Annotated in this window: 43 protein-coding genes and 1 pseudogene (1 of these 44 cut by a window edge); 5 read left to right on the plus strand and 39 right to left on the minus strand. The window is 49.3% G+C overall.

The features are described from left to right. Positions 1-247 (minus strand): annotated as a pseudogene (locus tag DXA36_RS33350) (Rpn family recombination-promoting nuclease/putative transposase); the annotation flags it as partial. A gap of 400 nt (positions 248-647) precedes the next feature. After that, a complete protein-coding gene (locus DXA36_RS19805) occupies positions 648-2,651 on the minus strand; it encodes a right-handed parallel beta-helix repeat-containing protein (RefSeq protein WP_118681210.1) in 2,004 nt (667 codons plus the stop codon). 205 nt (positions 2,652-2,856) lie between these two features. On the opposite strand from DXA36_RS19805, the gene DXA36_RS19810 reads away from it, so the two are divergent. Continuing rightward, positions 2,857-3,951 (plus strand): AraC family transcriptional regulator, encoded by a 1,095-nt coding sequence (locus DXA36_RS19810; RefSeq protein ID WP_118681211.1) that lies wholly within the window; start codon positions 2,857-2,859, stop codon positions 3,949-3,951. Positions 3,952-3,957: 6 nt separating this feature from the next. Here the strand turns inward: DXA36_RS19810 and DXA36_RS19815 are convergent, their stop codons facing one another. From DXA36_RS19815 to DXA36_RS19845, 7 genes are all read right to left on the minus strand, one after another. After that, positions 3,958-4,821 carry a carbohydrate ABC transporter permease gene (locus tag DXA36_RS19815; protein ID WP_182479171.1) on the minus strand — a complete coding sequence of 288 codons (864 nt, stop codon included), beginning with the start codon at positions 4,819-4,821 and terminating at the stop codon, positions 3,958-3,960. Between the two features lies 1 nt (position 4,822). Continuing rightward, positions 4,823-5,737 (minus strand): carbohydrate ABC transporter permease, encoded by a 915-nt coding sequence (locus tag DXA36_RS19820; RefSeq protein ID WP_243114693.1) that lies wholly within the window; start codon positions 5,735-5,737, stop codon positions 4,823-4,825. Between the two features lie 72 nt (positions 5,738-5,809). Next, complete coding sequence (locus tag DXA36_RS19825) at positions 5,810-7,255, minus strand: extracellular solute-binding protein (RefSeq protein ID WP_118681213.1); 1,446 nt, start codon at positions 7,253-7,255, stop codon at positions 5,810-5,812. A gap of 396 nt (positions 7,256-7,651) precedes the next feature. Beyond that, entirely contained in the window at positions 7,652-8,710 is a 1,059-nt protein-coding gene (locus tag DXA36_RS19830) for a YeiH family protein (RefSeq protein ID WP_118681279.1), read from the minus strand. Positions 8,711-8,857: 147 nt separating this feature from the next. Next, the gene (locus tag DXA36_RS19835; protein ID WP_118681280.1) at positions 8,858-9,937 is read right to left on the minus strand and encodes a BtrH N-terminal domain-containing protein; all 1,080 of its coding nucleotides are present in this window, start codon (positions 9,935-9,937) and stop codon (positions 8,858-8,860) included. 85 nt (positions 9,938-10,022) lie between these two features. After that, on the minus strand, positions 10,023-11,000 hold the full coding sequence (locus tag DXA36_RS19840) for an aldo/keto reductase (protein WP_118681214.1): 978 nt from the start codon (positions 10,998-11,000) through the stop codon (positions 10,023-10,025). An 88-nt stretch (positions 11,001-11,088) separates the two neighbouring features. Next, positions 11,089-11,589, minus strand: a complete 501-nt coding sequence (locus tag DXA36_RS19845) for a flavodoxin (protein ID WP_118681215.1) — start codon at positions 11,587-11,589, stop codon at positions 11,089-11,091. A gap of 165 nt (positions 11,590-11,754) precedes the next feature. Here DXA36_RS19845 and DXA36_RS19850 point away from each other — a divergent pair, with 165 nt between their 5' ends. Then, positions 11,755-12,642: a LysR family transcriptional regulator gene (locus DXA36_RS19850; RefSeq protein ID WP_118681216.1), complete on the plus strand. Its 888-nt coding sequence runs from the start codon at positions 11,755-11,757 to the stop codon at positions 12,640-12,642. A gap of 57 nt (positions 12,643-12,699) precedes the next feature. On the opposite strand, the gene DXA36_RS19855 is transcribed toward DXA36_RS19850, so the two are convergent. The 11 genes from DXA36_RS19855 to DXA36_RS19905 all read right to left on the minus strand — a co-directional run bounded on the left by DXA36_RS19855 (position 12,700) and on the right by DXA36_RS19905 (position 26,169). After that, positions 12,700-13,827, minus strand: a complete 1,128-nt coding sequence (locus DXA36_RS19855) for a glycosyltransferase WbsX family protein (RefSeq protein ID WP_118681217.1) — start codon at positions 13,825-13,827, stop codon at positions 12,700-12,702. A 98-nt stretch (positions 13,828-13,925) separates the two neighbouring features. Beyond that, positions 13,926-14,606: a fructose-6-phosphate aldolase gene (locus DXA36_RS19860; protein WP_118681218.1), complete on the minus strand. Its 681-nt coding sequence runs from the start codon at positions 14,604-14,606 to the stop codon at positions 13,926-13,928. 70 nt (positions 14,607-14,676) lie between these two features. Further along, a complete protein-coding gene (locus DXA36_RS19865) occupies positions 14,677-15,561 on the minus strand; it encodes a carbohydrate ABC transporter permease (protein WP_118681219.1) in 885 nt (294 codons plus the stop codon). A gap of 13 nt (positions 15,562-15,574) precedes the next feature. Next, positions 15,575-16,555: an ABC transporter permease gene (locus DXA36_RS19870; RefSeq protein ID WP_118681220.1), complete on the minus strand. Its 981-nt coding sequence runs from the start codon at positions 16,553-16,555 to the stop codon at positions 15,575-15,577. 106 nt (positions 16,556-16,661) lie between these two features. Continuing rightward, a complete protein-coding gene (locus tag DXA36_RS19875; protein WP_182479172.1) occupies positions 16,662-18,287 on the minus strand; it encodes an extracellular solute-binding protein in 1,626 nt (541 codons plus the stop codon). Positions 18,288-18,307: 20 nt separating this feature from the next. Then, the gene (locus tag DXA36_RS19880; protein ID WP_118681222.1) at positions 18,308-20,320 is read right to left on the minus strand and encodes an SIS domain-containing protein; all 2,013 of its coding nucleotides are present in this window, start codon (positions 20,318-20,320) and stop codon (positions 18,308-18,310) included. Between the two features lie 30 nt (positions 20,321-20,350). Continuing rightward, positions 20,351-21,073 carry a triose-phosphate isomerase gene (locus tag DXA36_RS19885; protein WP_118681223.1) on the minus strand — a complete coding sequence of 241 codons (723 nt, stop codon included), beginning with the start codon at positions 21,071-21,073 and terminating at the stop codon, positions 20,351-20,353. 11 nt (positions 21,074-21,084) lie between these two features. Beyond that, a complete protein-coding gene (locus DXA36_RS19890) occupies positions 21,085-21,585 on the minus strand; it encodes a YjbQ family protein (RefSeq protein ID WP_118681224.1) in 501 nt (166 codons plus the stop codon). Positions 21,586-21,642: 57 nt separating this feature from the next. Next, positions 21,643-23,106 (minus strand): hypothetical protein, encoded by a 1,464-nt coding sequence (locus DXA36_RS19895; protein WP_118681225.1) that lies wholly within the window; start codon positions 23,104-23,106, stop codon positions 21,643-21,645. A gap of 73 nt (positions 23,107-23,179) precedes the next feature. Then, complete coding sequence (locus DXA36_RS19900; RefSeq protein ID WP_147366626.1) at positions 23,180-24,697, minus strand: xylulokinase; 1,518 nt, start codon at positions 24,695-24,697, stop codon at positions 23,180-23,182. Positions 24,698-24,801: 104 nt separating this feature from the next. Further along, positions 24,802-26,169, minus strand: coding sequence for a hypothetical protein (locus DXA36_RS19905; protein ID WP_182479173.1), 1,368 nt, complete (start codon positions 26,167-26,169; stop codon positions 24,802-24,804). A gap of 612 nt (positions 26,170-26,781) precedes the next feature. Here DXA36_RS19905 and DXA36_RS19915 point away from each other — a divergent pair. Then, entirely contained in the window at positions 26,782-27,768 is a 987-nt protein-coding gene (locus DXA36_RS19915; protein ID WP_182479174.1) for a LacI family DNA-binding transcriptional regulator, read from the plus strand. Positions 27,769-27,862: 94 nt separating this feature from the next. Here the strand turns inward: DXA36_RS19915 and DXA36_RS19920 are convergent, their stop codons facing one another. The 6 genes from DXA36_RS19920 to DXA36_RS19945 form a co-directional block, all read right to left on the minus strand. After that, complete coding sequence (locus tag DXA36_RS19920; protein ID WP_118681230.1) at positions 27,863-28,855, minus strand: GDSL-type esterase/lipase family protein; 993 nt, start codon at positions 28,853-28,855, stop codon at positions 27,863-27,865. Beyond that, entirely contained in the window at positions 28,836-30,278 is a 1,443-nt protein-coding gene (locus tag DXA36_RS19925; RefSeq protein WP_118681231.1) for a sulfatase, read from the minus strand. The genes DXA36_RS19920 and DXA36_RS19925 overlap by 20 nt, the downstream gene beginning before the upstream one ends. 51 nt (positions 30,279-30,329) lie before the next feature. Then, a complete protein-coding gene (locus DXA36_RS19930) occupies positions 30,330-31,796 on the minus strand; it encodes a sulfatase-like hydrolase/transferase (RefSeq protein WP_118681281.1) in 1,467 nt (488 codons plus the stop codon). 90 nt (positions 31,797-31,886) lie between these two features. Further along, positions 31,887-33,485, minus strand: coding sequence for an extracellular solute-binding protein (locus tag DXA36_RS19935; RefSeq protein ID WP_118681232.1), 1,599 nt, complete (start codon positions 33,483-33,485; stop codon positions 31,887-31,889). A 79-nt stretch (positions 33,486-33,564) separates the two neighbouring features. After that, positions 33,565-34,473, minus strand: a complete 909-nt coding sequence (locus tag DXA36_RS19940) for a carbohydrate ABC transporter permease (RefSeq protein WP_118681233.1) — start codon at positions 34,471-34,473, stop codon at positions 33,565-33,567. Further along, the gene (locus DXA36_RS19945) at positions 34,473-35,426 is read right to left on the minus strand and encodes an ABC transporter permease (protein WP_243114694.1); all 954 of its coding nucleotides are present in this window, start codon (positions 35,424-35,426) and stop codon (positions 34,473-34,475) included. Before DXA36_RS19945 ends, DXA36_RS19940 begins: the two co-directional genes overlap by 1 nt. 402 nt (positions 35,427-35,828) lie before the next feature. On the opposite strand from DXA36_RS19945, the gene DXA36_RS19950 reads away from it, so the two are divergent. After that, positions 35,829-38,078, plus strand: a complete 2,250-nt coding sequence (locus DXA36_RS19950) for a helix-turn-helix transcriptional regulator (RefSeq protein WP_118681234.1) — start codon at positions 35,829-35,831, stop codon at positions 38,076-38,078. Positions 38,079-38,240: 162 nt separating this feature from the next. Here the strand turns inward: DXA36_RS19950 and DXA36_RS19955 are convergent, their stop codons facing one another. After that, the gene (locus tag DXA36_RS19955; RefSeq protein WP_118681235.1) at positions 38,241-39,125 is read right to left on the minus strand and encodes a LysR family transcriptional regulator; all 885 of its coding nucleotides are present in this window, start codon (positions 39,123-39,125) and stop codon (positions 38,241-38,243) included. A gap of 142 nt (positions 39,126-39,267) precedes the next feature. Here DXA36_RS19955 and DXA36_RS19960 point away from each other — a divergent pair, with 142 nt between their 5' ends. Further along, positions 39,268-40,536 (plus strand): MFS transporter, encoded by a 1,269-nt coding sequence (locus DXA36_RS19960; protein WP_118681236.1) that lies wholly within the window; start codon positions 39,268-39,270, stop codon positions 40,534-40,536. Between the two features lie 115 nt (positions 40,537-40,651). Here the strand turns inward: DXA36_RS19960 and DXA36_RS19965 are convergent, their stop codons facing one another. The 12 genes from DXA36_RS19965 to DXA36_RS20025 form a co-directional block, all read right to left on the minus strand. Then, complete coding sequence (locus DXA36_RS19965; RefSeq protein WP_118681237.1) at positions 40,652-43,822, minus strand: glycoside hydrolase family 2 TIM barrel-domain containing protein; 3,171 nt, start codon at positions 43,820-43,822, stop codon at positions 40,652-40,654. Then, entirely contained in the window at positions 43,819-45,198 is a 1,380-nt protein-coding gene (locus tag DXA36_RS19970) for an MFS transporter (protein ID WP_118681238.1), read from the minus strand. Before DXA36_RS19970 ends, DXA36_RS19965 begins: the two co-directional genes overlap by 4 nt. Before the next feature lie 126 nt (positions 45,199-45,324). After that, positions 45,325-46,404 (minus strand): AraC family transcriptional regulator, encoded by a 1,080-nt coding sequence (locus tag DXA36_RS19975; RefSeq protein WP_118681239.1) that lies wholly within the window; start codon positions 46,402-46,404, stop codon positions 45,325-45,327. Positions 46,405-46,427: 23 nt separating this feature from the next. Next, positions 46,428-46,595 carry an FAD-dependent oxidoreductase gene (locus tag DXA36_RS19980; protein ID WP_243114695.1) on the minus strand — a complete coding sequence of 56 codons (168 nt, stop codon included), beginning with the start codon at positions 46,593-46,595 and terminating at the stop codon, positions 46,428-46,430. Positions 46,596-46,950: 355 nt separating this feature from the next. Beyond that, a complete protein-coding gene (locus tag DXA36_RS19985) occupies positions 46,951-48,978 on the minus strand; it encodes a beta-galactosidase (RefSeq protein WP_182479175.1) in 2,028 nt (675 codons plus the stop codon). Between the two features lie 53 nt (positions 48,979-49,031). After that, entirely contained in the window at positions 49,032-49,925 is an 894-nt protein-coding gene (locus DXA36_RS19990; RefSeq protein ID WP_118681241.1) for a carbohydrate ABC transporter permease, read from the minus strand. A 57-nt stretch (positions 49,926-49,982) separates the two neighbouring features. After that, positions 49,983-50,909, minus strand: coding sequence for an ABC transporter permease (locus DXA36_RS19995; RefSeq protein WP_182479176.1), 927 nt, complete (start codon positions 50,907-50,909; stop codon positions 49,983-49,985). A gap of 3 nt (positions 50,910-50,912) precedes the next feature. Further along, on the minus strand, positions 50,913-52,475 hold the full coding sequence (locus DXA36_RS20000) for an ABC transporter substrate-binding protein (RefSeq protein WP_118681242.1): 1,563 nt from the start codon (positions 52,473-52,475) through the stop codon (positions 50,913-50,915). Positions 52,476-52,617: 142 nt separating this feature from the next. Continuing rightward, a complete protein-coding gene (locus tag DXA36_RS20005; RefSeq protein ID WP_118681243.1) occupies positions 52,618-53,895 on the minus strand; it encodes a response regulator transcription factor in 1,278 nt (425 codons plus the stop codon). Positions 53,896-53,899: 4 nt separating this feature from the next. Next, positions 53,900-55,546 (minus strand): sensor histidine kinase, encoded by a 1,647-nt coding sequence (locus tag DXA36_RS20010; protein WP_147366627.1) that lies wholly within the window; start codon positions 55,544-55,546, stop codon positions 53,900-53,902. 224 nt (positions 55,547-55,770) lie between these two features. Next, on the minus strand, positions 55,771-57,183 hold the full coding sequence (locus DXA36_RS20020; RefSeq protein WP_118681284.1) for an alpha-L-fucosidase: 1,413 nt from the start codon (positions 57,181-57,183) through the stop codon (positions 55,771-55,773). Positions 57,184-57,208: 25 nt separating this feature from the next. Next, positions 57,209-57,671, minus strand: partial view of an alpha-L-fucosidase gene (locus tag DXA36_RS20025; RefSeq protein ID WP_118681246.1) — the 3' portion only. It continues 1,202 nt past the right edge of the window; only the last 463 of its 1,665 coding nucleotides appear in the window; its start codon lies off the right edge, out of view — the gene reads right to left on this strand; its stop codon occupies positions 57,209-57,211.

Genomic DNA, 57,671 nt, shown 5'->3' on the forward strand with positions numbered 1-57,671 from the left:
CAATCTCTTCCTGGTTTTCTATACCCAGCAGAACCAGCTCCATCCCGTCCTGGTAATACATCTTCACCACATCCCGCACATGTTTGTATGTGGCAGCATATTCCGGCCGGTTCTGTACCGGATCCTCCGCCTGCAGTTCGCGGTAATCAATTACCTGCCTGCCGCCGTACAGCCAGGCATTAAATAAATCGGCGAATACAGGCGGGTGTGACAGATAAGAAGATAATGAAATATCTATTTTCCCCATAAACATACTTTTGTCTGATGAAACAGACAGGTTTCCTCCTTAATTATACATAATATGTGTAGAATTTACAACATCACAATAAAAATAAAACGGGATTAAATGGAACAGAATGTTCCGAAAGTAAGAACAGAATCGCTATAGCTGATGATGATTATCATAACACAGTGAAAAAGAAAAAACAATATAACTAATTAAAGTCTGCGGAAAAACAACGCAGATAAGGTAAGTTGCCATGCAGACTAAGACGCACAGCACAGAACGCTTAAAGCAATAGTAATATACAAGAAAAGGAAAACATATCCCGGAACAAATACCGGTCTATGTTTTCCTCTTCTGATTCTAACCGTTCCTTTTAGCCAAAAGGATAAAAACAAGGCAGGTCAAACCATACCGCAGAAAATTACCAAAGCTGTTTTTCAGCTGCTTCTGCGGATGCAAAAGGCCCGGGAACCGCAGAAAGGCCGCGATGCTCACCCAGATAATCCTCATTGAAGGTAATAGCCGTCCCGTCAGGATTTTCAAACCGTTGCTCCGGCTCAAAGGCATATCCCAGGATATCACTGGTAATAATGCCATCCTTAAAATCACCAAGCAGATCGTATACGTTTGTTTTCAGGTAATAATGCCCGTCCTTTTCCACAAGCTCCACGGTTGCTTTGTTCGTCTCATCAACCAGATTTGACTTTTCGTTCTTACAGGCCTTTGCACCGTTGAAGTACGCATTTCCATTCACCCATACAGGCAGATGGGAGAAATGATACTTGGCCAGTTCACCCATATTCGCAGGCTTATCCATTTCGAACCAGCCGATCCATTCCTCATAGGTCGGATATTCATCGAATACCCTGGTACCGACCTCCTGGTTATCCGCCATTTGAAATCCCATATCTTCCTTCACTTCCGCTGCTTTAACAGGCCAGTTCTGAATGAAGATATTGTTATAAAAACGGTCATCCCCATGCAGAATGGACATAAATCCTGCCACTTCGGTACGGTGGCGGATATGATAAGGCGTGTAACGGGGCTGGTTAAGTCCGTTTACGGTATTGTCCGTGCCGCCTCCCACAGCAGTAAATGCGCCCAGAATGAGGTTATGTACACAGGCAACACCTTCGGTGGCAATCCGCAGGGCGGCTTTTGAAAGCATCACGTTATTATCAATCAATGTGGGGCCATGGCCCACCTCCACGAAAATATCCTGGCACATCATAGCGCCTTCCGCCTTCGGCGTACCCTCCGGTGCATGGTTGTCATGCAGCAGGTTCTGTGTGATCCGTGTGCCCTGGGCCTGCCAGTCGCACCAGATTCCCATGGTGGAATGATGGATGTGATTGCGGCGGAATACCACATCAATGGCGGCATGGAATTTAATGCCGGAAATTTCGGCACCGCCCAACTGCTGCATATTGTTGATATGGTGAATGTGGTTGTCCTCAATGATGCTGAATACGCATCCCATACGGCCCACAATACCTGCCTGCTCGCAGTGGTGGATGTGGCAGCGCCTTACGATATGGCTTCCCACTTTTTCCTTCAGCCAGCCATGATACTGGCCGCGGCAGACCGCATCCCTCTCCATCTGGGTCGGGCTTTTCACATGTTTGTTGGTAAAATAATGATCATTTTCCGGGTCATAATATTTTCCCAGGGAAATACCGCAGCATTTACTGTTGCTGATTTCACAGTCCTCGATAATCCAGCCCTTTGACCAGTGAGGGCCGACCATACCGTCCTGATAAGCGGCGGGAGGCGCCCAGGTTGTGGCGGCTTTGTTCACGTTAAAACCGCTGAAGGTGATATAATCCACTCCCGTTTTGGAGGGCATAAAGCAATTGCGGCGTACGTTGATATCCACCTTTTCCTCATTGGGGTTATGTCCCTGGAAATTGGCATAGATCACAGTGGTATCACCTTCCTGTTCGGTATACCATTTATAAACGGAAAAATCAGGATCCCAGGAAGGGGGATATACTTCACCCTTGATACATTCCTCCAGTGTCTGGGTTTCATACAGCTGGCGGTCATTTAAATAGACGGCGCCGGTATGCCTTACGACAGGGGCAAAATACCAGTCCCCTCCTACAAACGTAGTATAAGGGTTGTAGCTTCCAAACACGCCGTTATCAATGCGGCAGACCCAGACATTCCCCTGGTAAGGTTCCCAGGAATCAACCGGTTCCGCACCGGTAATAACGGCTCCCAGCGGCTGTTCGCTGCGGTAAATAATTCTGGCATCCTCCGTTCCTGCGTTCAGGGGATCCACATACTCCCGGTATATGCCCGGGGCAACCAGGACCTCATCCCCTGGTCCGGCAGCTTTCGCCGCTTCATTGATGTGCTTAAAAGGCATTTCCTTACTGCCGTTGCCCTCTCTGGCTGCGGCGGCATTCACATAAAAAATCATATATGTTCTCCTTTCTCCGGGCGTTATCACTGTTCACTCCGTGACAGTAACATGCATAAATCCCTTTAAAAACGCCCGTCTCTTCTTGCTTAACCTATAAAGTCATTATATAATCATTATATTATCCTGAAAATGTCGCATCCAGAGGGAATTGACGTTTTTTTGTATCCAAATCAGACTTTCTTCTGGAGGCAGGAGGCGCCTTATGAAAAAAGACAGACAATCCATTGATACCTCCGGGAAACTGTCACAGGAGGGATTTTTAAAAAAGCTGGGGATTCCCAAGACCTTTCTAACCTTCCACAATTTAGGCAGCAACACCTCGGAATTCGTTGCGATCGGGATGCCCTATATGCTCATCTATGAAGCCGCCGACAGAAAACACGGTGAACTGCATTCCCTGGAATTTACGGAAAGCAACAAGAATTATTTCTTTTCTTCCGCAAGCAGGCTGGATCTGGCAGGGAAACGTTCTCTGCACTCCCATGATTTTTATGAACTGACCATTGTGCTGGCGGGGGAGCTTCATTTACAGATCGAAAATGAAATCGTAACCTATCATGCCGGGGAATGCTGTCTGTGCAATAAGAATATTCGCCACAAGGAGCTGCATGACAGCGAATTTGAAATCATTCTGTTCCTGTTCCAGGAGGAATATATTAAATCCGTCCTGGAACAAGATCTGCTGTATGATGAGGAAGGCAGAAGCTGCACCAGCCACACCTTTTTCCACCATCTCTTTGCGGAAAACCAGAAGCTTTCCTTTTACAGTGCGAAGGAATATATTGATTTCAGAAGAAAAACCCGCTTTGATCCGGATGATTTCTACCGGCTGATCAATGCCCTTGTGCTGGAACTGAGCGAAAGCCGTTCCGGAAGAAATTATATGGTGCGGGGTTATTTCTGCCGTTTTATCGCCATGCTGGGCGACGAGGAAAATTATCATATCCAGGCTCATCAGACCAGAATTTCCAAAGAAGAACGGCTTTTCTACCAAGTATCCCAGCTGCTGCAGAACCGAAAGGGCCGGATCAGCCGCAGCGAGCTGGAAGCGGAACTAAATTATAACAGCGATTACATCAACCGGGTGGTCAAGAAGCATACCGGGCAGACCCTGTCCGATTACAGCCGTTCCTTTCTGCTGAAAGAAGCCGCGGATCTTTTGACAAACACGGACAAACGGGTGGGGGAAATCTGCGAAGAGCTGGGTTATACCAACAGGAGCCATTTTAACAGGCTGTTCATTGAACGGTTCGGCATGACCCCCACCGAGTACCGGGAAACGGAACCGGAGGAGTAGGCGCACCTATCCTTTCACGGCTCCCGCCATCATCCCTTTTACCAGCTTGTCCTGGAAGATAATAAACAGTACGATCATAGGCAGCACGGACAGCACCAATACGGAAAGTATGATCGGAATATCCAGGGAATGCTCCCCTTTGAACTGTCCAAGCGCCAGGGGAAGCGTTTTGTTGGATGCGGTCTGCAGCAGCGTATTGGCAAAAGCAAACTCATTCCACATGGATACCCCGTTGTAAATGGCCAATGTGGACAGCCCTGATTTGGAAAGGGGCAGGATAATGGAGAAAAAATTCCGGAACTTATTGCAGCCGTCTATTTCGGCGGATTCCTCAATCTCCTTCGGAATCGTGGTCATGAAAGCGGTCAGGATAAATACCGACATCGGAAGCGCAAAGGTAACATACGGCCCGATCAGTGCCTGAAGGCTGTCATACAGTCCCATATTTGTGGTCATTTTAAAAATAGGAATCAGCGTCACATGCATGGGGACCGACATCATAGCCACGATACCGGCATAGGTGATACCTCTGAGCCGGAATTTCATCCGGGAAAGCGGGTAAGCCGCAAACGCAGAAATCATCAGCATGAGCACCAGGGAAACGGCAACGACAAATACGCTGCGGAAAAAATAGCCGAAGAAGCCATGTGTCATAACCTCCGCATAATTCTGGAAATACCAGGGATCCGGAAGATGGAATACCCCCTGGGAAAGCATATCAAACTGTTTGCGGAAGGAATTCATAACCATGAAAACAAACGGCACCAGCGTAACCACCAGCCATATGCATGCAAAGAAAATGGCAATTCCCCAGGCAATGCGGGATTTGCGTTTTTCTTTCCTGTAGTCAACCTCTTTTTGCTTGTCCATCTCAATAGTCCTCCTTTACCACAAAGATCTTCTGGAACAGCAGGGCAATGGCCGTAATCAGAAGGAACATTCCCGCTGCCACGCAGGAACCATAGCCCATGTTGAACTGCTGGAAGGACAGCTTATACATATAGGTTGCCATCAGCTCGGTTCCCCCCGCCGGACCGCCGCCGGTCATATTCCATATCATATCGAAATATTTTAAGGAACCGATCAGCGACATGGTGCATGCGGTCTTAAAGATAGGCCCCAGCAGGGGAATCGCTATTGTCCGCAGATACTGGCCTCTCGTGGCGCCGTCAATCACTGCCGCCTCATAAATCGATGTATCGATATTTCCGTATCCTGCAATAAAATAAACCATATAAAACGGAGTAAACTGCCATGCCATAACCCCTATTACGGAGAACAGGGCATGGGGGTTCTTCCCCAGCAAATCCACGGTCACCTTGCTTCCTTTAAATAAGGAAGCAAGGGAAGAAAAGATCCCACCGTTTGTCGCCAGCGCATAGGTAAACAAAAAAGCGATTGCCACGGAGCTCATCAGATAAGGAAGAAACCATATGGTTTTAAAAACATTAAACCGTTTACCCCCTGCATCCAGAAATGTGGCAAGAAGCATTCCCAAAGGGATCTGAAGGAGAATGGAAAAAACCATGACTACAACATTATGGCCGAATGCGGACCAGAAGGATTTATCCAGAACCAGTGTTTTCCAGTTCTGTAATCCTATGTAAATTCTGTCGGCCGATATACCGTTCCAGCTGTAAGCGCTGATGACAAAGGTATCGATAACCGGATAAATCATATATATAACTATTAAAAGCAAGGCAGGAAGGAGAAATACCACAGCTGCTACTGCCGTGCTTTTTTCTCTCGTTTTAGCCAGGCCAACCGCCTTCTTACTATGATTCACATTCTCTCCTTTCCGGCAGGCCATCCTCAGAGTGCCGATAACGTTTGGGATAGTATGCCTCTCGTCCAAAGCTTATTCCGCCAGGGCCGCCTTCATGGCCGCATCCTGTTCCTGCCCGATTTCCTCCGGTGTTTTCTGAAGTCCGAACAGTTCCGTCATACAATCCTTATGAACCTCCGTCACCGATGCAGGCAGATATTGATCATACCACAGCTGCACATTGGAGGCATTGAAGAAGATGTCCGCCACCACTTTCATATTTGCATCATCGATGGTATTTTCAAACCCCTTGATGGAAGGAATTGTCCCGTTGTCAAGCTGCCTCTGGTTATACGTGTCATCATTAAAATACTGCGTTGCCAGCACATAACAGGCATCCAGCTTGGTCTGGTCAACCGAGCCGTCCGCATTCCAGCAGTTAAAGGAGAAGCCGTTTCCAATAGCCGTACCGATTTCCACATTCTGGGGAACTCCTTTTGCCGCGGCTTCAGAATCCTCCGGGAAGCGGAAAACGCCGATATTTTCATCGTACCATTCCTGATTATCCGCCCGGATCCCGGACACCTGCCAGGAACCATGCAGCATCATCGCACAGGTATTATCATACAGCAGCGCCTTATCCTGCCCGTCGTCCGTGGAAAGGGAATTCACCCCATCCGGGAAATATCCCTTCTTAACCCAATCCTGGATTTTATCCCCGGCCCAGATAAACGCATCGGAGGTAAAAGAGCCTTCCTGCGTGTAAGCTGCGTCGAATTCTTCATTTCCGGAATGGCGCGCTACCAGGTACATATAATACATGGAGCCTGTCCACTTGGAACCATTGGCCAATGCGAACGGGACATAGCCCGCTTCCGTCAGTTTATCGCACACGGTTTCCAGTTCATCGATGGTTTCCGGTACCTCCACACCGACCTCTGCAAATATATTCTTGTTATAGAAAATGTCGCATCCGGACAAACCGCCGAACGGAATCGCAAGTACCTTGTCGTCGTAGGTGGACTGTGCGATTGCCGCATCAATAAAATCCGGATGGTCATAGGTATTGAACATCTGCGTAACATCATTCACAAAGCCGGATTTATAGTATTCAGCCATAGGGCCGCCGCCCCAATGGATATACATATCAGGCGCCTGTTTGGAACTCATCGCAACCACCAGCTGCTGCTTATAATTATCATTCTGCTGATGCACCTGATTCACGGTAATATTGGGATAGTCCGCCATAAACCGCTGTACTGCGCCTTCCATTGTTGTTTTTCCCGGATCTTCCGTAGAAATATCCCATAAGGTAATCGTGAGCGGTTCCGAAGTCAGTTCCGGTACATTTTTTCCGTCTGTCTGCTTTCCGGCTGTTCCCGTTTCCGCTGCTGCACTGTCTGCGGGCACCTCGGAAGCCGCCGCACCGGTATCCGCCGCTGCTGCCGGGGTCTGCTGGCCGCCCGCGGATCCGCATCCCGCCAGCAGAGTTCCCGCCATTGTTACTGCAAGAATCATTGATAAAACGTTTCTCTTCATACTTTAGTGCCCTCCTTGTAAAAGTGTTAAAAGAATCCTGCATCCGGCTCCCAACCGGTATCCGGGCGCGCAGATCGCAAAACGCACAAATGTTTTTCTTTTCGGCGTTTTTAATAAAGCAATTATACCCCCCCCCGTAAAATTTCAAGCATTTTTAACAATTTTTACCATAATCCATACGTAAACATAAAAATATACAACAAAAAAACATCCCGCCGGGAAACGGGATGTCAGGAGGAGCTTTTCATGACACGGCAAAAGAAGGGCCGTCATTAAAAAGCGCCCGGTTATACTTTTGACGGGCTATGCGTCGGCGGACAGACCCTGGTACAAAGACAATTCCTAAACCGCACTTGTCAAAGCGGCGGATGCCGCCTGATACCGTGCCAATTACTTTTACCAAAGCCCGAGTAACCGCTGCAGGGTCAGGCTCACAAAAGTGATGGCCGCCCAGCAGGTAATTCCCAATGCAATTGGCTTACCTCCGGTTTTGACCAGCTTCACCACATTCGTATTCATCCCTATCGCCGCCATAGCCATAACTATAAAGAACTTGCTCAGCTGCTTCAATAAGCCGAACACTCCATTGGCGGCCTCCAGCGCCGCTCCGGAAAAGACAGAAGTGATAACCGTCGTTATAACGGATGCCCCTACAAAATACAGGATGAACATGGGAAATATGGATTTCAGACTCACTGCCGTGCCCTCAACCCGGTTTTCCTTCTTTTCCCTGCGCATCCTCACAAAAGCGAGCACCAGTGTAACCGGTATGATAGCCAGCGTCCTTGTGAGCTTCACAATCGTTGCATATTCCAGCACCGCGCCGTTCGTGCCATGCAGGGTATCCCAGGTAGATGCCGTTGCGGTTACCGAAGACGTATCATTGACCGCAGTGCCGGCAAAAAGGCCGAAGCCGGTATTTGTCAGCCCCAGCAGGCCGCCCATTGTGGGAAAAAGCAATGCCGCTATTATATTAAACAGGAAAATGACCGAAATGGCCTGGGCGATTTCTTCATCGTCCGCATCGATTACCGGTGCGGTGGCCGCAATTGCCGATCCGCCGCAGATGCTGGAACCAACCCCAATCAGGGCAGCAGTCTTTCCCGGAATCTTTAGAAGCTTATACATGAGGAAGGCGACTGCCAGAGATGTGCTGATAGTGGAAAGAATGATAGGCAGCGATGTCATTCCCACTTTTCCAATCGTTGCCAGATTCAGGCCGAAGCCCAGAAGAATGACCGCATACTGAAGAATCTTTTTAGATGTAAACGCAATCCCCTCACGGTAAGCCGTTTTGTCTTTCATGGCTACAGCCAGCACCATTCCCGTGAGGATCGCAATCACCGGTGCGCCTACCACCTCCAGTACACCTGCCAGCCTGACGAGCAGCCAGCATAACAATGCAACCAGGAAGCATAATCCGATACCTTTTCCTTTTTTTCTGATAAATTCCATGATCCACCTCATTTGTTTTTTTCTCCCAGATTATACAATCAGAGATGGATAAAGTAAATTTATATATTTTTATATAATTATAATTATTTCTTATCATTGTGCAAATCTGTTTCCATTTCTGCCGCTGTCGGGCGGACAATCGCCTTATTATTCACGTAATCCGGCTTTATTACCATACCCCAAAATCCGGAAACCGCTCTCCATAATCCGGCATACCTGTGCAAAATGGCCGGGCAGCTCATCGGTATTATCATTTTTTCCCGTCAGATAATCCACAACAATATCTTTGATTTCTTCTGTCACTGCAGCTCCTCTCCCGATCTCTCCGGCGGCTTCTGTCATGGCCTCATCGTTATACTCCCGGCCGAGCATACGCAGTACAAGACCCGCTTTGTCAAAACCGCCGCCGAATGCCACGGAATCCGGCTCCTGAATACCCAGCAGGGCATTCGGAACGGTCGGCACGGTGCCGAAAAAGGTGATCATATGGCGAAGCAGATTATCATAGTCCTCTTTTGTAAGCCGGCTCTTCCAATCCGGCAGTTCCTTCACGAACTTTTCAAAACCACGGATGCCGAGAACACCGGCCGGGGGATTCAGGAAAAGCTCACCTTTCGCGGCGAGCGCCTCCCTGGCAATCTCATATTTATTCTTCGCGGAGTTCATCCGGACGATACAGACCGTATTCGGTTTTGACAGCCCCGGATAGGAACAGTCCCAGGCAGGCCGCAGCTCGTCGTATGGCAGCTCCTGCACGCTTTTACAGCCGCAGTCATGCACATAAATACACTGCCTGTCATCGTCATATCCGACCATAAGAACATAGTGGAAAGGTATGTGTCCGCCATGGTACAGCTTCTTGTAATAAGGCAGATAATACATATCCAGTGCGCCCAGCACACAGGGAAAGCCGGAATCAATCTGGGACTTTGCCTTGCTTAACGCCTTTTCAAATGTCCTGTATTCATAATGCCTGTATTCAAATCCGACGATAGGCGCCAGAAACTCATACATTTTCTTCGTGCGGCCATCCCCCAGTGCCACCATGCGTTTTTGTTCGGCTTTTTCTGTTTTCAGATAACAGAACGATCCGAATCCGGAAAGGACGAAGAAGAAACTGGGCGGAAGTCTTTCTCCGGTATCGCGGATATACAGATCCTCTATCCCGTTCCACATGCATTCATAATCATCCTGATGATGGGGTATTTCTATTCTTTTCTGCGTCATGGTATCCTCCCTGCTTTTCCTTATTATGCGATTTGCAGCAATTCGCTTCTGCAGGGAAACCATACACCCTGACACAATGGGAGAGTCAAGTATGACTTTCGGCGACGGCCCCCACAACAGCATGCGGCACATAAGCTTCTTCCAGAAAGGCGATCTCCTCCTGCGTAAGTGCCACTTCCAGGCTGCCTGCGGCATCATCAAGATATTCCGCTTTTGTGGCGCCGATAACAGGAGCTGCAACGCCTTTTGCATACTGCCATGCCAGTGCGATCTGTGTCATGGTGGCTCCCTTTTTCTCTGCGGTCCGTGACACACGTTTCACGATTTCCATATCGCTTTCCTGTGTCTTGTCATACTTCCCTTTTGCGGTCACATCCGTTTTGCTCCGCAGGGTATCCGCAGACCAGGTAGGCCGTGACAGTCTCCCTGCCGCAAGCGGGCTGTAGGGTGTCCTAGCCACATCCTGTTCCCTGCAGATCGGGATCAGCTCCCGTTCGTCCTCACGGTACAGCAGATTATAGTGGTTCTGCATGGAAACAAATTGGGTCCAGCCATTCTTTTCCGCTGCATGCTGCATGTTCATAAACTGGTATCCGTACATGGCGGAGGCGCCGATGGCACGGACCTTGCCTGACTGAACCATTTTATGCAGCGCCTCCATGGTTTCTTCTATCGGTGTGCCGTAATCAAAGCGATGGATGATCAGCAGATCTATATAATCTGTCCCCAGCCTTTTCAGGGATCCCTCCACCTCTGCCGGTATCGCGTCCTTTGAAAGCTTCCCTTCATTAAAATATACTTTTGTGGCAATAACCACCTTATCCCTCGCTATGTTATTCCGGATCGCCTTTCCCAGATACTCTTCGCTCGTCCCGGCCGAATAGCAATTTGCCGTATCAAAAAAGGTGATGCCAAGATCCAGCGCATGCCTGACAATGGCTTCGCTCTCCTGCGGGTTCAGCGTCCATGCGTGCATTTTGCTTGCCGGATCTCCAAAGCTCATACAGCCTACACACAGCCGTGATACCTCTATGTCCGATTTCCCCAGTTTTATATATTCCATGTTTGCTTTTTCCTTTCTTCTCTGCCTGTCCGATTTTCCATATGTTCATATCCTCTGTTCCGGCAATTGCTGCCGGATTCCCGGCACGTCAAACCCATTCCGCTATATCTTTCTCAGCCGCGGACACACTGCTTCCGCGGATTGCCAGCCCGGCTTCCACCGCAGCCTGAGGGCACAGCCTCCTAATATCCGCAACGCTGCTGCCCAAACCGCTTCCCTCATGGGTACAGAAGGGTTTGATCGTTTTCCCGGTAAAATCAAAATGCTCCAGGAATGTAAAAACCGCCATCGGCATGGTTCCCCAATAATTGGGATACCCCAGATAAATAACATCGTACGGTTCCAAGCTCTCAGGATACGCTGTAAGCTCCGGACGGGCATCCCGTCTCTGATCCGCCTGCGCCTGTGCAACGCATTCATTATAGTCTTTGGAATACGGCTGCCGCGGCTCAATCTTGAAGCTGTCCGCTCCTGTTAACTTTTGAATGATACCTGCCGCCGCTTCCGTGTTTCCTGTTTCAAGCATCTTTAATTCCCCATTCACGTAATTTTCATCACCTCTTGAAAAAAATGCAAGTAATCCGGCCATCCTTTTTCCTCCTTCTGCTTTCCCGCTAAAGCTGATCCCCCGCGGATATGCATATCTTACCAGTAACCAGGTTTTATCTGTATTATAGCTTACCCTTTCTTGCTTTTGAATCTCCTATATGTTACCATAGTATAAACCTGAAGTTTATACTATGGAGGACATTCTATGTACAATCCCCTGCTGGATACGTTTCTGGCGGCCGCCGACTGCGGCAGCTTTACCAAAGCCGCCGAACGTCTGTATATCTCCCCCACCGCGGTCATGAAGCAGATCAATGCGCTGGAGAAGCATCTGGATATCAAGCTGATGGAACGCACGCCCTCCGGCATCCGTCTGACGGCGGCAGGGGCTGTCATTTATAAAGACGCCAAATTCATGATAGACTATTCCCAAAAATCCCTGGCAAGTGCCAGGGCGGCCCTGCATACGGAGGACACCACTTTCTGTATCGGTACCTCCCTGTTAAACCCGGCAAGGCCCTTTATGGATTTATGGTATCGTGTCAATGCCAGTTTCCCGGACTACAAGCTGCACCTCGTATCCTTCCAGGACAATCACGAGGGGATCCTCTCCGAGATCGAACAGCTTGGGGAAAAATTTGATTTTCTGATCGGGGTATGCGACTCCAAAGCATGGCTTTCCCGCTGCCGTTTCCTTGCCCTTGGCAGATATAAAAAAATGATTGCCGTATCGGACAAGCATCGTCTGGCGGGGAAGGCATGTATCGATATCGAAGATTTATATGGGGAAACGCTGATGATGGTGGAACGGGGGGATTCGGGGGTGAATGATTTCCTGCGCAATGACCTGGAAAGGCATCATCCGCAGATTCAGATAGAGGATACGCCCCGGTTCTATGACCTGTCGGTTTTCAACCGCTGTGCGGAAACCGGGAACGTCCTGCTCACCATTGAATGCTGGCAGGACGTTCATCCGGGTCTGGTAACCATCCCCGTAAACTGGGATTACAGTATCCCTTACGGACTGCTCTACAGCCTGGACGCGCCGGATGATGTCATCCGCTTTGCCGAAACGGTTACAGGTATTCTATAAAACCGCCGCCTAAAGATATGTCAGGATTGTTTCCTAAAAAGGCTTTGCGCAAGCCTCTTATTCCTCTTTTTTCTCCGTCTGCGGGCCGAATACCCGTCCGGCCGCTTCCAGATAGCCATAGCCGTACAAATCATCCGGCTCCAGATAACTCGTTTCCGTCCATTCATTCCAGCTGTTGACGGTTATCAGAGGCGCCTGTTCCGGGTGGCTGTCCACATAAGCCTTTGCCATCCGGAATGCTTTTTCCACCGCCTCCGGGGTATTGTTCTTCATCACGCCGGGGCGGAAATCCAGAAACCGGGGATTGTTATCCCAGCCCACGGAAACATGAGGATAATATGGAATCTGGTAATTGGCTTCAATCCGTTTCCACTCCGCCTCCGCATCCTTCAGGATCGCTTCATAATCCCTGTCTATTTCCGCGAAATGTACAAACTGGTAATGGGTCATCCCTTTGAATCCCAGTTTTCTGCATACCTCCATCCCCGTCGTCTGGGAATGGCTGTCCACGCCGGAATAATTCATCGCCTTTTCACTCCACATGGTCAGCATATAATAAACGCCCGCCAGGCCGGCCCTCCTGGCTTCTTCCTCAAACCAGCCCAGGGCTTGCGCGGTCTTATCATAACCGCCAAGCCCGGTTACCAGATTGGTTAAATCATATATCATGAACACCGGCTTCCCATCAATACAATAATAATTAGGCTGTTTAAAATAGGTTCCGATGAGCCGGCGGCAAATCCGTTCAAATTCCGCCCGGTCCACGGCTCCCCGCCATATAACATTATCCTGCCCGCGCGACAGCCGGATATCCCATAGGGAATTGGCGTCATGATTGGCCCACATCAGAAAGAACTTCATCTTATTCCTGTTTTTCGCCTTCAGGAAGCCGTCATTCAGGCAGTTTTCCAGAAACGGCCGCCCGTCATACCAATACCAGTCATAGATAAACGTATTGATGCCATGATCCACAGCCGCTTCGATTTCCATTTCCATCACATAGGGATCCGCCTCGTTCACATACCCCCACAGGGGTTTTCGCGGCCAGCTGTGCCCCTCATATTTCCGGACACTGTTTTTTACAGACTGCCATTCTCCCATTCCCTCCGGCCAGAACATCCTGGTTCTCGGTTCATCCGGCGTATAAGCCGGCCAGACATAGGCCGCCACATCATATTTAGCCATCGCTTTCCTTCTCCTTTTCCTTACAATTCCGATCTTTTTTATTATAGCAGAAAGAAGCCGCCCCATATATACCAAAAAAGAAGTGCCGACACAGAATTCTACTGCGTCAGCACTTCGTCTATCCGTTTTTCTCCGTTGATTTCCGTCCAGTCCTTCCTGAAATCCGAAACCGCTTTATCTATCAGGGCGTTATCCACCATGGCATCCAGCACCGCCGGAGGCAGTGTCACCGCCTGTGCCCCTGCAAGGACGGCCTCCAGTACCTGTCCGCAGTTTTTGAAGCTGGCGGCAAGTACCTTTGTTTCGATTCCATGGATGCGGTACATAGATACGATGTCCGTTACCACCTGTCTGCTGTCCAGGGAAAGGTTCTGCATGCGGTTATAATAGACAGCCGCATAGTCCGCACCCGCCATTCCGGCAAGAAAGGCCTGTTCCCTGGTATAGATAGCCGTAGCCGTGACGGCGAACCCCTTTCTTTTCAGTTCCCGGATGGCCTTGATGCCCTCCCGGTCCACAGGTACCTTGATATAGGTATTTTTCCCGTATACCGCTGCGACAGCCTCTGCTTCCGCCAGCACCGCCTGTACCGTTTCGCCGGTCGCCTGCACATGGAGGGGCAGGCCGCAGGCCGCTTCCCGTACCAGCTCCATCTGCTGTGCAAATTTTCTTTTTTCCTTTGCCAGGATGGAAGGGTTCGTGGTAATTCCCGTGAGGGGATACCCTTTTGTGCATCTCCTGATTTCTTCCGCATTCGCCGTATCCAATAACAGTTCCATTTCCGTATTTTACCGTCCTTTCCGCCGCCGTCCGCAGCCCCGCGGGGATGCCGCGGCTTTCGCAGCATGATCACCCTTTTATAGCCCCTATCATAACACCTTTTACAAAATATTTCTGCACAAAAGGATAAATACACAGAACCGGAAGGGTGGAAACGATGATCGCACTGTACTTAATCGTCTGCGCCAGATAGATTTTTTTCTGCAGCGCTTCGGGATTCAGGTTCTGTGTCTGGCTCACATTGCCCACCGTATTCGTCACCAGGATATTGCGCAGGAAGGTCTGGAGAGGCAGCAGATCCTTGTCATTGATATAAATCAGCGCATTAAAGAAATCATTCCAGTGGCCTACCATATAGTACAGGGCAATGACGGCGATTACCGGCTTGGACAGGGGAAGAACCACTCTGACCAGATACTGGACGGGATTGGCTCCGTCCAGGATGGCGGCTTCCTCCAGGCTCTCCGGGATGCTGTTTACGAAATAGCTGCGCATAATGATCATATTATAGACGGACAGGCAGCCCGGAATCATCATGGCCCAGACCGTATCCACCATGTGCAGCCCTTTGACTACCAGATAGCTTGGGATCAGGCCGCCGCTGAAATACATGGTTATCATACAGATGACCATCAGGATGTTTTTGGGCATAAACTTTCTGCGGGAAAGGGGATAGGCCATGCAGACCGTCATAAACAGATTGATTACCGTACCCGCCGCCGTATAAAATATGGTGTTGCGGTATCCGATCCAGATTTCCTTATATTTCAGTATTTCTTTATAGGAATCCAGGGAAAAGCCCTTCGGCAGGAAAATCACATTTCCCCTCCATACCTCCGACGGATTGCTGAAGGATGCGATGACCACAAACCACAGGGGCCAGGCAAACAGCAGGAACAGCACTATCATTATGAAAAGATTGGTGACATCAAAGGCATTGTTTTTCTTATCCATCCCTATCCTCCTCCTACCACAGGCTTTCGTTCATTGTCCGTTTGGCAATCTGGTTTGACATAAGCAGTAAAAACATGTTGATCAAGGAATTAAAAAGTCCCACCGCCGTGGAATAACCATAATCGTTATCCACCAGGCCCACACGGTACACATAGGTGGAAAGCACGTCGGAGGCGCTCATGTTCAGCTGGTTCTGGAGCAGGAATACCTTTTCGAAGCCCACGCTCATCAGAGATCCGATCTGCAGGATCAAAAGCATTATGATCGTGGGTTTGATCGAAGGCAGATCCACATGGAGAATCCGCTGGAGCTTGGTGGCTCCATCCACAATAGCCGCCTCATGAAGCTGGTAATCCACGCCGGACAGCGCTGCGATATAGATGATGGAGGCCCAGCCCATCCCCTGCCATACACTGCTCCAGACATAGATGGATTTGAAGTATTTCGCTTCCCCCATAAAGTTTACCGCTTCCATCCCCAGCAGCTGGAGAATACGGTTGATGACGCCGGTATTGGGATCCAGGAAAATGATGATCATACCGCTCATCACCACCGTGGATATGAAATAAGGGGCATAGGACAGCATTTGTATGGTTTTCTTGAAACGTTTCTGCCGCAGGTAGTTCAGCAGCAGGGCAAAAATGATAGGGATTGGGAAGCCCACCACCAGACTGTAAACGTTGATCAGAATGGTGTTTTTTAACAGCATGGTGAATTTATAGCTTCTGAAAAAGCGCTGGAAATTATAAAATCCAACCCAGGGGCTTCCCCAGATTCCTTTTTTGACGTTGTATTCCTTAAAGGCCAGCTGGATTCCTCCCATGGGGATATAGCAGAACAGGATAAGATATGCCAATGGGATCAGCACCATCAGGTACAACGTCCAGTTTCCTTTAACATCTTTGCGCAGGCGTTCGCCGAAGCTTTTTTGGGGAATTACGGCCGGCTGCCTGCTGTTTTCCGTCGCCTCCCTGTGATTCTTTCCTCTCCGCATGTTATCTCCCGTCCTCACTCTGTCATTCATCCGTGGCTGCCGCACCGGCAGCACAACCCCGCCGGTGCGGCAGTCCGTACTCCTGTATCCGGAAACCGCCGCTTATTTATTTCTCCATTTTCTGGTATGCGCCGTTGTAGATGTCGGCGTATTCCTTACCGCCCATGGCATCCAGCTGGCTTATGTATTCGTCCCAGGTCGCTTCCAGATCTTTTTTGCCGGTAGTAACCTCGGCCAGATATTCCATAACATAGTCGGAGATATCCGTATTAATTTCCACGATCCGTTTGGATTCCTCCTCCGTCAGCTTCAGGGAAGGGAAGGGATCGGCGCAGAGGCTGGAAATCCTGTTTTCTTCCGAGCTTCCGGACACGTTGCTTTCATCCCGGTACTGATCGTTGTAATAGGTCTGGGGCCATACCATGGGATTATATGCGGAGCCTTGCAATGTGGCGTTATCCCGCACCGTGGATTCATCCTCGCCATATTCGGTTCCTACGATATAATCCCATTTCCCGTCGTCTCTCCACTGCCAGGTCTTTCCTTCCACACCCATAACGGAGAGGATGCCCCCTTCTTCACTGTAAAACTGATCCGCCCACGCTGCAGCGATTTCGGGATTTTCACATTTATCCGTGATTACCATAGCGCCTTCCGACACACCCGCATCGGAGCTGACGCTTGTTTTTCCCCACGGGGTCATAACCATATAGTCATAGCCCTGGCTTAACTCGGAACCTACAGTCTCACTTGGCGACCAGCTGTAAAAATAGCCATACACATCGGACGGGCCTTCTGCATACTGCTGGTCAATAGTCTTGGAAAAACAGTCTTTATCCAGCAGGCCTTCTTCATAGAACTTCGCCAGATAGGACAGGAACTCTTTATACGTCTCGGTTCTGGGCACATATACGATTTCCTCGTTCTGGACCGCACAGAAGGTATTGAAGTCCATGGGCAGCATGTACTGGAACAGATAAATCGGGGGAACGGAATTGTTGGCTTCAAAAGGGATTTCATCCGCTTTCCCGTTTCCATTGGGATCCTGCTCCTTGAATGCCTTCAGGACCTGATAAAGCTCTTCCATATTTGTAGGCTCTTCCATTCCTACCGCTTCCAGCCAGCGCATATTCTGCCATAAGAGGATGGTTGCGGGCACTCTGCGGCTGAGGGTGGGAAGGGAATAGATATTCCCGTCGGAGGATGTAATATACTGCCACGCATCTCTTTCATCCAGAAGCTTCTTGAGGTTGGGCATATACTGGTCAATCAGGTCATTAAGAGGCAGCAAGACACCCTGGAAGCCATATTTTTCGATTTCATTATGTTTGATAAAGGATTTAAAAAGTACGTCCGGATAATCTCCTGAGGAAAGCAGCAGCCCTCTCTTGTCATCCAGATCCGCAGGAAGGCAGGAAGTCACTTCCCATTTGACATTGGTATTCTCTTCCGCCACCTGGAACGCCAGCACATCGGGAAGCTCCGCTCCCGTATAGCCTGCGGACACCGCAAACATGCTCATGGTCACCGGCTCCGCAAGAGGGAAGGTTATCCCTAAGGCTTCTGCAGCCGTTTCTGCCGCGCCCTCCGCCTCTTTTGTTCCTTCCGTCTGCTGTGGGGATGAGACGGTATCTGTCTGGGTTTCCGCCGTTTTGCCGGAACACCCGATAAGTGATCCCGTTAACGCCAGCGCCAGCGCTGCCGCAAGAATCTTGTTGTATCCCTTTCTCATATTGAACCCTCCTTTATATTTTAACCGCGGATATCGGAAATCTCCGTCCGGTTCCGCATTTTCGGGAACGTAAATAAATATACGGCATCCGGCAGGGCTTCGGTCCGGAAGGAATTCCCCCCGCCGGTCAGGCATGACTGCCGGTATTCATTCTCTGTGTCCGTCCGGTAAAGCTGTGCACACAGGCTGCCGTCTTTCCCGCCGCAGCCCTTTTCTCCGGTGATTCCCTCCACCGTGATGTGCAGCGGGATTTCCTTTCCGGTCAGGTTTACCAGCAGTAAAGCTCCCTGCCCGTCATTTGCGGCCGCCATACAGTATATCCCTTCCGTCACGCCCTCCACCTTTACCCGGGTGCCCAATCGGTACAGCGCATTGAAACAGACAAATGCATAATATGCTTTAAAAACAGTCTTTCCGACCGGATCGAACAGGCCGCAATAGCTGCTGCCCGCCCATGCGTCATAATACATACAGGCATCAATGGGCGTATCCTGGAGCGCGCACATCATACCCGCAATCCTGGCTGCATCCTCCGGCGTCCCGCGAAGGGCGGTTCCGGCATTCCATTCATTAAAAATCAATTCTGTCCCCTCCAGCCCGTAAACGTCCAGCTGTTCCCTGGCATATCCCGCATACCTCACGTTATCTTCGATATCCGCATAGCTATGGAAGGAGAAGAAATCCAGGGGACAGGAATGCGCAGGGGAGGTAATATAGTCCAGGAACCGGTGGAAGAATTCCACAAAATATCCGACCCTTGACGAGGAATGGGCGACCTGGGAATAATCCGCCGCGCTTAAGGCATAAAAACCGCAGCTGGAATAGCCTCCGATTTTTATCTCGGGAAATACCTGTTTCAAATGTTTTGACGCCGTTTCATAGAGGGCAAAATACTGCTCCATGCTCCCCTTCCACATGGGATTCTCGGCAGCGTCCGGCATGTTGTCCGGCTCATTCCAAATTTCCCAGTAGCGGATGTTCATGTGGTATCCGTTTCCCCAGCCCTTATTGTAATGCCGTATGATGCCTTCACAGATCCTTGCCCATTTTTGGTTGTCCCGGGGAGGATATATGTGATAGGCTTTGATATGCTGCAGGTTCTCAATGGAACAGCCGAGCCGGTAAAAGGGTTCCATCCCATATGCTGTGATTTCCTCCATAAGCCTGTCGGTAAATGCAAAATCATAGCTGCCGATATCCTCCGGATCCGCATCAAAATCGGGAAAGATATTCGCAATATCCACATAGTGGGCGCCGCCCCAGTCACCGCCTGTGTCATGCAGCCTGGAAAAAGGGATACCCGCTTCCGCCATTTTTTGGAATAAGCCTGAATTTCCATAGTCCTGCGGAACAAAAGGGACATTATTGACTCCATGCATCGGTTTTATCCTGCCGCAGGCTTTTGAAAAATCTATAGTGTATTCCGCTTCCCGCTCCCTTTTTCTTTTCAGCTGTTCCCCTACGGCACCTCCCGGATGATTTTGTGCGAACTGCTCTTCCCTGAAGCCGGTTTTCTCCATCACCGCCGCCTGCAGCGCATCAAATAAAGCGCACATGACAACAAAGCTGGTGGTTCCCTGGCTGTTGAAACGATCCGTTTCCCTGCCTATCCGTACCGGCAGAACCACATCCGCCTCCCGGGCCAGCCCGGAATCCGTATTCTCCGTTACCGTTATGATTGCGACCTTCTTCCTTTTCGCCGCCGTAAGCATCGGCAGCAATTCCTCTGTTTTTCCTCCGCGGGAGGCCAGGACCAGAACATCTCCCTCCTCCAGGAAACCCATCCCTCCGTGATTGCCTTCCGACGGCGTGAGGAAACGCGCCGGACGGTCAATACAGCACATAAGATGTGCCAGATGCCGGCAGGCTATGCCCGTATGGCCGCAGCCGCCGGCCGCGATCCGTTTTGCCCCGGCCAGAAGGCAGACCGCCCGATCCAGCGCTTCATAATCCATGTAGGATTCTATGTTTCCTATCTCCCCGGCTTCCATACGCCATGCCTTCTGAACCGTTTCTTTCCGTGCTTTTTCCATCCTCCGGGACCATACCCTTTCCTTTATTTACTACCTGTCTGAACGGTTACGCTCTCTGTCCTGCGCCGCTCTTCGCACCGCACCTATCATTTCATCAATCAGACCTTCCCTGTCCTCTGCCCTGGCGATGCTGCTGGAAGCCCCTGTCGCCTGCGCCCCATGGTATATAAGCGGATACACATCCTCTGCGCTTGTAATCCCCGCCCCCTGCAGCACGAGAATATGAGGATTGATACTATGCACCGCGTCGATAGAAGCGCTGACATAATCCATGGAACGTTTTCCCGCCTGCCCGGATCCTATCAGCGCCTCCGGTTCCGCCACAATGATATCCGGTTCCAGACAGGCAATTGCGCGGGCCTGCGCGATGGTATCGGCACACACGATTGCGGCAAGGCCGATCCCGTGCGCCCGCCGGATGGATTTTTCCAGCGTCCCCAGACTCAGCGGCTTCTCACAGTGGTTCAGCATGACGCCCGCGGCACCGGCGGCTTTCACCGCTTCCGGCAGGATATCCGCAAGCCCTCTTCCCGGCTCCAGCAAATCCATATGGGGCGCATAGACAAACAGCCTTTTCACCGCTTCCGCCACCCGGCGTATTTCCGTGTAGGGTGTGGTAAAGATGATATCCACACCGTATTTTTCGGAAGCCCTGTCCGCTGCCAGGGCCAATTCTAAAATATCATCTCCGTAGAGATACGATTTCGGCCCGATTTCAAAAAAGGGCGGAACCGGTACATTCTTCCGTTTCATCCTGGCTCCTCTCACTCTCCCATAACCATCACCTGCACCACCCGCTTACGCGCACGGACCTGATCCCAGTCGATGAAATAGGTATAGCCGAATTCCCCCAGATCCATTTTCCCTTCTTCGATTGCGATGCATTCCGAACGCCCGAAAAAACAGGAACGTAAATGGGCATCCGTATTCAGGCTGGTCCAGGGACCAGGTTCTCCCACACTGTCCCCGAACTCCACATGCTTCGGTCCGGGGTGGAGATACTGGTTTTCCACCCGGCAGGTGGGTACCAGGCGCTCCATGATATTGCACAGATCCTGCTGGAGATATTCCAGGCCGAAATAGGTCCTGTCATGGGAGCATTCCTGCACCATGACGGAGCAGGTGGTGTGGTGGGAATAAACAGTCACCATACCGTTGCGGATGCCGGACTTTTTCACAATCTCATTTACCTGTTCCGTAATATTATGGAAGGTCGGGTGCTGTCCTTCCGACTGTACTTCTATTTTTTCCCTGCAAAAAATCATCGCTGCCAAAACCTCCTTTCCGTAACCGTCCAGACCTATCTGAACGATTACATCCGGCTATCTGCCGAACAGCCGGTTTGCTTCTTCAATCAGCAAGGCCGCCAGCAAATCGCCTCCCTCCGGCCCCACATAGGTGGATGCCGGCTCGCTGCTGTAGGATCCCCCCGCTATCGCCGCGCGGGTTGGCAGATAATCCGCATAGCCGTTGCACAGCTGGATATGAAAGACATTCCGCGCTCTGCAGCCGGCCCGGATACGAAGCCCGTATTCCGTAAAAAGTTCAAAGGGATGGGTGACAAACACGGAATCCTGCAGGCGGAGGATATGCAGCTCCGCCGGAAAGGTACGGCTTTTCTGCTGCAGGGCATAGCGTTCGGCTATTCCGACAGGACCGTACAGCTTTAACTGATCGGTAATGCCCATGCGTTTTCCTTCCGTAAAACGGCCCCGGAAATCCCGGATGATTTGTTCCGCTTCCCGGTATTCTTCCTCTCCCACGGTCCGCAGAGGAAGCTCCTTATGTACTATGCGGTGCTCCAACACAGGCCGGCTCCCTTTTCTTCCCAGGGCTGTGCGGTATCCCCGCACAACGGCTTCAGCAATCCGTTCCCCGATGGCTTCGCAGGTTCCGGTCATGTCGAGGTTCCGGAAAACTTCCTCCTCCTGGGCGCTCCAGCGCAGCAGCTCCTCTTGATTATCCTTGCTGATACGCACCAGATCCAGAGGGTTCTGGTCACCCGCCGCCCCGCACAGAGGCAGGATATGGATATTCCCCAGCCTTTCCCGGATATGGTTTCTGGCATAATGCCAATAATCCGCGGATATAAAAGAATGCAGCTCCATCACCTGAGCCGGGCAGGGGACAGCGACGGCTGCGCCGGTGAGCGTCCCGGCTTCATCCCAGGTATAAAGCATCGTGACCGTCGGATCCGTGTTTCCTTCGAACCGCAGGAAGTCCGTCCGTGAACAGTCCCCATACATCCTCGCACTTTCGTGATCGCCGTTTCCAAATACCGGCCGGCGGTTAAAGCCTACCACGGCATAATCCTCCGCCGTGCCGGCGCTTCCTTCCCTGCGGTTTTCCCATGCGTCCATAATCAGGCATTCGATCCGGTCCGACAGGTATTGTCTGCCTTCTTCGCCGCAAAGGATGTTCTCCGGGGCCTCCGGCGTTTCCAGCCTGTCACTTCCCATATACCTTGCCAGCGTTTCATTCCCCACAACACTGAACCGGCTGGAGGTATGGGTATGGGTCGCACACAGGCTGACCTTATCCGGGGCCGGCCCCTTTCTCTTTGCCAGCCTGCGCCGTATTTCCGCCGTGAGGAAGTCGGGCACAGCCACCGTATCCATGGATACGAACACGGCCTGCTGATCGCCGTTATCCATAACCAGCGCGGATGCGGTGATGGGATCATGTACAAATTTGCTCACCCTCACGTACATCTGTCCCGCCAGATATACCGGCCTGTCTGGCGTAATATCCGCAGATGCCCAGCCTATCCGTAATGTATTCTCCATAACAGTTCCTTTCCGCCACGTTTTCTTACGGTCCGCATTCCCTATGCAGACCTGCCCGAACGGCTAATCCCCGTCAGTTCCCGTATTTGCCAAAAACCGGCTCCAGTGCATGATACAAATCAATATAGGCGGCGAACGAACGGTCATAGACGGCCCTGTTCTCCTGTGCGGGTACAAAAACCCGCCCAACCCCGGCCACCCTTTTTACGGCGCTGTCAATATCGGGAAAAATGCCGGCCCCCACACCCGCCAGGATTGCCGCTCCCAGGCAGGCACATTCCTTTACCGGTATGGTTTCCACCTTTTTTCCGGTGACGTCCGCCTTGATCCGGCACCAGATATCGCTTTTGGCACCGCCCCCCATGGAATAGATGCCGGAAACCGTCTCCCCGATCCCTTCGATCTGTTCCACATTCCGCCGAAGCATATAAGCCACCGCTTCCAGGATCGCCCTTGAAAAATGCTTCCTCTCATGCCCCAGGGTCATGCCGTAAAATACCCCTCTTGCCATCGCATTGTATTCCGGGTTGCTCGCCCCGCTCAGATGCGGCAGCATTACCAGCCCTTCGCTTCCCGCAGGGGCCAGCTCCGCTTCCCGGTCAATCAGCCGGTATATGTCGGTCCCTTCCAGGGCTTCCCTGTGCAGGAAACAGCCCGCATACCATTTGAGCACCATACCCGCCGTCTGGGACCAGAGAAGGATGGTATACCGGCCCTTTACCGCATGGTTCTGGCAGGTGACGGGCCGTTCCTCACAATACGGGACAAACCCTTCCACCGCCGCGCTCACCGCCAGGCAGGATCCGGTAGTTTCCGTCACTTCCCCCGGGAATATCTTCCCGGCCCCGATGCTTCCGCAGGTCTGGTCCAACGCGCCGGTCACCACCAAGGTACCTCCGGAAAGGCCGGTCTGCCCGGAGGCTGCGGCGCTCACCGGCCCCACCGGCCGGCCGCAGCCCATCCTCTCCGGAAGCTGTTCCTCCGTAATTCCCAGATAACGGAGCATATCCCCCCACCAGCAATCCCGGTTGATGTCATACAAAAGGGAGGAGGCCCATAAATTTTCCTCACAGACGTTTCTTCCGGTCAGCCGGTAAATCAGATAATCTTCTAACAGCAGATAATGCTTTGTCCGCTTAAAAGTATCGGGCCTTTCTTCTTTCAGCCATAAAATCTTGGTGGCGGGCCAGGTCGCCGTCACATCCGCCTGCCCGCTTTTCTCGTAGACAAGCCTTTTCCCGAAATGGGCGCGTATCCTGCCGGCTTCCTTTTCCGAACGGTTATCCAGCCAGCAGATGGCGTTCATCACCGGTCTGCCGGATTCATCCAGGCAAATCAGTGTCTCTCCCTGGCTGCTGACAGAAAGGGCCAGAATCCGTTCCGGCGGTATTCCGCTTTCCGCCAGGAGCCTTTGCAGCAGCCTGCACAGAAGCGCCCAGTAATCCTCCGCCTTGTATTCCACCCATCCGGCTTTTTGTGTCAGGAGAACGTATTCTTCTTTTACCATATGTACCGCGGCGCCTCTATCCGTATAAAGCCCCAGTTTAAACGAAGTCGTGCCGGCATCTATGCCAAGTAAATATCCCGTCATTTTCTTTCTCCCTGCATGTAATGCTATCCCTGTCCCCGCCGTACCGACCTTTTTGCGGGCAATGTACAAATCAGGCCGCAAATCCTCCCGCAGGCCCGGCCGCTTTATAATACGTCCAGATCGGCCAGTCTGCACATCGTCCGGATCAGTTCCGCATGGTTTCCGTAGCTGACAATCGTATGCTGTCCCCCCACCTTTTGCGCAAATTCCTCAACCGTACAGGAATCCGGGTATATCGCCAGGCTCGGAAGCTGGGGAGCCGGTGCATCCCAGCCGCACTCTTCCCAGACAGGAGGCTTTTTGGCATCGCCTGTGTAGAAATGCATGGCATACCGCCCCTTCCGGTACAGCAGCCTGGAACATGTGACATATCCCGGCTTTACCCTGGAAACATTCAGCAGCGAGGAATCCAACAGGCCAAACGCCGCAGGGAGCATGGTGACCGGCCCGTCGGCCGCCGGTTCCGGGATAAAATCAGGAACGCCGGCCAGCAGACAGTCCTTGAAGAATTCGTAATATTCCAGATAGGGGACCGTCTGATCCGTGGCAAAATGCATCAGAAGCTGTGTGGCCGAACCGAGAATGTCATTTTCCGGTATTACCTGCACGCCGTATATCCGATTCAGCAGCATGAAAACCATGGCGGGAGGAAAACCCAGCAGCTTTTTCATGCCGTCCACATCCAGCAGCGTCACCGCATCGTATCCTCTCTCCTCCACCTTCCTTCCAATCGCCAGCGCATAGCGCACACCCCGTTCCACCGTTTCCTCCGCTCCTGCATCCCGGTTCAGGATGCACCAGTTCCGGTCAATATACGTTTTCCAGGTTTCGATATCCGCACGGGATACCTTCTCTGCATTCTGCACCATTTCCAGCATTTCGAAGGGTTCCGTCTCGATGCCGAGGACATGCCGGAGGGAGGTTCCTTCACACTGGGTTCCGTAAAGCAGCATGTCACGGTAACCCATCGTGCCGATTTTCGCCTGACGCAGCCTCTGCAGCGCATATGCGGCCCGGATAAAGGAATCGATCCTCTCCTCCGGGTGTCCCTGATCCATTGTGCTGTATACATAGGAAAACCGGTATCCCATCTCTTCAAATACAGGACGCAGGGCGGTCGTCCCCGCCTGATCCGCCGTCGTGACGATATGTCCGTTTTCCATCCATCCGCACAGCCCCCACAGAAGCATAGGAATATGACGGAAGGGATCCGTTACCTGTATCACCGCGTGGGAAGGGATCCAGCCGGCCACACAGATTACCAGACAGCAGAAACCGCCGCCTTCCAGCTTCCGAATGGCTTCCTGTGCCGTGCCGTATCCCGGATCATCCAGCACGATCCCCGCATCCACTGCTTCCACGCCCAGCTTACCCAACAGCTTCCACGCCTGATCATGCTTGGCCTTCAGCCGTTCATATGGTGTGTTTACTTCCCCGAAACAAACGAATCCCGCTTTTCTGACACTCCTCATCCTTACTCCTGTCCGCGTACCCGGCGCGCACCGGCACTTCGAAGCCCCTCCCCGCAGCGCCGGAAGCTTCCTGCCCGCCATCCGCTTTTTCCTTGTGCAATTTTTGTGCAAAAATCATTCCCAACAGCCTTTTTTCATTCAATTTGTTTTATATTTCCCTTGATTCCCTTTGACTATATACTTTATTTGCACATATGTCAATATTTTTTGCGCATATTTTTGCACATTATTTTTTTATTTATTGCAGGCTTTTGATATTTTATTTGCATTGAATTGCATCCTCTTGCCTGCTATAAAGAGGACCCGGAAAAGAACCAGGAAAAACGCAAGGCAAACCCTTATGCTCCATTCAGGCAGGCCGTTCCGGCCTGTGTTACGGTTCACTCCGTACCGTGCAGTAAATACACAGTACGGAGTGAACCGTAAACGGCCTGTTTCACCCATATATTTTTTTTGCATAAATAATAGTGACATTTTCTTCACAATGGGCTATTATAAGATTATATAATGCAAATTTGCATTGAGAAACGTACAGAAACTACTTTGGCTTCCCTATTTTTAACCTGCCGGCTGCCGATGCAGCCAGAAATGCCATGGAACAGGAGGCAAACAATGATTACCTTAAAGGACATTGCCGCAATCGCCAATGTAAGTACTTCAACTGCTTCACGGGCTTTAAACGACGATCCGCGAATCAGCCCGGAGCAAAGGCTCCGCATCCGGCGGATTGCAGAGGAGCAGAATTATAAAAAGCACAAGCTCCGGAAACCGGATGATATGTGGAAGGATGCCGGTATCATTGTCCCGGAAATCAATTCCGGTTATTATTCCAATCTTGTCCACATCGCATCCGATCAGTTTGCCAGGCAGCATTATTCTGTCCTGCTCCGTTTAAGCGGTTTCGACAGGGACACTCTGATCCGGCATATATTCGGTTTCGGAAAAGCGGACATCCGCTGTGTCCTCATCGTGGCTGATGACGCGGAGCAGATCACGGAGGAAGTGTATCAGGCCCTGCGGCAGACCCGTATCCCCGCTATGTTTATCACCACCCAGTATAACCCGCACATGGACTATGATTCCATCTATGTGGATGAAACCCGGGGGATACGGGCGGGGGTGGAGTATCTTACCGGAAAAGGCTATACCAGGATCGGTTTTATCGGGGAAGAAATGACCCGCGGCAGGCTGAAGGCCTTCCGCAGGGTCATGCAGGAAATCGGGAATCCCGTTATCGAAGACTTTATTAAGACCGGCACTTTCCGTGCGGAAGAGGGCGGATACCACTGTATGAAGCAGCTGCTGAACAGGCCGGAACGCCCGGATGCTATTTTTGCCGGTTATGATCAGATGGCTGTCGGCGCGCTTAAGGCAATTGACGAGGCCGGCCTGCAGGTCCCGGACGATATAGGGATTATGGGCTTTGACAACATTATCATGTCAGCTTATATTCACAAGGGCCTGACCACCATCGAAAACCCTCTGGAGGATATGATATCCATCGCAGTGCGCGTCCTGATGAACCGCATGCAGAACGGGGATGCCGTTCCCCAGCAGATAGCGCTCAAACCCGAATTGGTGATACGGGAAACCACCTGACCGGCGCATGGCATCTGTGCCTTTTTTCGTAAAAAGACCCGCTGTCAAAACCGCATTTTTCTTACGGTTCCGACAGCGGGTTTCTTCCGCCGGCTCATTGGATATATTTCTTCATGACAGCGGACCATCGGTCCGCGATCCGGTAAATTCCGTCAATACCGGGATGGATGAGATCCTGGGAGATGCAGGCCGGATCGTCCAGCAGCTTTGTTCCATCCGTAAATATCAGCTTTCCTTCCGCGCAGTTCTTCACAATTTCCCGGAATACCTCCGCTCTTTCCTGAAACGCACCGCTGCCGTTAAAGCGGAAGATGCTGGTGGCGAAAACCGGACGCTCCTCCCGGGACAGCACCTTAACAAAAGCCTCTACCCTCTCTTCAAACTGTTTCACGGTAAAATCCCCATACAGCATGTTGATTCCCATTTCCACGGAAGCGAAGTCCCAGTCCTTCCGGCTTACGATATATTCCGCCATCTCTCTTTCCAGGAAAGCGCTTCCGGCATATCCCAGATTCAGATAATCGCAGCCCAGCTTCTGCGCGATCCGGAACGGATAAGAGCAGGGGGGCGCCAGCGCCAGACTGCCATGGGTAATGGATGAGCCATACGCCAGATAGGTTCTGTCCGGCAGATCCTCCGGTCCGGGCGGCTCCACCTCCCCTTCCACGCCGAGGAAAAAACAGCGTCCGTAAGGAAGTACCACACGTACCACCTCCGGGTTAAAGGGGAGGCCGCAGTCCCTGGTTATCCTGTGCAGGATTCCGGGTTCCTCCGGCCCGGGAATGGATAGTACGGTTTCCTGTGTACCGATTGTTTTGCTGGAGTTCTGCCATCCGCCCTGAAAAGATCCGTAATAGATATATGCGGTCATGGCCTCGCTGCCCGGTTCCGCCTTCAGGTGCAGAACCGCCTCTCCCGATTTGATTTTAAAACGCAGCTCCACTCCGGTACCGTTAAAACTCACCTGATCCCTGGCGCTTTTATTTAACTGCAGCCGGATCCAATCGGGAACGCGCTGCATGGCATATCCCTGCTCCTGTTTTACCAGACTGTCCACGTTATGAAAATCAATTCCCTGAAATACCATATGGAAAATCCTCCTGTTTCCCGTTACCGGTCAGACCGGACCGTATAACCGCCGGGAACAAGGCGTTGACATCCCTCTGCCAGCCATGCAGGAGAAGCAGCAGCTGTTCTCTTATTTCCGGCTGTTCCTCCGACAGATCATGGGTTTCACTGAAATCGCTCTGCAGGTTGTAAAGCCGTGTGCTGCCATCCTCCAGGAATTCAATCAGCTTATAGTTGCCGAACACTACGGAAGATCCCGGCGTGCCTCCCTGGTTTCCGTAATGGGGATAGTGCCAGAAAAGCGGCCGGGGCGGGAGTGCCTTTCCCCTCAGCAGCGGCACGAGGCTGACGCCGTCCCTGTGATGCTCCGGCTGCAGGGGAAGCCCTGCAAGTTCCAGGAAAGTCGGGAAAAAGTCTGTGGTCGTCACCGGCACATCGCATCTCGTCCCCGGAAGGATCGTGCCCGGATACCGGATGATCAGCGGAACCCGGACTCCGCCCTCGTACATCCAGCCCTTGCCTTCCACGGCCGGCAGATTGCAGGTGGGGGAGCCTTCACTGGTGGAAAGGCCGCCGTTGTCCGAAGTAAATACCACTACCGTGTTGTCCGCTTCCCCGCTTTCTTCAACCGCCTGCAGCAGTATGCCGATATTTTCATCCAGATTCCAGATCATGCCCGCATAAGAAGGATCGGACTGGACAACACGCCGTTCCACACGTCTGCCTTTTTTATCCTCCGTATGCATATATTCCCCTTCCACGATAGCAGTCACCTTGTCAAGTCCCTGCTCCTTGGCTTTTTTTTCGAACCTTTCCCTGTCCTTATCCTTAACCTGGATCGGTTCATGCACCGCATAATGGCAAAGGCTTAAAAAGTAGGGCCTTCCGTCCTTTTCCTTAATCAGGCGGATAGCCTCATCCGTGATCCGGTCGGTCAGGTATTCCCCGTCCGGCCCCTCCGGCAGGGTATGGATTCCATAGGGGGCAAAATAGCCCTCGTGGGGATGTCCCCAGGAACAGCCCCCTATATTCTTTTCAAAGCCGAATTTATCCGGGTAGTACTCTTCACCTCCCAAGTGCCATTTTCCCACATGCCAGGCGGCATAGCCGGCGTCTGCGAGCGCCTGCGCTATGGTATATTCCCCGGCGGGCAGATGTTTGATATAAGGGGCATCGATGACCTTGCCCCGCAGCGGATGCGTGAAACCTCCCATGTCAATCCAGTCTGTCACTCCCAGCCTTGCCGGATATTTCCCGGTCAGGAAGCTGGCCCGGGAAGGGGAGCATACCGGACAGGACGCATATGCGTTTGCGAAGTTCATCCCCTCTCTGCATAGTCTGTCAATATTCGGTGTTTCATAAAAGGTACTTCCTGTACAGGCCAGATCCTTCCACCCCATGTCATCCAGAAAAATAAAAATAAAATTAGGCCGTTTTGCCATACCTGCCCCTCCTTTCTTTCCTGTACCTGCTTTCAAACAACTTGCTTTTTCCTATTTTCCCTGCGGGGCATAGATCTCTTTCCTGTCTCCCCATGTTCCCGCAAGGCAGAGCTGACCGGAACCGGTAACTCCTTCTTTTGCCCCATCGATCTCCTTATCGGTATACGTCTGAAACCAGCGTTCCATTTGATGCCTCATTGCTGTCACCTGCTGCCCGGCACTTTCTTTGTCTATCAGGTTGATTTTCTCGCCGGGATCCTTCTTCATATCATATAACTCGTTTTTTCCATAGGGATAACGATGGATGTATTTCCATTCCCGGGTCCGTATCATCCTCACCGGGCCGTATTCATCATATACCACCACTGCGTTATCCCCTCTGTCCGTATCCGTTCCTTTCAGCAGATCCGCAAAACTCCTGCCCGGAAGAGCCCTGCCTCCGGGAGCGGAAACACCGCCCAGCTCCAGAAGCGTGGGGAATACGTCATAGGCGCTCACCATTTCGCCGCATACCTGCCCCGGCGGGATATGGCCGGGCCAGGAGGCGAGAAACGGAACCTTCACCGCCGTATCATACATGTTCATGGGAAAGGTGCCGTTTCCTTTCCCCCATATTCCATGGTGGCCCATGCTCATACCGTTATCCGCAGTATAGATTACCAGCGTGTTTTTGTCCAGCCCCAATGCAGCCAGCCGGTCAAGCAGGCGGCCTATCTGTTCATCCATTGCGCTTATTGCCGCAAAATAACCGGTCAGGTTTTCCCTTCTTTTTGACGTCCCATATACCGGGCCGGTGGTCATGTCCGGGTGATCCGGGATATCCGGGATATCCGCAAACGTACAATCCCGGTAATATGCTGTCCATTTGGCAGGATGATGCTCCGCTCCCCAGGGAGAGTGGGGTGCCGTATAATGGACCGACAGATAAAACGGCTGTTCCTCCCCTGCCATCTCCTCCAGATATTCCAGCGCTTTGTCCGTGATCAGTTCCGTCACATAACTGCCATGCCTGACGGTGATCGTTCCTTGTTCCACAATATCGGGATGATAATAGAAACAGCCTCCCAACGCGATAGTATACCACCGGGAGAACCCCTCCCGGCACCGCACACTGTCTCCCAGATGCCACTTCCCCGCAAGGGCGCACTGATAGCCCTGCCCGGAAAGCAGCGCCGGATAGGTCAGCTGGCCTTCCAGGTAGTCCGTCGGTTTCCACTCCCAGGAATAGCCTCCCTGATAAGGGTTTTCCTTTCCCTGTGCGGCGAACTTCTCCGCGTCCACATTACCGCTTCGGATCCAGTCATGCACGCCGTGGGCGGAGGGAATGGTGCCCGTGAGCAGCGACGCCCTGGCCGGGGAGCACACCGGGGACACACAGAAAAAATCCGTAAACCGCATACCGGCTTCCGCTATCCGGTCCAGATTCGGCGTATACAATTCCTCTGCTCCCGCGCAATGCATTGCCCAAGCGCCCTGGTCGTCCGCCAGAATAAATACCATATTGGGTCTGTCCTTCATACGTATCCGCCTCCTGCCGCAGTCCGGGAAGGCGGGAATATAACTCCCGCCTCCGCCGTATTCCTCCTGCAATTTCTGCCTGATTGTTGTTTATTTACCTGCATGATATACTTCATTGACAGATTCCAGAATCTTTTCCCCGCCCTGTGTACGCCATGCTTCACTCAGTTTTTTCGCTCCTTCATCAATATCGATCTTGCCCTGCAGCATATCTGTAAAATACTGGGTAAATACATCACCTGCCACGGAAGCATTTTCTATCTCCACCGGTGTTTTCTGTTTAATCAGGTTTTCCACCTGGCATTCGGTTGCAAGCTTCACGGTTTCCAGTGCCTGTTCCCGGTTGGGATCGGTTGCGGGGATATATCCGCTTTCCAACGGCCAGTAGAAGGATCCCCAGGCCAGCGCATGTGCCCATCCGTCCGCCGCAAAGGCATCTTTGGCCCTCTCTTCTTCATTGAATACAATTTCATCGCCGTTCATCGTATAATGGATGCCTTCAATACCAAGACGCAGAAGGTTGTTTCCTTCCTCAGAGACCATAAAATTCACAAATTCCACCGCCTTGTCGGGGTTCTTGCAGGCTGCGGTCACACAGGTCATCATGCCGCCCTTTCCCTGTTTATTCAGGCCGCTTGCCCCGTCCGGCCCTTTGGGAGGCAGTCCGTAGCTGATGGTGGCATCGGGGAACAGTTCCTTTACGCTTGATTCATGACGGGTAACATGACGGAACAGAGGCACCAGTACGGAACCGGTTTTTCCCTGATAGAATTTCTCTTCTTTCTTCGTGCCGTCATTGAGCATAAGCTCGGGATCAATCAGGCCGCTGTCCCACAGATCCTTGATGTATTTCATGGCCGGGACAAAGGAAGGATCCTCAAACCATGCGATAACATTATCATTTTCATCCAGCGAATAGTCCGCGTATTTCAGGCCATAGGCAAAGAATACCCAGTCAAACGGCCCTACCGCATCCGGTCCCGTTACTTTGGAGGACGTATAGCCGAAGGTATCGTTCTTTCCGTTTCCATCCGGATCGTCATTCGTAAAAGCCGTAAGTACGGTTTTCATGTCATCCAGTGTTTCCGGATAGGCAAGCCCCAGATTGTCAAGCCAGTCCTGCCTCATGATAATCAGCGCATTTGCCGCATTATACTGGGTAATGAAGGGCAGTCCGTAAAATTTTCCGTCGATGGCAGACCAGGCATACTCGTCGGTCCATTTTTTCACATCGGGATTGGCATCAAAATAATCATTCAGCGGGATAACCATCCCGTCATCGATCCACTGCTGGGTGGCTGAGGTTCCATAAGCTCCTGTCACCACGTCCGGGAAATCCCCGGATGCCATAGCCACATTTACTTTTTCCACATTGCCCTCAGGCACGATCTCTACCGTCAGGTCTATATTCAGCCTGTTATTGATCTCTTCAATAATCCTGTCGTCGTCCTTGATTACCGCCGCCGCGGCATCGCCTGTGGTCAGCCATCGGATGGGCACCCTTTCGCCCGTATCCTTCGCTTCGGTCTGCTTTTGTTCCTCCGCCTTATCCCCGGAAGCCTGCGCGGTGCCCGCCGGTTCGGAGGCTGCCGGCGTAGCGGCCGTCTCATTGCCGCCGCTTCCGCAGGCTGTCATTGACACCACCAGGGAGACAGCCAGGAACAGTCCCATAATTCGTTTCGCTTTCATAAATAAATACCTCTCTTTCCTATTGTTTACGGTACTCTTCCGGTAGCTTCCAAAAAAGTTCCGTTGTTACACATAGTTGTCAGCCCTTCACGGCCCCCATCATTACCCCTTTGGTAAAATATTTCTGGAAAAACGGATAAGCACACATAATGGGGATAACCGCCAGCATGACCGCCGCCATTTTCATCGGCTGTCCCAGCAAAAACAGGCTTTCCCCGCTTCCCGAATACGCCGCATCGTTTTCAAACAGCATGGAGCGCAGGAACAGCTGCAGAGGCCATTTAGCCCTGCTGTTTATATACATGATCGCGGAGAAGAAGTCATTCCAGTGATCCACCGCATAAAACAGGGCGACCGTCGTAATTGCCGGCTTGGATATGGGAAGCATGATCCGGAACAGGACCCCGATATCCGTACAGCCGTCCAGGAGCGCCGCTTCTTCCAGCTCCGCCGGAAGATCCGAAAAGAAATTGCGCAGGATAATCAGATTATAGGTATTGATTGCGGTAGGCCAGATCATCGACCACAGGCTGTTCATCAGGTGCAGATCCTTCACCACGATATAGGTGGGTATAATGCCGCCTGAAAACATCATGGTAAACACCGCCAGAAACATGAGCACTCGATGCCCCCGCAGATCCTTTTTGGATAATACGTACGCTGCCATAATGGTGATCAGCATATTGATGAGCGTCCCGGCCACTGTAATAAAAATACTGTTTGCATACGATATCCACAGGTCAATGTTTTTCAGCATATAGGAATACCCTTCAAAGGACCATTCTCCCGGCCAGATATGGATATTGGTGGACAGGTAGCTTTTCAGGGAAGACATGGAAACCACCAGGCAGTCCCAGAAGGGATAAAAGGTAACCAGGGCCAGAAGCAAAAGGATACTGATATTGATTCCATCAAAAATCCGGCTTCCCAAAGACCGTTTGATATGACTTCCCGTGTTTGTGTTTTTCTTTATCTGAGCCGGTTTCATCAATAGATCCCCTCCTCTCCCGCCATACGTGCCGCCTTGTTGGCAATGACAACCAGTACAAAATTAATAACCGATTTAAACAGGCCCACCGCCGCCAGCTCGAATTTGCCTTCCTGAAGGCCCATCCGGTAAACGTAGGTGTCAATAATATCCGCCACCCCATATACACCGGGGTGATACAGGACAAATATCTGTTCAAAACCCGCCTGCATCAGACCTCCGATACGTGTAATCAGGATCACTATGATGGTGGACCGGATACAGGGAAGGGTAATATGCAGCAGCTGCTGCCAGCGGTTGGCACCGTCGACCGTAGCCGCCTCGTACAGCTGGGGATCAATCCCCGTCATGGCCGCCAGATAAATAATGGTGTTCCAGCCAAAGGTTTTCCATATCATGGAAACCACCATCGTCGGAACGAAAAACCTCTCATCCGTCAAAAAGCCGATAGGCGCAAATCCCAGCTTCTGCAGGATGCCGTTCACAATCCCGGAATCCATGGAAAGGAGATTGGTGAGAATACCGCCCAGCACCACCCATGATATGAAATTGGGGATATAGATCGCGGTCTGGACCGTTTTTTTCAGCTTCTGTCCCCGCAGCTCATTTAACATCAACGCTACGATAATAGGGACCGGGAATCCAAAAATCAGACGGATTATGCTGATCCGCAGTGTGTTCCAGAAAACGGAGTAAAATTTATCCATTCCGAATAACTGCCTGAATACATCAAATCCTGTCCAGGGGCTTTTCATAATCCCCACCATCGGATTAAAATCCTTAAATGCGATACTCGCCCCATACATGGGTATATAACAGAAAATAATGTAATAGGTTAATGCCGGGACAAGCATCAGATACAGGTATTTATGTTTCCATATATACTTGGGAAGCGAAGCCCCCTGCTTTCCCGCATCCCGCCCCTTTTTCCTTACAGGTAATTTTTCTTCCACCCTGCCCTCCTATCTCCCAAGCCTTCGGGATATCTTCTTCCGTCAGTTTTGTGCATAATGCATTTCACATAGCATCATTCAGCTTTTTCGTTATGCATATCTTCCAACTGCTTTCATTATAGAATCAGGAAACGGTTAAAAAAATACAAAAAATAAACATTATTTCATACAAGGAATCCAATCCATCCTTTTTTTACGGTAAATCCGCCGTTAATGGCAAAAAATCAACCTGATTATGCGGATATAGTTTATTTTTTGCCATTAATTATCACAAATATATACACGAAAGCTTACTATGTATTGTTTTTTGTTGTGCATATACACCAATTCGGCGGCTTTCCAATTTGACAAAATTTGCATGACAGATATAATGAAGTTATCTTTAGGCAAGGAGAATACAAGATGGGCTTTTTAAAAAACAAACCGGAAAACAAGCATAAATGGAAGAACATCCTCAAGTCCAGGCAGTTCCGTTCTTCGATGCAGCTCCTCCTTATCTGCATTACGTCGCTTTTTGTCTTTATTGGTTTTACCCTGTCCCTTGAAAAGCTTCTGGGCTTCCGGGAATCCCTGGAAACGGAGGCCAGCCGTGCCGCCTATTCCTTCCAGGAGGTAATCAGCAGCACGAAAAACAGTGCTGTCTTTTTGGGCACCATGCCTTCCGTGGAGCTTATTTTGAACCATGAAAACCCTACAGTAGATCAGCTTTCCCGGATGATAAACGATCTGGAGCCTTTTTCCTCCCTGTATCATTACGAAACCATCGCCCTCTATTATGAGAAACCCCAGCGTATTTATGATTCCAACAACGGCATATACCATTACAGCGATTATTTCGCACCGGATTTTGTGGAGCTGCTTCACAACATGAATACGGATGATATGTGGCTGTTCCATAAAGCCAGCACCAGTTATTACGGGGTCTCCAGGAACATGGATATGCTCACCTATATCCGCAAGCTTCCCCTGTACGAAACTCACAGGAAGGGGTATATTTCCTTTTCCCTCTCCCTGGAAACCCTTCAGAAACAGATCGCCGAAACGCTTTCCGGCTCTCCTTATCCCGCTGTCGTATCCTTTGAGGGCCATCTGATCTGGTGTTCCGCCCCTGATGCTATGACGGGATGGGATTATACAAAAGCAACGGAAGAAAACACCGCCTCCCTCCTGCCCGGCAGAAGGGAATACTCGTCTGTCACCAATTCCGATGTGCAGTGCAGTTTTTATGTGACAAATTCCCAGATAACACGGATGATCCTTTCCGACCTGCTGCCGCTTTTTCTGGTGTATCTGGGCGTCCTGGCAGCCGCCTTTCTGCTGTCCGTTTTTTATACCCTGCTCATGCTCAGGCCGGTGGATGAGCTGATGACCAAAATAGGTCTTACCCCCTATACCAAAACCGCCAGTCCATCTCCCGATGAATATTCCCAGTTAAGCTCCGCATTGGACAGCATTTCCGGCCAGCTGTCCAATATCAACCTCATCATGCAGGAAAACAAACAGCTCATCCGGGAACAGCTGCTGCGCGGCATCCTCTATGACTATGTAGACCTGAAGCAAATCACCGAGGAATACGGGGCAAATGAGATCATTTTTCCATATGACAACTATGTCCTGATCCTGATTTCACTGCCCGGGCTGGAAAAAATCGAAACCTATGCCGGTCAGGAGCAGATCAAGCTTGTACTCCGCAATACCGCCGTGAATGCGTTTTCCATCCTGGGGAACTGTTACAGCCTTTATACGGAAAACCGGGTCATTGCCGTCATTCTGAATACGGATCACCGGACGGATCTTCAGACAGAGCTTCTGAACATATGTACCCTGATAAAAAACAACCTGAAAAGCAGCGTTTCCCTCTATCCGCTGTTTTCAATCGTTCTCTGCTCCCGTTCCGATCCCCGCCTTTACCAGGCCTGGCACCTCGCCCAGCGGAACTTTATTTTCACCTCGGATGATGCGGATGATTTTGTTTCCTTCAGCAGCCAGGAGGAATACACGTCCGCAATCGACCTGGAGCTGCTCACCAGCTTTACCCAATGCATCATCAACAAAGATTCCGCCCTGCTGAAAACGTTGGGAAATACCTTCTGCGAACGCTATCTGCCGGAGAAAACAGATCTGGAGGAAGCCAAACGGCTGACAAGAATCGCTCTGTGCACCATTGTTAAAAATCTTCTGGAATTGAATATAGATGTGAAAGAGAACCTTCTGACCGAATGCACCGGAAAGCTTACCAACGCCCAGTCTGTTCATGAATGCGACGGTATTTTCTTTGGATGCATGTCCAATCTCATTGATGACGAGGGCAAAATCTCCGATGAATCACACACCTATATCAGAAAGGCCGTCCATTATCTGGAAACCCATTATTCCGAGCCGCTGACCATTCCCCAGGTCGCTGATTATGTGGGGGTAAGCGCCATCTATCTGAACCGGGTGTTCAAGCTTTCCACCGGTAAAACCCTGTCCGAATATCTCAACTATTATCGGACCACCCAATCCCTGCCCATGCTGGAAGCCGGTGCAAAAACCATACATGCCATCAGCGAGGCCATCGGATATAACGATGTCAGGAGCTATATCCGCTTCTTTAAAAAGTTCTATAATATGACGCCGAATGAATACCGGAAAAAGTACTGCAATAGGTAACCGCCTGCTGTTTCTGCCTGTCCCCGGAAGGCCCGGCCGGTTCTACCTTGCTCACATTAAATTTATATTATAAGGCAATGCCCCAAAAAACGCAACGGCCTGTACCTCTTTCTTCTGAAAACGAGGTACAGGCCGTCGGCGGCTTCCGCTCCGTCTGCCATTTCAAGATAATGTCATGCAAAGATCCATAAACAGCTGCATCAGCGGACTGATCCATTTGTTTTTATGATGTGCGCAGACGGCCGTAATGGATCTTCCGCAAATGGAGACGGGAATCCGGGCCAGCTCCCCGTTTTCCAACTCTTCCTGCACGGTAAAAGCGGGCAGAAAGGAAATTCCCACATCGTTTTTCACAAGGTTTTTGATGGTGGGGATACTCCACAGCTCAATGGTATGATCAAGCGTAATGCATTTATCCCTAAGATACTGTTCGAAAATCTGCCGGAAAATACAGTTTGGCTCGTTAATGACAAACGGGACGGGAATGGTTCTGTCCGATGTTATAAAATCCGGGTATAATCCTTTGGTTGCCGCAGATGCAACCAATATCAGCGGATAACTGCCCATAGGGTGCACGGTAAGGCTGGAGCCAAAACCTCCCACATCTTCATAAAACACCCCCAGATCCAGGGTTCCGTTTAAAAGCTCATTTCGAATATCATAACAATTCATGGAACGCAGCAGCAGGCGCGCCTTTGGCGCCTGCCGGTGAAAGTCTTTCAAAACGGCAGGAAACCGGTAGCACAGAAGCGTTTCTGCTATGCCAACCCGTAAATCCCCCCGGCAGTCCGCCAGATTATCTTCGAAAAAACGCAGTTTGTCTACCGAATGCAATATCTCATCCACATAAGGCACCAAATTCTCCCCGGCCTTTGTCAAAACCATCCGGCGGCTGATTTTTTCAAAAAGGCGGACGGACAGTTCCTGTTCCAGCTGGCCAATCTGAAAGGTAATGGCTGACTGGGTATAACCCAGTTTTTCAGCAGCTTTGCTGAATCCCCCTTCGTCAACGATTGTCCGGAAGGTATGCAGATATTTCAAATCCATAATGGGATTTCCCTTTCTTAATACTTCAATAGAATTGAAATGTATCTTAAATTATTTCAATTTTACATAAGTTTTATATGGATGTATTATAATCCACAGAAGAAAATCCGGCAACCCAAAAAACAAAAAAGGATGGTTACTTATGAAACAGGAAATCAAAAAAAAGCAGCAATTGTTCCAGATAGTCGTGATTGTTGCCGCGGCATGTCTTGTACACGGCGTAATGCAGGGTGTACATGATAACTATGGGATTATGATGACCGGCCTCCTGCCGGTAACAGGTATCGGCTATGCGGAAATCAGCTTCTGCATTGGGGCCGGGGCTTTAGTCTATGGATTTGCCCAGCCTCTCCTGGGAATGCTGGCGCTCAAAAAGTCAAACGTATTTGTCATTTTTCTGGGAATCCTTTTTACCATCACCGGTCTGGCGGCCACACCTTTTTGCCGGAATTTTTTCCCGCTTTTCCTTTTTTTCGGGCTGATCCTGCCTTTTGGGACCACCGGCCTCTGCTTCGGCATCGTAATGGGAGCTATCACGCCGGTACTCGGGGAACGGCGGGCGGCGGTTGTTTCCGGCATTGTACAGGCCAGTGCCGGGATCGGCGATGCCCTGATGTCTCCCGGGCTGGAGACGCTTATCTCCAATTTTGGCATTCATCTGACCATGACGGTAACCGCTGTCCCATTCCTTATCATGATACCGGTTGTCCTGTGGCTTGGAAATACGAATAAAACCCATACTATCCTTCCAGACAATGAAGCGATCCGCAAAGAATCCCTTTCCGTCATTATTAAAAATGCACTGCGGGACAGAGACTACCGCCTGCTTGTGCTTGGCTTTTCCACCTGCGGCTTTCACATGTCTATTATTGAAAGCCATCTTTTCTCCCAATATCTGTCCTATGGGATACCGGGGCGAATGGCTTCCCTCTCGCTGACTGTATATGGGATCGCCACCATGACAGGCGCTGTGGCCGTAGGATTTCTCGGCACAAAATTCCGCCTGAAACAGGTTCTGGGAGGTGTCTATACTGTACGGATTTTGGTTTCACTTGGTTTCCTTCTCCTGCCAAAAACAATTCCCTTCGCGTTTATCCAGGCAACGCTTCTCGGCTTGAGCGGAGATGCCACAGTGCCTCCCACATCCGGCATTATCAGCCGTAAATTCGGCTCGGGGAAAATGGCTGTCCTGTATGGATTTACTTTGATCGGACACCAAATCGGCGCCTTTGTCAGTTCTTTTCTCGGAGGCCTGCTCGTTAAAATGGGCCTTGGCTATACACCGTTATGGGCAATTGACATGCTATTGGCCGCCTTTGCAGCGGTTGTTAGTTTTTCCATACGAAATGATACCATTCCGGCAGCGGTTCGGCAGGGCAAACGCATTCACTGCACAAACCGTCAAACATGAAACACATTGGGGCACTTTATCCGGTCGTATGGGCATCATCCCCTGTACACGGATCCCCCATATCCTCTCATGCCCCTTACAAAGACTGCGCCCGGAAATACTTTGCCTGGTTCCCTCAGGAAAGCCTGCGGAGCACAAACCGCTGCTCCTGTTCTTCCTTTTTACGGATTTTGTACCCCTCCTTTAGCAGGGCTATTCCGGGCAAATCGCCTCCCACGCCGCATACCTTTGCATCCACATGCAGATGGATATGCCCCGAATCCGACAGTTCATGGATATGTTCCGCTTTGTCCAGGGCCTCCTGGCTGTAGGTATGGACACTGAAATTCATACCGTCCCATACAGCTTCTTTTGAGTCTGCATCAGGCACATCCGGGCGGGGCTTCCTTATAAAATCCCGGTTTCCGTCCTCTATCCGTATCCCGCTTCCCTGCTTTTCCCTGATTTCCACAAACCGTACATCACAGTGATTGCCGTTTTCCTGGGGGCGCATATATCTGTGCTCCATCTCCGATACCCTTCTCTCATAAAGGCCCAGGCGGATTCCCCCTTTTCTGTCACAGTAGCTTTCCTCCGGCCCCCTGCCGTACCACCTTATCCCGTCATAGCATCCCGGAAGCTCCAGGCGCATTCCGAACCGGTAAAGATCCGTCTTGGGCGTCCCTTTGTGTTCCACCTCCACCGTCCCGTCGGCATGGATTGTATAGAGGAAGGATAATGGCCCTTCAAACAGCGGGTTGATAAAGGAAACCCTTACCTTACGCCAACCGTCTTCTTCCCATAGCTCAAACTGCTCCAAATGTCCTTTCTCTGCAGCCCCCGCCAGAATATCCGGTGCAAAAAGCCTGTTTACCATCGCTTCATCACCAAGCCGTTCCAGCAGTTCCTGCCTTCCGAAGTTTATAATCCCTCTGTCATTATCCGTCTTTGCCCTGTAATATTCCGCTTTCATAGGGCTGCAAAGCAGATTTCCATCCCCATAATCCAATTCCGTCATCCAGCCCGTTTCCCTGTCGAAAGCGATTTTCCATTTACCGGCTGCCTTTCCTGTAAACAGTACCTTCTTTCCTTCCCGCCGGACATCTGTTATTTGGCCGCTTGCTTCTGCCGTGTTCCTCCGCCGGCTGTTCTTTGCATTTCCAAATGGTAAGATAAACTGCTCAAAGGCTTCCTCTTCCCCCTTCTGCGCCCACAGGCAGTCATTCTTCCTGCACAGCGACACAGTGAGTATAAACTCCCCTTCCTGCATCCGTTCTTTTTCATAAGGGATTTCCCATTCGTCTTCCGTCTCCGGCGCCAGTGAAAAAGGCAGAATGCCCTCTTCGGTTATGCTGCCGTCCCGCATAACCGACCAACGCAGCTCATATATGCTTTCATCGGCAAAACAGTTCTCATTCCGAATCACAATCCGGCCATTATCTTTCCGTCCGATACGGAAATTTTGGTATGTTTTTTTCACCTGGAGAATGGCCGGATGCAGGCTCCGATCCGCTCCGGTCAGGCCATTGGCACAGAAATACCCGTTCGTTTTCCCTTCGCCGAAATCCCCGCCGTACAGCCATTCCCCCTTTTTCCCATGAATGGCCTGATCCGTAAAATCCCAGATAAAACCGCCTGTCATTTGATCACAGCGTTCGAAAATATCCCAATATTCCTGGAAGTTTCCCAGGCTGTTTTCCATACAGTGTGCATATTCACACAGCAGGATCGGACGCCCTATATACTCCTCTTTTTTCATCCTTATGCCTTCCGCCAGCCCAACGACACCCTCCACATCAATATCCTGTCCGGCTGCCATCTGCTTCATAATTTCCGTCGGATAATACATGGCGGAGAGGAAATCGGAGCATTCCTTCCTTTTATCTCCTTCATAATGCACCGGCCGGGAAGGATCCAGCTTCTTGCAGGCATCGTACATCCACCGGAAATTTTCTCCCTTACCGGCTTCATTTCCCAGAGACCATAGGATGACGCAGGGGTGATTCCTGTCCCGCACAATCATACGTTCCAGCCGGTCCTGAAGCACAGGCCTGAATTCCTCTTTGTCTCCGGGCAGGACGCTGCGGACTCCGTGGGTTTCCAGATTACATTCGTCCATAACATAAAGCCCGTATCTGTCACACAGTTCATAAAAATATGCCCCATCCGGATAATGGCTCGTCCGTACCGCATTGATATGATGCCTCTTCATTATCCGGACATCTTCCTCATATCGTTCCGGTGCGATTGCCCAGCCGGTATCCCCGTCAAAATCATGCCGGTTTACCCCTTTCAGCTTCACCTTCCGTCCATTCACATAGAATACACCGTCTTTGATTTCTATTTTACGGAAGCCGTAGAATACGGTTTTCTCCTCGCAGCTGCCGTCCTCCATCCAAAGTGCCGCATGAAGCGAATATAAATACGGTGTCTGTGCACTCCACAGCCCGGGCCGGTTCACAGTCCCTTCCAGCACCACGGTCCGGCATTCTCCCGGCTGCAGGCTCTCTTCTCTTTCTCCCAGCTTCAAACATTCGTCCCCGTCTTCCAGCCAGCCCTCCACCGTCACCCTGCGTACCGTCATATCCCGGTTTATCACTTCCGCCGTCAGCCTGCATTCCGCCCTTGTATAGTCCTCCGACAGCTCGGAATCCAGATGGAAATCCCTCACATGTACCCGGGCTTCCGCCTGCAGATACACATCCCGGTAGATACCTGAAAGAACCCACATATCCTGATTTTCCAGATAAGAGGCATCCGTATATTTGCGTACGGCCGCAATGATTTCATTTCCCCCTTCCTGCAGACAGGATGTGATTCTGAACTCGGCAGGAAGCATGGAGCCTTTGGAATACCCTGCTTCCCTCCCGTTAACATAAACTGTCAGATCCGATTTGGCCGATTCGAATACCAGATAGATTTCCCGGTTTTTCCAGCCCGGAGGGACGGAAAATTTCTTCCGGTAAATTCCGGTTTCATTGACGGCAGGATCGATGTATGGTATCTTTTCCGGCGACGTTTCCACGCCCTCCGGAAAGCTGTGGGCGAGGTAAATCGGCGGTTTTCCCCAGCCCTGAAGCTGCCAGACCCCCGGAACCGTAATTTTCCCCCATGCCGCAGGTTCCGGGATCCCCTCCCCTTCCGCCAGCATAAAATCCCAGCATCCGTTCAGGCTGATGCGGTATTCTTCAGCCCCCTCCTTATTACCCGGGCCGATACGGTACGGCTGCGCCATCACCCTCGCTTTTTCCTTCTTTCTTCCCGTTACCGAAAAATCCATCCACTCTTTCTTCCGCTCCTTTTTCATCTCCCGCTGCCGCCTCCCTTTTCATTCCTTTTCTCCAGCTCTTGTACAATCCCCGCATGTACTTCCTCCGTCAGCCCATAAAAAAACATAGGTATCATAGCCAGTGCAAAAGCGGCGGCAACCACCAGGGTCATTATCCCATAGAACGCGGACAGCGTGGTGCCCGTCTGCACCTGGCCGGGCGCATACCCGGTAACTGTCAGTATCAGTCCGATCAGCCCGCCGCTGAGAGCCAGACACAGCTTGGAAACAAATGTCTGGGTAGAGCTGATCAGCCCCTCCCTTCTCTGTCCCGTTTTCCACTGGGCATATTCAATGGTATCCGCAATCATGGCAGATTCCAGGACCAGAATAAAACCAAAGCTCACACCGGTAAGCGCTATCATTACAAATACCATTGTCCTATCCGAATAGCCGGTAAAAAAGAACAGCAGATTGCTTAAAACCCCATAGATACAGGCTCCGAGGAATACCCTTTTTTTCCCGAATTTCCTGGCCAATACAGGAGCCGACAGCATACCTGCCAGCATGCCGGGGATCGAAAGCGCAGTTAAAATAGATACTAGGGAAAGGGCTCCCAGATTATACTGGGCGAAATACGGCAGCGTGCTGTTACGCAATCCATTTGCGGTGAGAATGATCAATACGGAAAGGATAATCAGGAGCAGCGGTTTGTTGCAGGCGAGTACCCTCAGACTGTCACCCAGCCCATTTTTCTTTTGTTTTACCGGTTCCACATGCTCACGTATCCCTGCGAAGCCGATTATATAAAAAATAACGCTGACCACCGCAAACGCAACGGCTGTCCTGAAAAACCCTTTTTCCTGATTTCCTTCTCCCAGACGCTGGGTCAGCGGGATAATGATCACTGCCGATACCACCGACGTCAGTGTCGTGGCGGTTCGTGCGATGCTGAAAATCCCCGCCCTCCTGCCGCTGTCCCTGGTCATGGCAGACGGCAGACTCCAGTATGGGATATCCACTGCCGTAAACGCCATACTCAGAAGTACATAGGTTACCGCCGCATATGCCACCTTTCCGCTTCCCGGCAAAGCCGGTGTATAGAAGTTCAGAACCAGAAGAATACCCACCGGCACTGCCAAAAACAACAACCAGGGCCTGTACCTGCCCCACTTGGTCCTGGTGCGGTCAGCCACCATCCCCATCATGGGATCATTGACCGCATCCCAGATACGCGTGAACATCATAATCAACCCTGCCGCTCCCGCGGTGATTCCAAATACATCCGTATAAAATATGAGGATATAGCTTCCCCACAGGCCATAGACCAGATTCTGCCCCACACCTGCCGCGGCATGTCCCGCAATCTCCCTTGCCTTTACCGCATTTTTTTGATTCCCGCCTGCTTCAGACATAAAAAAACCTCCTTTTTCTCACCTTTACAGCAACGTTTTCCGGCCGGTGCCGCGTTTCTGTATCCAGTGTAAGAAAAAGAAGGTCCTGTGTCATTCTCTAAACCTGACCGGAACATGTTTCCGGTGTCATTTTCCGACTTTTTTTCTATATTCTACAGGTTTCATATGGTGCCTCTTATTAAACAGCTGATAAAAAAAGGTTTCATTATCATAACCCAGACGTTTCATGATCTCATTCACACTCATTGTTTCTGTCAGCAGCAGATGTTCCGCCTCCTCCAAAAGCAGATCTTCCATATAATTTTTCAGGGAAACCCCCGTATATTTCCGCACTACCCTGCTCAGATAATCCTCATTATAGTGAAACCGCTCCGTCAGTTCTTTCCGGGTTATCCGCCTTCTGTTATCCCGCAGATAACACATGACTGACTCCGCAAGCCGGGAATCCTTCCGGATACGGACCGTCTCCAGCGCGCAGCCGAATACCGTTTCCTCGCAGAGGCCGGACAGAAGGCGGAGCAGATACCCCTGTACCACCATTTCATACCCAGGCTCATGCGCATACATTTCCCACAGAATATCCGCTATCATGGCATCCTGCTTTTCTGTGCAGGCTCTTTTTTCAAAGGTAATACAGCCTTTCAGATTCTCATTTTCCGTTTTCACAAAACCACTGTAAAACTGCCCCAGGACCCCGGACTTATCCCGCATCGGTTCCAAAAGCTTCTTCATCAGCCCGCGGGATATGCACAAATAGATAATCTCCGCTCCCTGCTTTTCCTCTCCCTCCGCAGCCAGATTCAGCGATTCTTCCAGATGCATGGTATTCCTGTCCAACAGGCAGAAGCTCCCCTTTTTTCCGGTAAAAAGCCGGCCTTCCACCCTCTGGACCATTTCTCCGTAAGATACGTACAGAAGTTCATAGTAATTATGTCTGTGAAGCGCATACATCTTTTTTTCCAGAATCTGTTCCATCTGTGTTTTCAGCCGCCGGCATTCCTCATGCTGCATGATAATATAGTCTACTTCGCCGGCAGCGCTGACAGATATCAGGCTGACACCAAACGGATCCTCCAGATTTTTGATATGGCCGCCCTCCCTGTCCTTCAGAAGGAACCGTCCCATCCCCTCCGTTTCCCGGTCCCCGCGGCCGCCCATATCCTCTTTCATCCTGTTAATCGTGCGTTCCAGCCTGCTGCTTTGCATCCGATCTCTCCCAAATATACTTCTTACAAACGCTCCTGATCAAACCACACCTTATCCGCTTTAAACGCCATATACAGCTCCTGATACGGAAGTTCTCTCACATTATCCTTTTTCAGTCTGACACAAAGTGCCGCTGCCGTACCGGCAGCCTGGCTCTGGGCCATGCAGGATACGGTATTCCTCGTGGACATATGGGCCTCCCTCCCGCCGCCACTGTGTCACAGAGGGAAGGAACCGGTGTCATTCTCTCTTCCTTTATATATTTCGTTTCCATTACCGTTCCCTCTCTTTTCCTGAATCCTCTTTTATGGTTCTGTTTAAAATTTACTGACTCATACCGCATATATCCTTTAACGCAGCTATAATTTTCTTACCCCTATTATAAACTAATTTTCCTTCAAGGCGAGAAAAATTTTGCCAGTAGGACCAGCTATTTCCCGTACATGTTCCTGACAGAAAGCTGCCGCTGCCAACTTGTTACGAAATACCTGAATCGTATATTGGATCCCCTATTGCTGTAAAAATGCTTCCTTTTATCTTCCGTCATCATCTGACTACCAGTTCTCCGTCAAAAGGAGCAAGCAGCAGTTCTTTTGTCAGATGCTTCCCTTTTAAAACTGCTCTGCCGCAATTATCCAGCCTGATTTTTTTCTCTGTTCCCGTTGTATTTACATAAAGGGTTTGTGTATTGGTAATCTTTCTCGCGACAACTCCTTTAGGTACATCTATCCCCGGGCAAAGTCCTTCTTCTTCGGCAATTTCCCCATATAACCAGTTTAGCAGCTGAAAATTCGTCTCTGCGCAGGTATAATAAGCTTTTCCTTTTCCATACTGGTTCACCGATACTGCACATGCGTCCACATCCCCTTCATAATGAGCATAAATCTGGGCTGTCTTCAATTCAAGCTCTTCCCAATACGAAGTTTCATAACAAACCTGCTCCGTTATTTCATCACAGACCATACTGTCAGCAATCGTATTACATTTCTTTATTATGAAATTTTTCTTTTTTACCGTTTCCCATTCTCCTGGCATATGTATCTGTGTACGTTCAAATCCCGCTATACGGATACCAAATACATCTGACAAAAAGCCCGGCTGAAACGTATCAAATACCGTATTAGTCTCGTCCACTTTGGCAGAATAGGCTGTCATCACCGCAATTCCTCCGTCTGCAACAAAATCCTTCACTTTCTCCGCCATCTGAGAAGACATGATTGCATGTCCCGGAATTACCAAAAACTTATAGCAGCCTGACATATTACGCAAATCCACAAAATTACAATCCAGATTTCTGTAATGGAATACCTTGAACGCATCCACAATCTGCTGTTTATACGGTGTCCTGTAAAAATATGTGCCATATTCATATACAGGAATATTTTCATAGCAATATGCCACCGCAGCTTCAGGTATTGGAAGATAAGGAAATCCATAGCCTTCCAGTACCTTATAATCCGATGCAATATGGGCAAACTCCTCATATTTTCTGCTGCTGGTACCATCATGATCCAGCAGGCCAAAGAAAAACTGCTCTTCTCCCCCCAGCATACTTCTCCAGGTCCATGCCAGTACCATCTGTGTACGGTATGCCAGGCAAAGCAGTGCATACATTCTGAGTACCCCTTCATTTCCTGCATAACAGCCAAAATTACCAGTCTGAAATTCAATACACCACATAGGCTTATTCAGTTCAGCCAGCCTGTGCTGCATAAACATCAAAGCGTACATGAGTGAATTTTCATCCGAAGGATCGATGTCAGGATAAAAACCGATTCCGGGATAATCCACAAAATCCCGGCAGCCTTTCAGATAATCAAATCCAGGCGTACTTCCTTCCGCCACATGATTGCTGGAATGCATCTTTCCCGGTGCCTCCTGCTCCACAAGTTCTTTCAGTTTTATCATAAATCCCAATACACCGTCACCGAAAAATCTTCTCATATCAAGATAGCTTTCAGGAGACCCTACTTCAATTTCATTCTTGGGAAGAAACACCTCATCAAAAGAGGACAGTCGTCTGCTCCATCGCTGTGTATTCCATGCCTTATTTAAGGAATTGATATTTCCATATTTTTTACGCAGCCACTCCCGGAAACGCAGCTTTGCTGCATCTGAATAAGAAATATAGCCTGCCCCCTGCTCATTACACAGACCAAACGCCATCAACGCCGGATGATCTTTATATCTGCGTATCAATATCTTCGCAAACCGTAGTGCATAGTACTGATAATCCGGATCATCCACATCCTCCATATACCGTCTCAGTGCCGCCTGCCGGTTCCCATCCGGCGAAAATATATCACAGCCAGGACACAGCTTATGTACCCATACCGGCGCCGGCCTCATGGATATATCCAGAAAAACCTGAATTCCCGCCTTGTAAAAGGCATCCATTACATTATCAAACCATTCAAATGTATATATCCCATCCCCGGGTTCATAGCTGTCCCAGCATAAATGTCCCAGCCTCACTACCTGGAAGCCGGCTTTTTTCATTAAGGCAATGTCCTTTTCCCAACGTTCCGGTGTCCAGTCGTGGGGGTGATAATTTGTACCTGTATATAGTGCCATCCTCATCCTCCTCTTTTCAATCTGTACCATTTGTTTCGATTTCTCGTAAATACCTATCCCTTAACCGCCCCGATTGCAATACCCTTAACGAAATACTTCTGCACAAAAGGATAGATTACAAGTATCGGCAGGATACCAACCAGTGCAATTGCCATTCTGACGGATGCCTGCGGTATGCTGGCTGCCATATTCGATGTATTTATCTGGGAATTTGGGTTTTGGGAAAGATATTCTATATTTTTCAGCATATTATTCAGCATCTGCTGTACGCTGAACAGTTTGGCATCCGTTACATAGTACAAACCATTCGTCCAGTCATTCCAATAAGCAACTCCAATGAACAGTCCCACTGTCGCAATAATGGGTTTCGCCAAAGGAAGCACTACCTTCCTGAATATTTTAAATTCACCTGCTCCGTCTATCCTGGCCGCTTCCAGCAGCGATAATGGAACATTATTCTGCAGGAAGGTCCGTACCAGTATTACATTGAAAGCGCTCATTAAAAGCCCCGGTATAATCAAGGCCCATAATGTATTTTTGATATGAAGATAGCGCGTATACATGATATATGTAGGTACAAGCCCTCCGTTAAACAACATGGTAAAAAACAGATAAAAGGCAAAAAAGGTCTTTCCCGGAAAAGCCGGCTGCGAAAGCGCATATGCATACAGAATTGTCAGACAGAGTCCTACGGCGGTACCCAATATTGTTACCAATATGGTTATTCCGTACGCCTTGAAAATCTGGGTTCTTTCATTCCATATATACTGATAGGCTTCCAGGCTGAATTCTTTTGGGAAAAAAGTATACCCATGCAGGGTAATCTCAGTATTACTGGTAAGAGAAGACATCACCAAAAGAATAAACGGTATTACCATTATCAAAGCAACCAGCGCCATAGCAAGGTTTGCACCCATTTGAAATCTTTGTTCATTTTTACTTTTCATTTTTGCTCCATTTTCTTTATAAAGAAGCGGAAAATCTACTTTTTCCGCTTCTTCCTGTCAGAACAAGGCGTTCTCTCTGCTGTATTTTTTAGTCACATGGTTTGCTGCCACTACAAGAATAAATCCTACCAGCGACTGATATACACAGGCTGCCGAAGACATACTGACATCCCCCATATTAATCAGCCCGCGATATACATAAGTATCAATCGTATTTGTAATATCAATCAATGCTCCAGAATTCATAGGCACCTGATAAAACAGTCCGAAATCAGAATAAAAAATACGGCCGATACTCATTAAAGTAAGGGTTATCATAGTAGGTTTTAGAAGCGGAAGCGTGATATGCCTGATCTCTTTCCACTTGGAAGCTCCGTCAATAGCCGCTGCTTCATACAGTTCCTGATCAATTCCCAGTATAGAGGCCAGATATATGATGGATGAATACCCCGCACCCTTCCAGCAGTTAATAAAAATCAGGATAAACGGCCAGTACTTTGGTTCTGAGTAAAAAGATATTTCTTCCATGCCAAGACTTCTTAACAAACCATTGATAAATCCTGTCTGTCCGCTCAGAAAAGCATAGGACAGATAGCTGACAATTACCATGGAAATCAGATAGGGCAGCAATATGAGGGTCTGGTATACCTTTACGCACCTTTTATTCCTTATTTCACTCAGAATGATGGCAATGGCAACCGCCGCTATCAGATTTACCACAATAAAAGCACAGTTGTAGCCAAGGGTATTCCTAGTTATTCGCAATGCATCCGGTGTTTTAAACAGGTATTCAAAGTTGGAGAACCCTACCCAGTCACTCCCCAGAATACCTTTGGTAAAATTCAAATCCTTAAAGGCAATTACCACTCCCAGCATGGGAATATAGTTATTAATCAGCAGATATACGAATCCCGGAAGCAGCATAAGATAAAAAGGTATAAACTTCCTGTAGTTTTTTTTTCGTCCCGACACCTTACATTCCATCCTTTACTTTCCTGCTGCCCAGGCATCTGTCTGTGCCTGCATCTCATCCACTATTTTCTGAATTCCTGCGGCCCTGAGTTCTTCATTAAATTTTGCGACGGTACTTTCCGGATCATTCAGCCCTGCTTCCACAATTCCCTGATATTTATCGATAACATTTGCAATGGCAACTATTTCATTTTTTACTTTGGAGCTGTCAAAGATAAAACCATATAAAGGAGAAACCTTTGCCGTATCATTATAGTTTTGATATTCTTCCCAAACATTCTCAGGATCCGTTTCCCAAGCATATCCGATCGCCGCATTACCTGTAATCCAGGATTCATTTGTCCAGCCCACATTACTGTTATTCACGCCATCCGGATAACCTGCGATTTCGCCCTCTTTTACTACATAATCTTTCCCTTCAATACCATAACGGAACAGATTCTGGACCTCCGGATCCGAATAAAGAATATTCAGAAACGCAAGCGCTTTTTCAGGTGATTCACAGGCAGCAGGCAGTGTCCATTGTCCGAAATTGACCCCGGATGTTGTCAGTATACGGTCCGTTAAAGGAATCGTTACCATATCCATTCCCGTATTCATAGTCTCCTGTGTGGTTGTCCCGGGATGGGAATTTCCGATATAACCAAAGCAGTTACCGGCCTTAATCAAATCTTGCCTGACATCCGTAATCGTAGTGGAATCCGCAATAAAATATCCCTTTTTGTTCCAATCCAGCGCCTTTTGGGCAAGTTCCATGTATTCCGGCGTCTCATAGGTATTCACAATATCTATATGTCCGTCATTATCATTCATATATACCCCTACACCGGACTGTATCATATCAAAAAGTCCTCTGTTTATATTCGCCAGCGGCCCTCTTTTCGGTTCCGAGCTTACCAGCAGGGACATTTCAGGATGCAGCTCCTTCACTTTTGTAAACAGCTTTTCTACATCATCCAAAGTCTTTATCTGTTCTGCACTCATACCTGTTTCTTCCAGGATATCTTTTCTGCATACAAGTCCTGCCTGCGTTGCCAGATCTCTGAAAGTAGGCACTCCGTATAATTCATCACCTACATAACAGGCATCAATGTATTTTCCCATTGCTTCCTGCAAATCTTTTCCGTACACATCTATAAGCCCGGTAATCGGTGTGAGCTGCCCTTTATTGACATAATCCTTTGTTCCTGAGTATGAGAAAAACAAATCCATTTTTTCTCCGCTGGAAAGCATCAGATTTGTCTGATCCGTATAGGTTCCCCATTCCAGTACCTTAAGCTTAATCACCGCATCCATTGTTCCGCTCACTTTAGCATTGATTGCATCCTCTACCTCAGAAAGGCTGGCCGGTGCAGAACTTGTAGCCGGAAAGGTCACCCATATTTCCGTCAAGCTTCCATCTTTTAAAACGGAATCACCATTTTCTTCTATCCCCTGCGCCTGAGTGGTCTCCCCGGCCGGTTTTGAATCTCCCGTATCCGGGGGTGTCGTTTCAGCGCCTGAACTGTTGCCGCATGCACCAAGAATCAATGCCGCACTAACTGCCAGTGACAAAAGATGTATTCTCTTTTTCATCATAAATCCTCCTGTTTCCTGTTTAAATTCATTTTTGCTGCTGCAAAGGCCTTTGTTTGTTTCCAGTATAATAGCCGGGCTTTTCTGTCACAAGAACAAAACCGACCGGCCATGTAAGGATCCCGACTTCTTAAATGCTTCTGTTTTATCTGCCTAAATCTGTCAGGCTGCTGCGGTATTCCGCCGGAGTTATCCCCGTACATTTCTTAAATATTTTAGAGAAATACGGAGGCGATTCGTAGCCCACCAGACCGCCTATCTCACTGATTGATTTACTCTCATCAATCAGAAATTCTTTTGCCTTGAGTATTCGGAAGTGCTGTACATACTCCATCAGAGTATATCCTGTAGCACGCTTAAAGCATCTGTTAAGATAGTCCTGATTCATGTGAACCAACTCCTCAACAGCCTTTCTGTTAATGGCTTCGTTGTAATGCTGCTCCAGATATTCCCTAAGAATGCGGATCGTATCACTTCCTATACTGTTTCTGCCGCTTATCAAAGGAGCTGCCTCCAGCATATCTCCAAACCATTTGTCAGCATAATATATCTTTTGGTGTACTTTAAAAAATTCTTTGGATGCCAGTTTAAGCATACAGTATCTTTGCGCCGCTTCTTCCAGCTGCAATATATTGGTATAATATGCATACAAGTCACATTTCAGATATTTTAGCACCTTATCGAGATATACCCGGGACATTTCCTCTGCATCCCTTCTGCCATCACTGTCTTTTATCAGCCACAGCATATCCTTGTTATATTCAAACATAAGGGTTTCCGGATACAGTTCTTCCGCAATATTCTCCAAAGCAAAATACAGAACCGATCCTTCCTCCGTTTTTTTCTCCCTGTTATCAAGCCGAAGCAGAATCATATTTTTAAGCTGAAGCGCTTCTTCCTGCATTCCTCTTCTGCTGATTTCCTTCTCAATATAGCCTTCAAACGGCAAAATCTCCTCAGATATCAAATCCCTGTAAAATATTTTTTCCGTCTTTACCCTGTTATTCTCATAATACTCCCCATATTTTCTTTGTATTTCCTTACGTTTTTCCTCCTCTATATATTCCACAGCCTCTGTAATTACCTGTTTAAGCTCCGCAAATATAACCGGTTTCAGCAGGAATTTGAAAACACCTATTGATATAGCATCTTTTGCATAATTAAAGTCCGGAAATCCCGTCAGAATTATATTAATAATCCGGGGATATTTTTGCTGGACCCAGGTAAGAAGCTGTATTCCATTTTCCTGCGGCATTTCAATATCACTGATTACAATTTCTATTTTTTCTTCTGTAATAATCCGCTTTGCCTCTTGAGAATTATAAGCAGTAAATACTTTGTCAATACCCAATTCTTCCCAACATATAGCCCTTTTTAGTATCTGTATAACAGCCACTTCATCATCAACTACCAATATATTCATTTGATTATTCTTCCTTTCTCTGAGGAATCCGTATATAAACAACTGCTCCCTGTCCTCTGTTTCTTATTCTTATATTTGCTTTATCAGGATATAGAAGTTCCAGCCGCTTTTTCACATTTACGATCCCGATATGCCTGCCGTTTTCTTCAATATCCTCTCCTGCATTCAGCTTCATAAGAACCTCCTGCCTGAACCCTATCCCATTATCCGCAATTGAGAATGCCAGATGATACGGATGTTTTCTGACCGATATTTGAATATGGAGCACCGGAACCAATGTAATATTATGTTTGATGCTATTTTCAATAAAGGTCTGCAGCAGCAACGGTGGGATAAGTTCCTCCCTGCTGTCTTCTTCACACACAAGCGATAATGCAAGACAGTCTGGATATCGGATCTGCTGAATTTTGACATAATCCCTGATACAATCCATTTCCTGCTGCAGTTTGACAAAATCATTTTTTGTACTAAGAAGATATCGAAAATATCTGGACATATATACTGCCAGTTCCTGAATCCCTTCATAGTCTTTTACTTCAGCCAGGCCATATATCAGGTTTAGAATATTCGTATAAAAATGCGGCTGGATCTGTACCCGTAAAAAACTGCTCTGAATCCGCTGCTTATCCAGCATGTTTTCATAAATATCAATCTTCAGCTTCATTATCTGTCCTGCCATATGATTAAAGGTTTCATACAGCACCTTGATTTCATTATTTCTGGGATAATCCTGCAGGCGGACTTCCGTATGCCCTTCGCTGAATGCCTCCATCGCATTCTTCAGCCTGTTCAGTGGACTGAAAACTACTTTTTTCTGAAATTGTAATACCGAAAGGATTATTATGCAGCCAATCAGTATGGCGCAAACGGTTAACAGCCAAAGATAATCCCGTTCACTGTACAGCTTCGTCTGGGATACAATCGCGCCTAAATTGTACGCGGTCTGCTGCAATTCATCCTTAAACACTACAGCTGTCGAGTAATCCAGTTCTTTCCCAATACTTGTTATCACGGCATCACTGCCATCCAGGATAGCGGCAGCTTCCGATGCCTTGCTCCCGCTCATCATATCTTCCAGTATAATATTGCATTCCACATAGGCTCCTACATAACCATTGAACATATGGTATATCTGCAGGAAATAATATTTTCCTCCGCTTTCCATCAGACTCCAATTGTTGCCGTTCCTGATATTTTCTTCTTCGATATAGCCTTTAACCGATTTCTCATTTTCCAGATTTTCGGCATAATTTCCTGCATGTCCGGCCGAACGAATAAAAATACTGCGTTCCGGGACATACGCGAAAAGACAGACCTGATTATCATGCATATTGGCAATATCAATTAATTTATCCAATAATTCTATTTTACTGGTCTCTACAAGAAGCCTGTCCTCTGATTCACAGATATTATTATATTCTTCACCGCCGTCATAGCTGATGACTGACAGAAGGGAATTATTGACGGTCCTCAATTTATCGGCCCAGAAACCACTGTAAAGCTCCAGGGAATTCTGGTACATTTCTTCCGCCCTCTGCCGATACTGTTTCAGGACATAAAAATTAGACATCTCCATGAGGAAAATAATGATAATTAATGCGATTAATATGGAAAGCAAAACCTTTGTGTATATGGATTTTCTATATTCCAAAGTAAATCTTCCTAATAGTTTCAAATTTATTCCCCCTCGCTTGCTTCCTATTATTACCCTTTCAGTCTATTTTACATCATTTAGCCTGTACATAAGGAAAACGACTTATACTGTAACAATTCCGACTAAAAAAACCTGTTCTCTGCAGAGGAGCTGCCGGCTTCCCGGAAAAACTCCCATATACAGCGAACAGGTTTTCTACTATTGACTATACTTCCGTTATATCAGTAAACACCCAGGAAAGAAAGAGTAGGACATACTCTGGAGTCCAGTATCCGAATATGCAGCACCTCTGTTTCCGTTTCCGGAAATGCCGCGATCCGCTTATATCCAACCGTATTTCCCCGGTACAGGATATTCTCCTTTTCATCAGCAATTTCAAAACATTCAATACGCTGGCTCATTCTGATATTTTCCTTCAATACCACATGGGACAGCTTCACAGGATAAGGAAAAGTTACTGTAATATCCGCCTGCCGCACGCCGTCCTCTCCTTTATAGAACGAGTCATAATCATCCGTACGCGCCCCTTCTATCCCATGTCCGTCTTCCTGGCAGTCAACAGTAATTTGAGCTTTCTCCAGCAGATTTACTGCAAATGTCTTCCTCAGATACTCTCCCAACTCCCTCAGGCGGGCCACATCTTTTTCATGGAACCGGCCGCTCTTTGCCGGCGGAATATTTAAAAGAAAAGTTGCGTTTCCGCCTACTGAATTATAGTAAATATGTAGCAGTTCCTCCAGGGAACGCACCTTATCGTCCTCTTCTTCATGATAAAACCAGCCCGGCCGGATAGAAGTATTAACCTCCGCCGGATACCAGATCAATTCCGCTTCCCCTTCCAGCGCTTCTCTGCTGCCAAGATCCTGATCACATGCCTTTATTTTTCTCTCCCTGAACTGTGTATCATCTGCCTGCTGGCTCTCTTCCGCAATTTTTTCCGTCTCGCTGGTCCGCTTTGGCACTACGCTCCATTCCGCAGGCCTGGTATCGCCTGCTTCATTGCCGCACCACCTGACATCCGGACCGCAGACATGGATACAGGCGTTTGGCTGTAAATGACGGATTACCTCATAATACCGATTCCAGTCGTAGCTTTGTTTTTTACCGTTTTCCCCTTCTCCACAGGCCCCGTCAAACCACACGGAACAGATTTCTCCATATCCGGTAAGAAGCTCCGTAAGCTGATCGACAAAATAATCATCATAAGCTTTCCCATAACCGTAGGCCTTATTATTTCTGTCCCACGGAGACAGATATATACCAAACCGGATTCCTCCTTTCCAACAGGCTTCGGACACTTCTCTCACAATATCCCCTTTTCCGTTCTTATACGGACTGCCTGCAATGGTGTGTTCCGTAAACCTGCTGGGCCAGAGACAGAAACCGTCATGATGCTTACAGGTAAGTATAAGCCCCTTCATACCTGCATCCTTTATTGCATCCACCCATTGATCCGCGTCAAAATTTTCCGGATTGAAAATGGCTTCCTCCTCCGTACCGTCTCCCCATTCTTTTCCGGTAAACGTATTTACCGTAAAATGCACAAAACTATAAAATTCCATCTGCTGCTGAGCTATCTGACGGCTGCTTGGTACAATATTCACAAGTTTTTTATCCAGTTGGTTACTATCCATTTTTTTAATCTCCATTTTTATTATCTCAGATTTTTTCAAGCCTCATTCCCCTTACCCGAAGCCCCATAAGCTGTTTCATAACTATGTGCTCCGGTATAAGATATAGTTCATGACAGCCAGGCTTCAGGGCAAGCAGCCCGGCAGATATATAACGGATTCCGTCCGCCTCCGGTGAAGCATCTGTTACAGTCACACGATATTCCTTACCATCAAGCCTTATTTTAAGTTCATGTCCCAGATCCTCAATCCCCCAGAAACCTTTTGCATCCCATACCAGCTTCAGTTCGTATTCCGCCTGTTCCTGTGTATCAAATTTCCAGGACATATAATCCTGTTCATTCCACCACAGTTCGGTAATTCCTCCTTTTATTTCCATCTGTGAGTAAGGGTATTCTTTATGTAAGCAGGCAGCCTGCGTAGTCAGTTCCACAGAACCATCTTCCCCTGCATATATCCCCTGTCTTATTTGAAGTCCATCCGGGAAGGTT

Source organism: Eisenbergiella sp. OF01-20 (assembly GCF_003478085.1).
Classification (GTDB): Bacteria; Bacillota; Clostridia; order Lachnospirales; family Lachnospiraceae; genus Eisenbergiella.

Bases quoted from the DNA above. Each gene is read 5' to 3' on its own strand.
- DXA36_RS19805 (WP_118681210.1), bottom strand. From the start codon at position 2,651: ATGATTTTTTATGTGAATGCCGCCGCAGCCAGAGAGGGCAACGGCAGT.
- DXA36_RS19810 (WP_118681211.1), top strand. From the start codon at position 2,857: ATGAAAAAAGACAGACAATCCATTGATACCTCCGGGAAACTGTCACAG.
- DXA36_RS19815 (WP_182479171.1), bottom strand. From the start codon at position 4,821: ATGGACAAGCAAAAAGAGGTTGACTACAGGAAAGAAAAACGCAAATCC.
- DXA36_RS19825 (WP_118681213.1), bottom strand. From the start codon at position 7,255: ATGAAGAGAAACGTTTTATCAATGATTCTTGCAGTAACAATGGCGGGA.
- DXA36_RS19830 (WP_118681279.1), bottom strand. From the start codon at position 8,710: ATGGAATTTATCAGAAAAAAAGGAAAAGGTATCGGATTATGCTTCCTG.
- DXA36_RS19835 (WP_118681280.1), bottom strand. From the start codon at position 9,937: ATGACGCAGAAAAGAATAGAAATACCCCATCATCAGGATGATTATGAA.
- DXA36_RS19840 (WP_118681214.1), bottom strand. From the start codon at position 11,000: ATGGAATATATAAAACTGGGGAAATCGGACATAGAGGTATCACGGCTG.
- DXA36_RS19845 (WP_118681215.1), bottom strand. From the start codon at position 11,589: ATGGCCGGATTACTTGCATTTTTTTCAAGAGGTGATGAAAATTACGTG.
- DXA36_RS19850 (WP_118681216.1), top strand. From the start codon at position 11,755: ATGTACAATCCCCTGCTGGATACGTTTCTGGCGGCCGCCGACTGCGGC.
- DXA36_RS19855 (WP_118681217.1), bottom strand. From the start codon at position 13,827: ATGGCTAAATATGATGTGGCGGCCTATGTCTGGCCGGCTTATACGCCG.
- DXA36_RS19860 (WP_118681218.1), bottom strand. From the start codon at position 14,606: ATGGAACTGTTATTGGATACGGCGAATGCGGAAGAAATCAGGAGATGC.
- DXA36_RS19865 (WP_118681219.1), bottom strand. From the start codon at position 15,561: ATGGATAAGAAAAACAATGCCTTTGATGTCACCAATCTTTTCATAATG.
- DXA36_RS19870 (WP_118681220.1), bottom strand. From the start codon at position 16,555: ATGCGGAGAGGAAAGAATCACAGGGAGGCGACGGAAAACAGCAGGCAG.
- DXA36_RS19875 (WP_182479172.1), bottom strand. From the start codon at position 18,287: ATGAGAAAGGGATACAACAAGATTCTTGCGGCAGCGCTGGCGCTGGCG.
- DXA36_RS19880 (WP_118681222.1), bottom strand. From the start codon at position 20,320: ATGGAAAAAGCACGGAAAGAAACGGTTCAGAAGGCATGGCGTATGGAA.
- DXA36_RS19885 (WP_118681223.1), bottom strand. From the start codon at position 21,073: ATGAAACGGAAGAATGTACCGGTTCCGCCCTTTTTTGAAATCGGGCCG.
- DXA36_RS19890 (WP_118681224.1), bottom strand. From the start codon at position 21,585: ATGATTTTTTGCAGGGAAAAAATAGAAGTACAGTCGGAAGGACAGCAC.
- DXA36_RS19895 (WP_118681225.1), bottom strand. From the start codon at position 23,106: ATGGAGAATACATTACGGATAGGCTGGGCATCTGCGGATATTACGCCA.
- DXA36_RS19900 (WP_147366626.1), bottom strand. From the start codon at position 24,697: ATGACGGGATATTTACTTGGCATAGATGCCGGCACGACTTCGTTTAAA.
- DXA36_RS19905 (WP_182479173.1), bottom strand. From the start codon at position 26,169: ATGAGGAGTGTCAGAAAAGCGGGATTCGTTTGTTTCGGGGAAGTAAAC.
- DXA36_RS19915 (WP_182479174.1), top strand. From the start codon at position 26,782: ATGATTACCTTAAAGGACATTGCCGCAATCGCCAATGTAAGTACTTCA.
- DXA36_RS19920 (WP_118681230.1), bottom strand. From the start codon at position 28,855: ATGGTATTTCAGGGAATTGATTTTCATAACGTGGACAGTCTGGTAAAA.
- DXA36_RS19925 (WP_118681231.1), bottom strand. From the start codon at position 30,278: ATGGCAAAACGGCCTAATTTTATTTTTATTTTTCTGGATGACATGGGG.
- DXA36_RS19930 (WP_118681281.1), bottom strand. From the start codon at position 31,796: ATGAAGGACAGACCCAATATGGTATTTATTCTGGCGGACGACCAGGGC.
- DXA36_RS19935 (WP_118681232.1), bottom strand. From the start codon at position 33,485: ATGAAAGCGAAACGAATTATGGGACTGTTCCTGGCTGTCTCCCTGGTG.
- DXA36_RS19940 (WP_118681233.1), bottom strand. From the start codon at position 34,473: ATGAAACCGGCTCAGATAAAGAAAAACACAAACACGGGAAGTCATATC.
- DXA36_RS19950 (WP_118681234.1), top strand. From the start codon at position 35,829: ATGGGCTTTTTAAAAAACAAACCGGAAAACAAGCATAAATGGAAGAAC.
- DXA36_RS19955 (WP_118681235.1), bottom strand. From the start codon at position 39,125: ATGGATTTGAAATATCTGCATACCTTCCGGACAATCGTTGACGAAGGG.
- DXA36_RS19960 (WP_118681236.1), top strand. From the start codon at position 39,268: ATGAAACAGGAAATCAAAAAAAAGCAGCAATTGTTCCAGATAGTCGTG.
- DXA36_RS19965 (WP_118681237.1), bottom strand. From the start codon at position 43,822: ATGAAAAAGGAGCGGAAGAAAGAGTGGATGGATTTTTCGGTAACGGGA.
- DXA36_RS19970 (WP_118681238.1), bottom strand. From the start codon at position 45,198: ATGTCTGAAGCAGGCGGGAATCAAAAAAATGCGGTAAAGGCAAGGGAG.
- DXA36_RS19975 (WP_118681239.1), bottom strand. From the start codon at position 46,404: ATGCAAAGCAGCAGGCTGGAACGCACGATTAACAGGATGAAAGAGGAT.
- DXA36_RS19980 (WP_243114695.1), bottom strand. From the start codon at position 46,595: ATGTCCACGAGGAATACCGTATCCTGCATGGCCCAGAGCCAGGCTGCC.
- DXA36_RS19985 (WP_182479175.1), bottom strand. From the start codon at position 48,978: ATGGCACTATATACAGGTACAAATTATCACCCCCACGACTGGACACCG.
- DXA36_RS19990 (WP_118681241.1), bottom strand. From the start codon at position 49,925: ATGAAAAGTAAAAATGAACAAAGATTTCAAATGGGTGCAAACCTTGCT.
- DXA36_RS19995 (WP_182479176.1), bottom strand. From the start codon at position 50,909: ATGGAATGTAAGGTGTCGGGACGAAAAAAAAACTACAGGAAGTTTATA.
- DXA36_RS20000 (WP_118681242.1), bottom strand. From the start codon at position 52,475: ATGATGAAAAAGAGAATACATCTTTTGTCACTGGCAGTTAGTGCGGCA.
- DXA36_RS20005 (WP_118681243.1), bottom strand. From the start codon at position 53,895: ATGAATATATTGGTAGTTGATGATGAAGTGGCTGTTATACAGATACTA.
- DXA36_RS20020 (WP_118681284.1), bottom strand. From the start codon at position 57,183: ATGGATAGTAACCAACTGGATAAAAAACTTGTGAATATTGTACCAAGC.